The following is a 55,540-nucleotide window of genomic DNA, read 5'->3' as shown; positions in this document are numbered from 1 at the left end:
GGCACGGTCGGCCACGCGCCGGGCCGCCTCGCGGTCCAGGGCGTCGCTGTCGGCGTAGGGCCGGGCGCCGTCGGCCATGCGCCGCTGCTCGCGCTCGACATGGGTCTGCCACACGGTCAGCAGCCGGCCCGCCTCGTCCTCGCCGAGGTGGGGCAGTGCCTCCCGGATGGCCGCCCGCAGTCCGCCCGGTTCGTCGACCATCGTGCCGAGCACGTCCAGGACGACGACCTCGATGTCGTCTGCCGCGGCCATGTCCACCCCTTCTCCCGTTCGTGGACGGCGGGTTGCCGGACCCGGCCCACCCGTCACCTGTTCAACCGGTGACGATTCTTGTCGGGCCGTGCGTCACCGGTCAAGATGGTGACGTGACATTCGCATTCGTCAGCGGCAACCCGGCCCTGGACCTGGCGGCCACCGTGGGCTCGCGCCGGGAGAATCCCGAAGACCTCCTGGCCGCACCGGCCGACCTGGAGCGATGGGTCCGTGCCTGCGAGGGACTTCCCGACCGGGTGAGCGCGGACGCCGTGACCTTCGCGCAGGCGCTGCGGCTGCGCGAGGCGCTCTACCGGCTGGCCCTGGACCGCCTTGAGGGGCGCCGCTTCACCCCGGCCGCCCTGGACCTCGTCAACGCCACCGCCGCCGGGCCGCTGCCCACGGCCGAACTCGGCGACAGCGGCGTACGCCTGACGGGGGATCTGCCCTCCGCGCTGGCGCAGATCGCCCGGGGCGCCATCACCGTGCTCGCCGACCGCACGGTGTGCCTGAAGGAGTGCGGACGCCCGGACTGCACCCGCCTGTACATCGACCGCTCCCGCGGAGCCCGGCGCACCTGGTGCGGCATGGAAGCGTGCGGCAACCGCGTCAAGGCCGCCGCCTACCGCGCCCGCAGACGCCCAGCCCCCCGCACACGCGCCCCCGGCACGCCCTGAACCGGCCCCGCCCGCGCGGCGGCGGACCCCGGCCGGACTCCGGCCCGCATGCCCCGCACCCCCGGTGTCCGATCATGGGGGGATGGCCTTTTGCCACGTGTGTTTCGCCGTCCCGGACATCGCGCGGGCCATGCAGGACCGTGCAGGACTTCTCGCGGGCGGCCCGGGTCGTCTGGAGCGGGACGGCCCGGGGGACTGGGATTACCGGATCGTCTTCGGCACCGGCGGGCCGCCGTTCATCGAGCTGATCGAGGGGGCCGTGGGCAGCCCCTGGGACGCGAGGGCGGGCGCCGGCTTCGATCGCATCGGCTTCTGGTCCGGCGGCGTCGAGGAGGGCTCGCGCGTCGAACTCGTCGACGCCGCCCGGCAGTCCGCCTTCCCGAGCGGTGGCTGCCGGGCGGGGCGCCGATGCCGGTCATCGAGGAGCACTCCCCGCGGTGAGGCCGCGGGGGAGCTGTGCGCCGCCGGGGCCGCTGGGTGCGGCCCCCGGACGGCGCGGCCCTGGGTCCCGGGCCGGGTCAGGCGGTGGCGGGCCGCAGGCGCACCGGCAGGCTCTGGTGGCCGTTGCTGATCAGGGAGCCGAGCGGCTGCAACTCGGCTGCGGGGACGGCCAGTTCGAGGTGGGGGAAGCGTTCGAAGAGCAGGCGCAGGGCGGTGATGACCTCAAGGCGGGCCAGTGGGGCGCCCAGGCAGAAGTGGACGCCGTGGCCGAAGGCCAGGTGCTCCTTGACGGTGCGGGTGATGTCGAAGGCGTCCGCGCTGGTGCCGTGCCAGTCGGGGTGGCGGTTGGCGGCCGCGTAGGAGGCGAGGATGGCCTCGCCCTGGGCGATCTTCTGGCCGTCGGGCAGGTCGATGTCGCTGACCGCGAAGCGCAGGGGCAGGTGGCGGACGGCCGGTTCCAGGCGCAGGGTCTCCTCGACGGCGTCGCTCCAGTCGACCTGTCCCGAGCGCAGCAGGGCGAGCTGGTCGGGGTGGGCCAGCAACTGGGTGATGGCCTGGTCGATGACGTTGACGGTGGTCTCGTACCCGGCGCTGATCATCAGCAGCAGCGTGTCGCGCAGTTCGTCCTCGGACAGGCCGCCCTCCTCCTCGTCGCGCGAGGTGATCAGCAGGGAGGTCATGTCGTCGCCGGGCGCGGTGCGTTTGGCGTCGATGAGCCGTTGCAGGGCGCCGTAGAGCTCCTTGGTGTTGGCCTCGGACTCCTGGGCGGTCAGCGTGGTGTCGAAGACGCCGTCGACGACCTGGCGGAAGGCGTCCTGCTGGTCGGCGGGCACGCCCATGAGGCGGCTGATGACGGCGATGGGCAGCGGGTAGGCCAGGTGCTCGCGCAGGTCGACGCTCTCACCGGCCGGCAGGGCCTCCAGGCGGTCGAGGATGCCGGTCACGACGGTGTCTATGCTCTCGCGCAGCGCGGTGATGCGGCGGTGGCTGAAGGCGGGGGCGACCATGCGGCGCAGACGGCGGTGGTCGGATCCGTAGGCGGTGAACATGTTCTCCACCGCGACCCACAGCGCCAGCGGCCACCGCTGGATCGTGTCGTTGAACTCCGGCCAGTGGGTGCGGGCGTCCTTGGAGACGCTCGCACTGGTCAGCAGCTCCTTGAGGAGCGCGGGGTCGGCGACGGACCAGGCGGTCACGCCCAGGACGTCGACGCGGACCGCGCTGCCGTTCTCCCGCAGCCGGCGGTGCTCGTCGTGGGCGCGGGCCCCGGTGGGGTCAAGGACGATCGGCTGGGTGGACAGGGCCATGGTGGAGTCCCTTCAGACGGATGCGGCGGGGGGAAACTGGACGGGCAGGGCGGTCAGCGCCCGGTGGAAGGGCCCGGGGCGCCAGACCAGGTCCGCGGGGGCGGCGGCCAGGTCCATCTCGGGCAGCGCGTCGATCAGGTGGGTGATGGCCGTCTCGGCGATGAGATAGGCGTGCGGGCGCGCGGGGCAGGCGTGCGGGCCGGTGCTCCAGGACAGGTGGGCGCGGTTGCTGGCGATGCGCTGGTCGCCCAGGGCGGGGTCGTTGTTGCAGCCGGTCATCGAGATGAGGACGGGCTGGTGTGCGGGCAGCAGGAAACCGTCGACGTCGACCGGGTGCGGCGGGTAGCTGATGCAGTAGTTCGCCAGCGGCGGGTCGGTGTACAGGACGGTGTCCAGGGCCTCGCGCACCGAGGAGCCGCCGGCGTGCAGGTCCCCGGAGAACTGGTCGTCGGTCAGGATCCGCAGGACCGTGTTGGCGATGAGGTTGGTCAGCGGTTCGATGCCGGCGCCGTAGAGCGTGACGAGCTGGTGGGCCATCTCGACGTCGTCCAGGGCCGCGGCGTGTGCCAGGAGGCGGGAGGTGATGTCGTCGCCGGGCTGCCGCTTGCGCAGGCCCACCAGGTCGGCGACGGCCTCGGAGAGGATCTGGTTGCCGCTGGCGGCGTCCACCCCTTCGAAGATCTTGGCCATGCCGTCGGCGATGCGCCGGCCCATCTCGTCGGGGCAGCCCAGCAGGGCGCTCAGGACCCGGAAGGCGATGGGCCAGGCGTACTGGGTCAGCAGGTCCGCGCCGTCCCCGCCGCGGAACTCGGCGATGGTGGCATCGGCGACCTGCTCCACCAGTGTGCGCAGTTCGTGCTGGTCGACCGCGCCGATCGCCGCGCTGTTCGCCGACCGGTAGCGGGTGTGCGCGGGACCGGCCGAGCGCAGCGCGTTGGGCCGGTGCTCCATCATCGGGCGGACCGGGCAGGTCTCGGGGACCGACTGTTCCCACACCCGCGGATCGGCGGGAAAACGCAGGGGGTCGTTGAGGATGCGCCGGGCCTGGGCGTAGCCGATGACGAGGGTGGCAGGGACGCCGGGGATGAGGTCCACCGGCACGAACGGCCCGAACTCGGAGCGCATCCGCGCGTACGCGGCGTGCGGGTCGGCCGCGAACTCGGCTTCGTGCAGGGCGATCCGGCGCTCCGGCGCCGCGTCGGTCGTGGTCGGGCTGGTCACGGGCGGGGCTCCAAGACGGGTGCGTGCAGGTCGGACAGGTACTCGCAGAGGGTGATCAGGGCCATGACGCTGGAGGTGCCCTCACGCGCGTCGCACGTCGTCAACGGCGTGTGCGCGTCCAGGTCCAGGGCCTGGCGTATCTCGGCCAGGTCGTAGTGCGGGGCGCCGTCGAACAGGTTGACCGCCACGGCGTAGGGCGTGCCCTGCTCCTCGTGCAGCGCGAGGATCTCGAAGGAGGCCTCCAGGTTGCGGGTGTCGACCAGGACCAGTGCGCCCAGCGCCCCCTCGGTCAGGCCCGCCCACATGGGGCGGAAGCGGTCCTGGCCGGGGGTGCCGAACAGGTACAGCACCAGCGCGTCGCTCAGGTGCAGCCGCCCGAAGTCCAGGCCGACGGTCGTGGTCGTCTTGCGCGGGGTGCGCGCCAGGTCGTCCACCCCGGCGCTGGCCTGGGTGATCCGCTCCTCCATGCGCAGTGGAGGGATCTGGGAGGCGCTGCCCACGAACGTCGTCTTGCCGACGCCGAAACTCCCCGAGATCACGATCTTCGCGGACCGGGTGACGCCGGGGGGCACATAGATGAGGCCGTCAGACGAGGGCGCGGAGACCACGCAGTACCTCCTGGAGCAGATCGGTTTCGGGTTGGTCGTCACCGGCGGCGACCGGGCGGGTCAGCAGGCCTTCGTCGATGAGGGAGGAGACGAGGATGCGCACCGTGGAGGGCGGGAACTCCAGGGCGGCCGCGATGTCCGCGACCGCCAGGCCACCGCCGCCGGAGTGGGTGAACAGGCTCATCACCCGCCGGGCGTCCGCCCCCAGGCCCTCACGGGGGCCGCTCGCGGCGAGCACCACGGTCTCCAGGCGCACATCCGGATCGGCGCGCATCCGCCCGTCGGTACGGACGTAGGGCCTGACCAGGTCCGGGTCTCGCCGCGGCCCGCTCACGTCGTCGGCAGGCCATGTCCGGAAGGCGCCCGCGGGGCGACCTTCATCTCATGACCCACCCGCTGGGCCAGTTCCAGCATGTGATGGGTGATCAGGCCGATGTCCGCGTCGGGGCCGCTGGTCTGCACCGACAGCATGGTGTTGCCCCCGGCCTGCGTGATCAGACCCACGTGGTTGGTCAGCTCGATCAGGGCCTGGCGGGTGCCCCCGCCGCCGGTCTCCTCGTCGTAGGCGAGCGCGGCGGCCCGCACGGCCGCGGTGATCGCGGCGAACTTCTCCGCGTCGTCCTGCCCGATGCCCTCGGTCCGCGAGTGCAGCAGACCGTCGGAGCTCATCAGCACCGCGTGCCGGACACCTTCCAGGGAGCCCAGTGATCGGTCCAGCAGCCAGCCAAGTTCGTTGCCGGTGGTCACGGTCAGGCTCCTTCGTGCGAGGTGGTGGGGTCTTCGGTACGGGCCAGGCGCGTCCCCTTCGCCCAGGCCGCGGCGATGGAGGGGCGACCCGGCGCCGCCGGGGCCTCGGCGGGGGCCGGCTGCCCGCCCGCTCCCGCGGCCGGACGCCCGGCGGCCGGAGCGCCGCGGCGCGAGCGGACCGTCAGCCCGCTGGCCGTGGTCCGCCTGGCCGTCGCGGTGGCCGTCGCCGCGTCGGCCGTGTCGGTGGCGGCGGCCGTGGCAGCAGCAGCGGGAGCCGCGGGGGCGGGCGTGGCCGTCTCGGCGCGCGGCGCGGGGACGGGCACCGGAGCGGCGGACGTGGTCAGCAGGCTCTTGGGGATGAACATGTACACGCGGGTGCCGCCGAACGGGTTCGGGGCCTCCAGGTCGATCCGGAACCCGTAGTCACCGGCCAGGGCCGCGGCCGCCCGCAGACCGGTCTGCGGGTGCGCGCCCAGCTGGTTGATGTCATCGCGCCGCTCACCCGTCAGGATCTGCCGGGCCCACGTCAACTGCTCCTCGTTCATGCGCAGACCGGCGTCGTCCACGATCACCGAGACCCCGTGGTGGCCCTCCTGGAAGGCCACGTGCACCCGCGCGGAGGAGGGGGAGTAGCGCACCGCGTTGTCCAGGAGCACCGCCAGCGCGTGCACGATGGGCCCGACCGCCCGGCTGGTCACCGTGACCCCGAGCTCCTGGTGCTCGACCCGCTCGTACTCCTCGATGCTGCCCATGGCCGCCCGCACCACATCGGTCATCGGGGTGGCCGGCCAGCGGCGCGAGAGCTTGCCGCCGGAGAGCACCACGTAGTTCTGCGCGACGAGCAGCATCTGCTGCGTGGGATGGTCGATGCCCACCAGCGTCTCGTAGGCCTCGTCGCCCTCGTGGCGCCGCACACCCTGGCTGACCCGCTGGCTGAGCTTGGAGGCCATGCCCACCATCGCCGAGGAGACGGCACGCACCGCGGCCCGGCTGGAGTCCTCGGCGCTCTGCCGTGCGCGGGCCGCCTCGTCCTGCGCGCTCTGGCGGGCCGCGGTGATCTGGCTGCTCGTACTGGTCTGGGCGTCGTACTGGACCTTGCGCACCGTATGGGCCGCGGAGTTGGCCAGTTCCGTCAGTCGCTGGGCCAGCGCCGTGTTCACCAGCGCCTCGGGCAGCTCGATGTCGACCCCGTGGCCGGTGCCCAGGCGCTCGGCCTCGGCCCCCAGCCCCGGGATCACACCGTCGGCGAGCTGCGCCAGCACGGCCTCGGTGGCGTGCTGGCGCCTGGCGATCTCCTCGGCCTGTCCACGGAGGTGGTCGCTGGTGGCGCGTTCACCTCGGTACTGGTCCCAGAACCGCCAGGCCGCGCCGCCGGCGGCCAGGGCCAGAACTGAGGGCACCACGGTGGTGGCCTGTATCAGGTCTGTCATCACGTCCTCTACAGGTGTCAAAGGGGGGTGAGGCAGCCGACTGCCGCCGACGGGAGGTGGGGTGACTGTCCGGCAGGAACGGGGAGGGCCCCGGCCGGCAGTGCGTCCGCCGTACGGCGGCGCCCGCTGCCCGCGACCGGCCATGACGCGCATGGCCGGCCCGCCAGCCGCATGGACGCACGGACTTGCCCACCACGGCCACGGCGGGCGCGCTGCCCGGCGGTGGATGCGGTGGGGGGCCGGTCACGGGTGTCCTTGGGCTGTCGGGGGTCCGGCACGGGCCGGGGGAAACGGCCGGGCCGGGAACATCGCCGGGTGGGGGAGGGCGCCAACTACGGAAGGAGCCGCGCGGGCTGACGGCCTGCCCGGGGGGCGGGCCGGACGGAACGCGTCGCGGGGGAGCCGAGCCAGTGGGCGCATCGAGGCCGCCGTGAGGGCCCGGGCTGTCTCACTGTACTCATCAGCACGTCCTGGCTTCCCTCGGTTGCGGCAGGCTTCCCATGGCACACGTTTCGGCCAACTGGTGGCTGGAAAGAGCCAGTTGGCCGTCGTGCGTAAACGATATCTTGTCGTGTCCACCGGCCGCGGACCAGATGACCTGCGGACCTTCTCCAAGGCCCGCCGAAATCACCGCAACCCACCCGCACGACGGACACACCGACGTGCCGGGGCCGGAACCCGCCGTGGCCGAATCCCGTCCGGGCCGAACCCCGTCCGGGCCGGATCCCGGGTGTCCCTGGACCGCGGATGCGCCGGACCGCAGGTGTGCCGGATCCTGTCCGGGCGTTCGCAGAGCGGCACGCCCCGCCCGCGGCCGGCGCGGGGCGGTGCGGGCAGCACAAGACCCCGGCTGGACGGGGGAGACCAGCCGGGGCCGTTTGTGGTGTGGCACGCGGAGGGCGGTCGCCTCTCGGCGAAAGGCTCCATGGGGCTTCAGCCGAACGATCGTCCCCATGGGCAATAGGTGGGCCCGGGGACACTGTCCCCTCCGCAGCCACATACAGAGGAACGACGCACCACACCTGTTTGTTCCCGCCCCCCCCCGGCTCCTCGCCCGGCAGCCCGCGGGGAAGCCCGGGCGAAGCACTACGGCAGGGGGCTGCCGGAGCGGTGGAAGCGCGGCAGGACCGCCCCCGCGCGGGGGTGCGCGCTCCACACCCGCCCGGCCCGCCCCGCACCGGCCCCTGTGCCCCGGGCCACCGTGCGCCCTGGCAGCCCGCACCCCCGTCCGCGACCGTGGCACGCATGACCCTCACCCCTCTCGTCGCGGCCCGTCCGGTCCGCACCGCCCTGGCCGCCGCGGCCGCCCTCGCCCTCTTCACGGCCCTGCCCGCCGGTACGGCCCAGGCCGCCACCGGCACGTTCTTCTACCACTCCACACAGTCGGGCGACCTGGAGATGACCGACCCGGCCGACGGCGAGTGCCGGCTCCTGCTCCAGGGCGCCGACCACGCCTCCAACCAGACCGACACCCGCGCCACGCTCTCCTACGACCGGGGCTGCGAGGAGCCCGCGACGACCCTGGGGCCCGGCGCCTCCCGCGGCTTCACCGGCCCCGTACCCCGCAGCGTGATGTTCGGCTAGCCGCCGCCCACCACCCCCCGTCCGCCACCGCCCGGCGCCGGCGCCGCCCTGCCTCCCACCGCGTGCCGATCACCTTGAGGGTGGACGTGGCCTGCACAGATAGCCGATCCTGGCCCGATGTCGCTCAGTACGCACGGTAGGCACGAAGCCGATCTGTTCGAGGATTCCAGGGGCCGCCTCGAGGCGATCGCCTACCGGCTCCTCGGCTCGGCCGGCGACGCCGAGGACGCCGTGCAGGACACCTATCTGCGCTGGCACGCGGCCGACCGCAGCCAGATCCAGACACCTCAGGCCTGGCTGACGAAGGTCCTCACCAACCTCTGCCTCAACCAGCTCACTTCGGCGCGGGCCCGGCGGGAAACCTACGTGGGCCAGTGGCTGCCCGAGCCGGTCCTGGCCGGCGACCGGATGCTCGGCCCGGCCGACACCGCCGAGCAGCGCGAGTCGGTCTCGCTGGCGGTGCTCACCCTCATGGAACGCCTCACGCCCAACGAACGCGTCGTCTACGTGCTGCGCGAGGCGTTCGGCCACCCGCACCGCGAGATCGCGGAGATCCTCGACCTCACCGAGTCGAACTGCCAGCAGATCCACCGGCGTGCCGGACAGCACCTGGCCGCCGGCCGGCCCCGCGCCCGGGCGGACGCGGCCGCCACGAAGAGAATCGTCGAGGAGTTCCTCGCCGCGGCCCTCAGCGGCGACACCGAGCCGCTGGTCCGGCTGCTCGCCGACGACGCGGTCAGCGTGGCCGACGGCGGCGAGCGGATCGCGGCCCGCAGGACCCCCCTGGTCGGCGCCCTGGGCATCGCGCGCTACCTGCGCCGCCTGTTCCGGCCGAGCACCGCCCAGCGCGCCGGGTTCGGCGACAGCGCCCACCTGCACGCCGCCGTCGTCAACGGCGGCCCCGCCGTCCTGGTCCAGGCCGGCGACCGCATCATCGGCGTCATCGCACTGGACACGGGCGGCGAGGGCATCACGGCGCTCCACCTCGTGGTCAACCCCGACAAACTCGAGCGCATCACACGCCAGTGGGCCGCCGAAGGTCCCCGGCAGCCCCTCGCCCGGGTGTGGTGACCCGCCCCCGGGCGTGACCCACGTCACGTCGGATTCCTGTCAGGGATGAAGCGGCTGTCCGGTTCAGGAGGTGAAACCAGCCAGACAGGAGCTCGCCATGAAGCACCGCATCGTCGTCCTCGGAGCCGGATACGCCGGAGCCGTCACCGCCGGCCGCCTCGCCAGGCGACTGCACCGCGACGACGTCGAGATCACCCTGGTCAACGCCGACGCCGAGTTCGTCGAGCGGGTACGCCTGCACCAGGTCGCCGCCGGGCAGGACCTGCCCCGCCGCCCCCTGCACGCCCTCTACGCCGGCACCGGCGTGCAGGTCCGCCAGGCGCGGGTCACCGCCCTCGACGCCGAGCGCAAGACCGTCGACATCACCGGCGAGCAGGGCGCGCGGACCCTCGCCTACGACACCCTCGTCTACGCGCTGGGCAGCACCACCACCGACCACGGCGTCCCCGGTGCCGCCGAGCACGCCCACCACGTCGCCGGGAAGCAGGCCGCGCTGCGCCTGCGGGCACGGCTGGGGGAGTTGGCGCCGGGGGCGACCGTGCTGGTCGCGGGCGGCGGCCTGACCGGTATCGAAGCGGCCACCGAGATCGCCGAGTCGCACCCGCACCTCAAGGTCGCCCTCGCCGCCCGCGCCGGCGCCGGCGACTGGCTCAGCGACAAGGCCCGCCACCACCTGCACGGCGCCCTGGACCGCCTGGGCATCACCCTCCACGAACACGCGGACATCACCCGCGTCCACGCCGGCCACGTGGACACCGCCGGGGCCGGCGAGCTCCCGGCCCACGTGACCGTGTGGACCACGGGCTTCGCCGTGCACCCGATCGCGGCCGCCACCACCCTGGAGGTCTGCGAGGCCGGGCGGATCGTCGTCGACGCCACCATGCGCTCGGTCTCGCACCCCGACGTGTACGCCGTCGGCGACGCGGCACTGGCCGAAGGGGCGGGCGGCCGGCCGCTGCGGATGGCCTGCGCCACGGCGACCCCGATGGCCTGGCAGGCCGCCGACGCCCTGGCCGCCCGCCTGACCGGCCACAAGGTCCCCCGGGCCCCGATCGGTTACGCCGCCCAGTGCGTCAGCCTGGGCCGCCGCGATGCCATCGTGCAGCGGGTCACCCACGAGGACGAGCCCACCCCGACGGTCATCACCGGCCGCGCCGGCGCCCGCATCAAGGAACTCATCTGCGCGGCCGCGGCCTGGAGCATCGCGCACCCCACGATGCTCCTCCCGACCCGCCGCCACCGCCTGGCCCCCGCCGCCGCGGCAGAAGAACCCCGCCCGGCCGCCGTGTGAGACGACCGCCGTCCTCGGCCCCGGCGCCCCAGGCGAGCCCGGGGGCCGGCCGGACTAGCCGTGGTGGTCCGCCAGCCATGCCTTCAGCCAGGTGAACACGGAGGCTCCCAGGGCCCCGGCCCCTCCCAGGACCGCCCGCCGGCCCAGACGCCGCCACAAAGGCGGCGTGGTCCGCTCCGATTCCGGGTCACTGTGGTTGGTCATGCTGCCGTTCCTCCTGCGCGCATCAGCCGTCTTCTTCTGCCGGCCCGGGCGCCCATGGTGTCCGGGCCGCCGTGCGGTCAGGTCGGTTTCGCCATTGACGTTGTGAGGTGGCAGCGACGGAGGTGTTGCCGACTGCGGGTGGCAACGTTTTCCGGCTGCCGCCGCGCCGAACAGCCCTGATACTGAAGGGTGTTGACGGAAGGCGGGCGGTGGCATGAGTACCGGAAGCACCACGGGCACGGCACGGCTGTCACCACTGAGCCGGGACCTCACCGCGGAGAAGCGGGCCTTCGTCGAGGACCTCCGGATGCTCTTCTGCAGCCTCGGCGTGGGCGTGCGCCGCTACGCCGCACGCCATCACCTGGACGCCAGCACGCTGACCCGCTACCTGAAGGGCGACTGGCTCGCCCAGTGGGACTTCGTCGCCACACTGATCGCCGACCTGCGTGAGGGCGGCTCACCGATCACCCTCGAGGCGGAGCACCGGATCCGCGAACTGCACCGCGAGGCACTGCGGTCCAACCGGCCGGCGAGCAAGAAACAGAAGCTGGAGGACCAGCTGGCCGCAGCCGACGAGGAAGTCCGGCGCAAGCAGGCGCATGCCCAGGCGCTGGAGGAAGCACTGCTCGACCGGATGCAGCGGCTGTCGCACACCGAGGCCCGCTGCCACGGCCTGGTCGTCGAGCTCGAACAGCAGTCCCTGGCCCACCAGGCCGAAGTCGACGTGTGGCAGGGCGAGTACGAGCAGCTCGGACGGGAGTGCGACGACCTCCAGCAGGAGATCACCTACCTCAAGGAAGCACTGGCCGTCACCCAGGCCGAGCTGATCGCCGCCGAGGACCAGTGCCACATGCTGGAATCCCAGCTCGAAACCGTGCAGGGCCTGTGGCAGGAAGCGGTGGGCGTGCCCTCACTGATGGCGGCACTGGAGGCCACCGACCGCAGCGCTTCCGTTCCGGAACTCGTCACCGTGGTCAGCGATCTGGAGTCCCGCACCCAGCGGGCCATGGCCAGCGAACTGGTCACCTCCGTCAGCAAGTCCCGCACGGTCCATGAGGTGGCGGCCCTTCTGGCCGGGCTGGCGGGAGCAGGACTGGGCGCGCACGCTCTGGCGGCGCTGCCGGTGGTCGCGCTGACCCGTCCGGCCGGTGACCTCGGCGTGCTGGCGGCCGAACTGGACCGCTCCGGCCTTGTCGACTGCGGCGCCCAGTTGCTGCAGGCGGCCGTGCAATTCCATACCGTCAAGGACATCGCCGCCTTCGCGGTGGCCCTCGAACGGGAGCGGCTCTCCGATCACGTCCCGGTCCTGCTCGGCGCGTTCTGCGCCACCCGTCCCGTACCGCACGTGCTGGAAGCGGTCGCCCTGCTGGCACCGAGCACCCTGGCCGACGCCCTTCCGCAGGCCCTGCGTGCCGCGGCGACGGAACGATCCGCCTCGGACATCGTGGAGATCAGCCGCGGCCTCGGCTCCGGAGGCTGGTACGGCCTCACCAACGAACTCCAGGCCGCCGCGGTCGCCGCCCGCCCCGCGACAGACGTCACCGAACTCATCGAGAGCCTCTCGCGCCACGGTCTCCTGCAGGACGCCGACTTCGTCTTCGACAGCGCCCAATCCCGCAGCACCGGCCACCTGGTGGCTCTCGTCTCCGCCCTGCGCATGGTGCGCAACCACGTCGCGGCCGCCGCCGTCCTGGAGCGCGCGGCCCTCACCCGCGCCCCCGACGACATCGCCGCTCTGGTCAACGACCTGCACGCGACGGGCAACCAGAAGCTCGCGTGCGATGTCCTGGTCGAGTCCGCGGCGCGGCGCTCTTCCCGCGACTTCCTGGCCCTGCTGAGCGCTCTGGACGAAGGACACCGGGAGGTGCAGTGGCTGCTCACACAGGCGGCCAAAATCAGCAGCGCCAACGACGCGGCCCTCCTCTTCCAGGCCGTCGACGAGGTCGCACTGCCCTCTCATGCCGAGATGGTGTTCGCCTGCACGCTCAAAGAGCGGCCCACCGGTCACGCCGGGCACTTCCTGAGCATCCTCCACCACCGCGGGGCAGCCGCCCTCGACGAACAGGCCCTCCTGGAACGCGCCCGCAGGATGTTCCCCACCGAAGTGGCCTCCCTGGCGCTGGCCCTCGCCTCCGTCGGCCTCGACGCCCAGCTCGACGCCGTCCTGCGCGGGGGAGGAGCCGAACGGGAGGCCGGCGAGATCACCATCCTGCTCAGGCAAGTGGACCGCGCCGACAGCCTCACCGCCCCCGTGGGCGGAAGAATCTTCGACCGCCTCGCGCAGGCGTGCCTGGCCCTGTGGTCCGTCGAGGCTCTCGCCAGTCTCGTCCTGGCTCTGGAGGCCGCCAGCCTTCCCATGGACGCCGCCACCCTCACCCAGCAGGCGCGTGAGCGCCACAAAGGCTCCTTCACGTCGAGCCTTCGCAAGGAGCGCACCAAGAACGAGCAGAAGGTGCTCTCCACCAGATTCTGGCGGCGAGAGGACAGCGGCGAAGCCCGCCCCGCCCCAGGCACAACCCCGGGCAGCCGACGCGGCCGCCACCGGCGCACCCAGGGCTAGCGGGAGTCGCGCGGCGCGGTGCCGCGAGGCTCTCAGAACGCGCTCTTGACCTCGTCCGGCCACTGCGAGAGGTCCAGGGGCATGTCAGCTTCAGCGTCCCTGAGGAGCGTGGCCTGTCTCTGCGCGACGGCGCGGATGTCACGGGTGGTGGCGAGCGGGGAGCGGATCAGCTTGGCGCGGTGCGAGCCGCTGCAGGAATCGGAGGCGATCAGGACACGCCCGTACTGCTCGGGCTCGGCCACCACAGCGACCGTCCACAGCACGGTGCGCAGCCGCCGTGCCTGGACCGAGGTGATCTGCTCGCCGCGGTAGTGCGGCACGTTCTCGCGGTACGAGATTCCGGCGAACCAGTTCAGGGCGTACTGGGGGAAGCAGTAGTGCGCGTGCCCGTGCTTCTCCCAGAGCTTTCCGCCCAGCTTCGCCGCGTTCGTCGCGAGACTCAAGACGACGTTCCTCTCGCTGCTGACCTGCGGCCCCCGCCTCTTTGATCGCCGCAGAACATGCCTGCCGCCGCCGGCGCGTGCCCTGGCGATCCGGGAACAGGGTCCCCCATGGACGCTGCCAGGGCCACGGCCGGGCCGCGCACGGTTCAGCCGGCGGAGGCCTCCGGCTGCGGGGTGGCGGGCTGGTCGGTGGGGGCGGCCGCGGTGTAGAAGACCGAGGAGCCCTGCTTGGTGCGCTGGGCCCGGCCCTTGGCGACCAGGCCCTCCACCGTGGTGCGCACGACGGTGGTCTTGACGGTGCGGTCGGGGTGGGCCTGGGTGAGTGCGGTGGCGATCTCGGCGGCGGAGCGCGGTTCGCTCTGCCGGCCGAGGTGCTGGTCGATCAGGTCGACCAGGGTGGGTCCCGCGGCCGGCGCGGCCGGCTGCTTCGCGGAGGCCTTGGGCGCAGCCGTGGCCGCCTTGTCTTTGTTCTTGTCCTTGGGCCTGGGCTTGGGCTTGGTGGCTGTGGGCTTCTTGGACCGGGCCGCACCGGACTTGTCCGCACCCGTCCGCGGGGCAGGCACCGCCTTCTTGCGGGGGGCTGCCTTCCCGGCGGCGGCCGCCGGGGCACCGGAGGAGGAGCCCAGTGCCTGCTGCATGCTCAGCAACACCGCATGGTCGCTCTCCAGTACCTGCAACTGCTCCTGCAGCGCCGCCACTTCGGTCCCGACGCGTTCTTGTTCCTTGCGGTTGGTCTCCAGGTCCGCCGCTACTTGGGCGGCGTACTGGGCCTGCACTCCGGTGGATTCCTGCTGAGCGTCTGTCATGTCGGTGGCCTCTTCGTGCGTGCACGCGGTCGTGCGGGTGGCGGTCGTGCTCACGGCTGAGCACTCTTGACGGGGGCGCATCTGAGTGCACCCGTTGAATGCTGGCTGCCCAACTGCAACGGCAGTAACGCATGGGTGGTCGGCGAAGACTACGGGCTGGTGGCGCCGTCCACGAGGGCAAACAGTGAATCGGTGGGTGTTCGGCCCGCTGTGTCTGGGGAGTGGTTCACGCGATGTGACAGTGCCCGGCTCCGTCCCGGCGGCGCCGGCGCGTCGCGGATCCGTACGGTCGCGCACGGACTCAAGTCGCGGATCCGTACGGTCGCGCACGGACTCAAGGGGACGGCGTGGCCGGGGATCGCATGCCGAGCCACTGCTCGGCGCCCCAGGCCTCGAACCGCTCCACCTCACTGAACCCCAGCTTCGCCGCGAGACGCATCGAACCGGCGTTGGCGCTCTGGGTGGTGAGCACCACCGGCTCGCCGGGGAGTGTGCCGGCGAGCCAGTCGAGTGCCGCCGCGCACGCTTCGGCGGCATACCCGAAGCCCCAGGCCCGCGGCAGGAACAGGTAGCCGAGATCGGCCTTGCCCGCGGCAGCCGGGCGACGGTCGGCCGGTGTTCTCCTGAGCAGGATCTGGCCGGTCATCTCCCCGTCGAGGTCCACGACGAAGCTCCCGGGCCACCGCTCGGGCACCGTGGGCATCTCGCGCTCGAGTTCCGCACGCGGGCGGGGGCCGCCGAGGTAGGTGTGCACCTGCGGCGAGGCGAGCAGTTCGATGAACGCCGCACGGTCCCGGGCCTCGGACTCACGCAGCACGAGCCTCGCGGTCCTGATCGGGGCAGGCGGCCAGACGACGGATGCGAGCTCAGTCATACCGGCCAGCCAATCAGCGGGCCCCGGCAGCGATCACTACGCGTACGCCGACGGGCCCGCCGATGCCGGGGTCAGCCCCCGGTCGCGTCGAGGTAGTGCTCGTCGATCCGCGCCCGGTGGCCGGGGTCGGTGACGCGCAGGTCCCGGTCGAAGCGCGGGGCGGCCCTGACATGGTCCTTGGTGCGGGGCACGTGCACGGTGCGGGTCGCTTCGTCGACGTGGGAGATGACCCACAGGGGCAGCAGCACCTTCTTGCTCAGCAGCGGCCCGCCGGTGTCGACGACGAGGTGGTCGGGCGCCACTTCCTCGGATACGGGGTCCACCTTCCCGATCGCACCGTCGCTGCCCTCCACCGCGCAGCCCAGGAGGGCGGCGTGCGAGGGGTGACTGCCGGGGGTTCTGGGGGCCTGGACGCTGTCGGTCATCGCTGTGAATCCTCTCCGCCGCAAGCGGCATCCGTGGTCCGCGTCATGCGCTGTGCGTGTGCCGTGCCGACCGTGTGTGGGACTCACATGTCCGGGCCGTCGGCCGCGAAACCTTCCCCGGACAGATGTCAACAGCAGACGTCAACACGGCGCCGCACGGCCCAACAGGGAGCGGAACGGGGTGCGTCGGGGTGGCGGGGCGGCACATGTGACGGGCGGCGTTGCGGGACCTTCACATCCTGCGACCTGTGAAGACGCCCGAGCGGGGCAGCCGAGAGGAGATGCCGCGGGGAGGTCGCCGCAGATGCTAGTTGTCGCTCTCTTGTTGTTGCCGCTCATGAGCCTTCTGCTCATCGGCATGGACCGGGTCGAGGACCGGTTGAAGACACCTGTTTCACCACCGGCCGGCCGCCACCGACGCCACCTGCGCCTCGTCTCCGGCCACAAGCACGCGCACCGCCGGGAAACCGTGGCCCGGCAACGCCACGACGCGGCCTGAACCGCGACGCCGCACCCGTGGGCCGCGCTGGGGCTTTCACCGCACCCGGGCGCCACCGCCGACGCCCGCACCACCCGGGCGCTGTCCCCGCGTCGAGGGCGGAACGGCCTTTCACCGCTCGCGGGTCTGCACTGCCCGCGGCTCTTCACCGCTCGCGGGCGCGGGGCCTGAGCAGGTCCTCGACGAGGAGGTCGATCAGGGCGGCGGGGGCGCTCGACCGCGTCAGGGCGCCGTAGACGACCGGGCCGATCAGGGCGTCCATCGTGGCGTCGGGGCCGAGCCGGGGCGCGATCTCGCCGGCGGCGCTCGCCCGCGCGAGCATGTCGCGTTCCTGGTCGCGGCGCGGGCCGAGATAGCGCGTGTGGAAGCTGTCGGCCGTGCCGGGATGGTGCTGCGCCTCGGCGACGAGCGCGAGCAGGACCTTGCCCGCGGGGTCCTCGGCGAGGAAGCGCGCGAAGTCGTGGAGGTAGCCGCGGATGCTCTGCGCCGTGGGCTCTTCCGTCGGGACCGGCAGGCGTTTGCCGCTGTCCTCGATGAGCGTGTCGAGGAGGATCTCGACCTTCGAGGGCCACCAGCGGTAGATCGTCTGTTTGGCGACGCCGGCGCGGCGCGCGATGGCCTCGATGCTCAACGCGCCGAAGCCGTGCTCGACGAGCAGATCGTCCGCGGCGTGCAGCACGGCGAGGCGTGCGGCCTCGTCGCGCCGGCTGCCGGAGCGCGGCCTGCGGGGCTGAGGGCTGGCTGCGGGCATGCGAGACACCCTATCGGCCGGATGATCCCCGCGGATTGACGCTGATTCCCGCGGAACATTGATTAGACGCAACGGTGCGTCTAATCTAAGTCTCGTCCGCTACGAAGGAGTGAGCATGCCCGCCAACCCCCAGCGCACGGCCCTTGTCGTCGGAGCCTCACGAGGGCTGGGACTCGTCCTGGCCGGTGAACTCCTGCGGCGCGGCTGGCGGGTCATCGCCACGACCCGCCAGGGCGGCGGCGAACTGCAGGCCGACGCCGACGCCTCGAACGGGCTGCTGACCGTCGAACCACTGGAGATGAACAGCCCCGAACAGCTGGCCGCGCTGCGCGAGCGCCTGGAGGACGCCGGCCGACGACTGGACCTCCTCTTCGTCAACGCCGCCATCGACCGCGGAAATCTGCCGATCCACCAGGTCCCGACCGACATGTTCACCGAGGTGATGACCACCAACGCGCTGAGCCCGTTGCGCACCCTGGAAACCCTCAAGGGCCTTGTCGCGCCCGGCGGGACCGTCGCGGTCATGTCCTCCGACCAGGGCAGCGTCTCGCGCAACACCGAGGACGGTTACGAGCTCTACAAGGCCAGCAAGGCCGCGCTCAACCAGCTGATGCGCAGTTACACCACCCGCCACGCGGACGACGGACAGACCAAGCTGCTCATCGATCCCGGCCACAACCGGACCCGGCTCGGCGGACCCGGCGCGCCCCTCCTTCCGAAGGAGAGCATCCCGGCCGTCGTCGACGTCCTCGAAGCCCAGGCAGGCGCCCCCGGCCTGCAGTTCCTGGACCGCCACGGCGAGAGCGTCCCGTGGTAGAGCTCCCGCCGTCGCCCTGACCGCCGACCGGCCGTGCGTACAAGCGGACCGCCGAGCATGCATACGAGCCGAGCATGCATACAAGTCGGGAAGGCGGGCATCCGCTCTGCAGGGCCCCGCCGTGTCTCCCCCGTCGCGGCGGGGCCCGATGCCCTGCCCGCCCCGGCCCGCCCGGACCGCCCGCGCCGCCAACCCCACCGGCAGCACGCCGATATGGTCACCACGGCGCCACGGCGCCGGGACACGACGGCGGCGGCGCGCCACGGCACACGACCGTGACCGCGAGAACGGGTGGGCAGGCAGGCGATGGCGGCGGACCCGCGGCTGATGCTGATCACGGGAGCACCGGGGGCGGGCAAGTCGACGCTCCTGGCACACCTGCGCCACAGCCCTTTCCCCGTGGCCGACTTCGACGAACTGCCCGAACCCGACGGCCGCCTGCTGGGCTTCGAGATCACCTCGCCCGACGCGAGCGCCCTCTGGCCGGCCTACAACCGCCTGTGGGTGCGCATCGCGGCCATGCTGGTGCGCGGCGGCCGCCCGGCCCTGGTCACCTGCCCGCTCACGCCGGACGAGTGGGAGAGCGCCGCGGCCGACGTGCCCGATGCTCCTGCCACGGTGTGGGCCCGCCTGGACTGCACCGACCAGGACCGCCGCACCCGTCTTGCGGCCCGCGGCTGGGACGAGGCGGAGACCGAGGAGGCCCTCCAGGACGCACAGGAGCTGCGCGACCTCATCGGCACCGGGTTCTCCACCTCCCACCGCGCCCCCGCCGACACCGCCGCGGCCGTCACCGCCTGGGTCACCGACAACACCACCGGCCCCTGGCCGCGTTGACGCGGACATGGACGGCACCGTCAGCCCCGCTCCGCCGACACTCCGCTAACGGGCGAATACACCCGGCAGACCGGACAACAGCGGGTGTACTGGCCCCTTCTGGCAGTGACGTTCTGTACTGGAGTGACATGAGCACCCGTAACATCCCCCTCGCCCTGGGTCTTGCCGCCGTCGCGCTGGCCGGCAGCGCCGGCAGCGCGTCCGCGATCGGCGACGACGCGGGCACCCAGAGCGCCAGCGGCAACGGCGCCGAGCAGGCCTTCGGCAACAGCGCCACCGCGGGGAACCTGAGCCCGCAGGCGCGCCTGGTCGACGGCTCGCTCAACAAGCTGTGCGCCGGTGTGCCGGTCAAGGCGAACGTGGGCGCCCTCGTCGGCGTCCTCGTGCCGGTCGCCGTGCAGGACATCCCGGTCCTCTCCGCCCCGCAGAACCAGCAGTGCGCCGAGAACTCCACGCAGGCCAAGGGCGACGAGCCGCTGTCGCACCTCGTCAACGACATCCCGGCCCTGTCGGGCAACGGCGTCGGCAACCACTGACCCCTCCCGCACGCTTCCGCGGGCCGGCACTCGCCCGGCCCGCGGAAGCGGTGCGCGCGAGCTGGAGCCGCTTTCCCGGTCGTAGTGGTCGTAGCGTGGCCACAGAGAACGATCATCCGGGAGATCTGGTGACACCACGCCTGAACACGTACGACCAGCCCGTCGGCGAGCCCCTGCCCGACTGGACACCCCGCCCGGCCCCCGCACGGGTCGGCCTGGACGGCACGCACTGCCGCCTCGAACCCCTGGATGCCGAGCGCCACGCGGACGACCTCCACGCGGCCTACGCGACCGCGGCCGACGGACGCGACTGGACCTACCTGCCCGACGAGCCCTTCGACAGCGCGGAGGACTACCGCCGCTGGGCCCGGTCCGCGGCCCGCAGCAGCGACCCGCTGCACTACGCGGTCATCGACCGCGCGACGGGCCGAGCGGTCGGCACCCTGTCCCTGATGCGCCACGACCCGGCCAACGGGGTCGTCGAGGTCGGCCACGTCGTCTTCTCCCCGCTGATGCAGCGCACCCCCCTCTCGACCGAGGCGCAGTACCTGCTGATGTCCTACGCCTTCGACCGGCTCGGCTACCGGCGCTACGAGTGGAAGTGCGACGCCCTCAACGCCCCCTCGCGCAAGGCGGCCGAACGCCTCGGCTTCACCTTCGAAGGCGTGTTCCGCCAGGCGCTGGTGTACAAGGGCCGCAACCGCGACACGGCCTGGTACTCGATCCTCGACGGCGAATGGCCGCCGCTGCGCGAGGCGTTCCGAACCTGGCTGGCACCGGACAACTTCCAAGAGGACGGCCGGCAACGGCACCCGCTGCACGCCGCCTCGGGACCGCCCCGCCCGACGGCCTGATCCGCCTCAAGGAGCACCCGCCCACTCCGCACGGCCCACTGGCCGTGCCGCACGGCCGTGGCGGCCTTTTCCATGACTGCATGCGCTGTCGATGAGCTTTCCCCGCCGCCGTCACGGCCGCCGCGCTCACGGTGTCGGTTCCCCCGGCGTCCGCCGACGAACAGCCCTCGTTCCCGGCGTCTCCGAATCCGGCCAAGCCGGGTGAGTCGGTGATCCTGTCGGTCCCGGGCGGCTGCGAGGCCGGCTCGGCGACGGCCATGTCGGATGCCTTCACTGAGAAGGTGACGCTTTCGACGGGCTCGGCGGGCATCTGCACCGGCAACGCCACGATCGGCTCCAGCGCCGGGGCGGGGGAGTGCAACGTGGACGTGGACTGTGAGGGCGGTGTCTCCTCGTACAGCTGAGGGTGTCCGCGGGCGGCGGTCCGCACCCGCACCCGACGCGGGGCTCGCACGCGGGGGCGGGCGGCACCAGCGACGGACGCGACCCGGGCTGCGTCGGCGCCGGCGCGGCGCTGACCCTGGCGGTGGGGGCGGCTACGCCTGGCTCAAGACCCGCCGCCGCACCCGCCGCACCCGCCGCCCCGGCCGGCGATAGCCCCGACAGCCCTTCTCGGCCCACGAGATGGGGACAGTTCTCACAGCGCGGGCCGCCGCTTGTCGCACACCCGGCCTGGATACGAGGCACCGAGGCAGGCCAGGTGAGCGTCCCGGCGACCGGCGGACAGCGCCTGCACGGGCCGCAGCGTGATACGGCCGTCCGAGTCGACGGTGTCCCTCCAGGAGAGGCCCGCCGGCGGCAGCACCCGCCGTTCGGTCAGCGCGGCCGTACCTGCCGCCGGCCCCGCACGGACGGTGGCGCAGCATGTTGATGAAGCGTCAGCCGGTGGACGTGCCGGTCAGCGCATCGGGGGAGGAGTTCACACCGGAGGGTGAGCGGACTGGGCACGACAGAAACGGTTCAGCAAGGGTGTGGGCCCCAGCTGCCTCACCCGAAGGAATCCTGACGTGTCGAGACCTACCCTGCCGCTGTCTCTCCTGGTCGCCTCGCTCATGGTCCTGGGCGGCGCTGCCGCCGGACCCGCGGCAGCGTCGCAGGCCGCCGTCGGCCGCCCGCCCGCGGGATGCCCGAGAGCCACGGTGGATGCCGACGCCAACAGCGGCTGGGTCCAGACCGACCGCGTGCGCCTGCGGATCCGCGAGTACCCCACGACCCGCAGCCGCGTCCTGGGCCACCTCCCTCCGTGCGCGGTGACCGCCGTCACCCGACGCGAAGCCGGCCAGCGCATCGGCACCACCCGCACCTGGTACCGCCTCGAGGGCCGGCGCGGCTGGATCAGCGGCGCCTACGCACACCCGCTGCGCCCGGTACTCACCGACTGACGGCCCGGACACCGCGTACGCCACTCGGCGCTCTCACGAAGGAGCCGTGTGCGGTACGTCGGTGCGGAGTGCCCCGCGGCAGCGGCCAGCGCACCAAGGCCCGGTGGCCGGCCTCGCGGACGACCTGATCGGCGCTCTGGTCGGGGGTGAGGGCCGCGGTGTCGAACCACCAGCCGGCATCGCCGAGTTCACGCTCCATGCCGGCGTCGAGATCTTCATGCCGGCGTCGAGATGGTCGTCGCCGTCGAAGTCGAACCGCTCGCGCGGGTCCCTGACCGTGTTGCGGTACCGGCACACCTCGGTGCCCGGCGCGAGGACGACGAACAGGACCTGGCGGGCCGGGAGGAGGCTGACGAAGAAGTCCAACTGCCCAGACACTTCGACTGCTCGGCACCGATCACCTTCGGAAGCCTGCCAAGACCCGGCCCGGAGCGGCAACTGTGACGGGTGGGCTCGCATGTTGAGGTGTCGCGTATTCCTCGTTGAGGCCGTGCCTGGCGTCACTGTGTGTGGTCGCCGGAGGCGTACCGGTTCCAGGATCCTCCGGCTTCAGTGACCAGGCGGGTGGCTGTCCTGCCGTGGTAGCCGAGAGCGGCGCCTGAAAGGACGAGTTGGCAGATCGCGGAGGTCCTGCCGCGCTGCGGCGGGACGGCTCCTTGCGCACTCCTGCCACACCTCCGTCCCCTCCCTGACGGAACGCCCGTCCCGGCGCCGACGCGGTCGCCCGGCACTCGACGCGTCGCGAGTCGCACTGACACAGATCGTCAACTGATTGATTCTCACGGGTCTGGTCACTGTCCCGGTCCTGCGCGAGGGTTCCAAGAAGGCGGCAGTGCGGCATGTGCGCACTCGATCTGCCGCCGCGCCGAGTGTTCAGGCGCACTCACGAGACGAGGAAGCACACCCCTTATGCGCGCCCTTGTGGTCGATCACAGTGAGGCCGGCCCCGTCCGGTTCGACGATGTCGATGAGCCCGTACCGTCCACCGGCGAAGCGTTGGTGGAGATACGGCACATCGCTCTCAACTTCGGAGAGCTGAATTACGTGCACCAGTGGCCGGCCGGCGCTGTGCACGGTCACGACGCGGCCGGCATCGTGGTGCGCGCCGCGTCCGACGGCTCGGGGCCGCCCGTAGGTACACGCGTCGCCGTGGGAATGGCTCCCCACGCGTGGGCGGAGCGGGTGGCGGTCAGCCCCGCCTCACTCGGCGCCGTCCCCGAGGGCGTGGACCTGGCCGACGCCGCCGCGCTGGGAATCGCCGGAGTCACCCCATTGCGGGTGCTGCGCACACGTTCCCTGCTGGCGCGCAACGTTCTGGTCACCGGCGCCAGCGGGGGCGTGGGGCACTTCGCCGTCCAGCTGGCGGCGCTGGCGGGCGCCCGGGTGACGGCACTCGTCGGTTCGCCGGAGCGGGCCGCCGGACTCCGTGAACTCGGCGCCGACAACGTACTGACCGACCTGGCCGGGACCGGGGACAGGTTCGACCTCGTCCTGGACACGGTCGGCGGAACACTAGTGGCCCAGGCGTGGAGTTCGCTCGCCGAGGGCGGCACCATCCACCTGGTCGGTTACTCCTCGGGGCAGGAAACCACCTTCCCGGCAGGGGCCTTGTTCGGCTTCGGCGAACCCCGCAGCATCGCCACCTACGGGGACATGGCGCCGACCGGCGGGGAGCTGACGGACCTGCTGGGCCTCATGGCCGCCGGGAGGCTCTCGGCGCCGGTCGGACTGCGAGGCGACTGGCAGGGCGTGGACGACGCCGTCCAGGCGCTGTTCGCGCGGAAGGTGCACGGAAAGGCGGTTCTTGACGTGGCCTGACGCAGTGGACGAGGACACATGCGCCTCGCCCGCCGGTGGGCGGTTCGCGGCGGTGGAGGAGGATGGACCCATGGATGTGCTGGCGGAGGTCTTGCGCGTTTCGGGTGCGCGTGGAGGGCTCGGGGTCGTGCTGAAGGCCGGGGGAACCTGGGGCCTGTGGCTGGACTCCTCTCCAGGAGCGGCACTGCACGTGGTGTCCCGCGGCACCATGTGGCTGCACGCCACGGGCGAGAAACCTCTTCAGGTACAGGCCGGAGACGCCGTCCTGGTGCCGCCGGGCACCGCACACGGGATAGCCGGCGGCGCCGGCATGACGATGGGTTCCTGCGACCGCGAGGCAGCGGCCCGGTCTTTTGCCGATGGCCGGGCCCTGCGGCTGGGCTCGGCGCCGGTGCAGACGGAAGTGATGGTCCTGCGCTACGAGCAGGACCCGGAGGTGCGCACACCGGTGCTTACCTCCCTCGCCCGGCCGATGCATGTCACAGCCCGGGAGAACGCGCAGCTCAGAAGGACCGTCGAACTTCTCGCTGCCGAGCTCGCACAGCCGCAGATCGGCACCACCGCCGCCATCAACAGCATCGTCGACCTTCTGCTCGTCCAGTTCGTACGCGCCTGGCTGGCCCGCCACCCGCAGGAGGAGTCCGGCTCATGGCTGGGAGCGATGCGTGATCCGGTCGTGCGCGACGCTCTGGCATGCGTCCACGCCCAACCGGAACATCCCTGGACCACGGAGACCCTGGCCGCCGCTGCGAGCGTCTCCCGAGCGACGCTGTCCAGGCGTTTTAGGTCCGCCCTCGGACAGACGCCGGGCGCGTACGTGATGCAGTGGCGCATCGACCTGGCGTCGGTCCGGCTCCGCGATACCGATGAGCCGGTCGAGTCGATCTCCGACGCGGTCGGATACGGCTCTCCGCACGCTTTCAGCCGTGCCTTCAGACGTGCCCGAGGCACGGCCCCGGGCGAATATCGTTCTCGACTTCGCAGGTGATCCGGCCTCGACTGGTCGTCGTTACGGTACGGGCGTTGGCGCGAGTCGCCCAGCGCCTCGGGGCGGCGGGACCGCGCGGCCGTCGGCCGGCCCGTCGCCTCAGCGGCCGGCGCTTCCCGCCGTACCGAAGACTGCGTGGAGGTACTCGATTTCGGCAGCGGAGAAGCCGGCGCCAGGAAGACCGAGCTGCGACGCAACAGCCGGGATGCCGCCGCTGACTTCATGGACCTCGAGGAAGGCGTCATGGCAGGGCGCGCATGCCTTGAGGTGCTTGCGCAGGCCGCGTTCCGCGCGTTTCCTCAGTCCTCCGCGGGCGTACGCGCCGAGCCGCTCGGCGTAGCGCGCGCATTCGGCGCTCGGCACCGTGGCGATGTGCTGTTGCAGGTACGCCTGCTTGAGGCCTTCTCTGGCGCGGCTGGCAAGGGCGGATACCGCATTGGGCGTGAGCCCCAGCAGAGGCGCCACGTCCCGGGGCTCCCGCTGCTGGACGTCCATGTGCCACAGCACCGACTGCCAGCGCTCGGGCAGGCTGCGAAACGCCCGCATCGCCAGCGACTGCTCCTCGCTCCGCAGGGCCTGCACGTCGGCGCCCGGGCCGATCAGGTCCTGCGAGGCGGCCGCGCTCACCGCGCGTACGGGCAGGGCGGCGAAGTCCTCAACCAGCTGCGTACGCCCGGCTGACACCGCCCACGTCGCCGCGATGTTGCGCACGGACGTCAGCAGATACCCCAGCACGGCCGTGCTGGGCCCGGCGCCGCGGTGGATGGCCCGCAAGGTGCGGGCGAACGCCTCGGCGGTCAGGTCGTCCGCGGCGTGCGCATCCCGGCCCAGGCTGCCGGCGTAGCGGCGGACGGCCCCGGCGTGACGCCGGAACAACTCCTCGAACGCGCTCTGTTCACCTGCCCGCACCCGCAAGAGCAGTTCGGTGTCGCTGGGCTCGGCGGGCTGGAGCGTACCGTCGTGACGATCGTTCATACCGAGAAGACCTCCACGGCCCTGATGCGTGACGCGACTTCACCGAACTCGCGTCACGATCCTCCAGCACCCCGGTCTTCCGTCCATGAACGCCCTTTCCACCAGCACCTCTCTGGCGACCGGCTGCGCCGTCGCGCTCATCGCCCTGGCCATCATCGGGCCGCGCCCGCTGAGGGAACGCGCCCTGAGAGTCCTGGAACTGGTGACGCGGCAGGGACTTGCACCCTCGTACGAACAGGAGCCCGCGGCAGACACACCATCGGCCCGTACCTGCCCCACCTGCGGTCAGCAAGCGGACGGTGAAGCCGGCACGCCCGCAAGCCGTGCCACACCCACGGCGCGGTGAGGGGTGCGCGGCCCGGGCCGCGCACCCGCGCGAAGAACACCGAGTGCGGAACCGTCGCTCCGCCGTACGCGCCGCCGGTGTGGGGCGCCGGCGTGTCCTGCGGGTTGCCGCACTCGTCGTTCGCCGGATTCTCCGTGACCTGCCGGACGTACGTGTCGGCCCGGTTGCGAGGCGAACTCGCCGTGCGCGGCCTGGGTGCCGGTCGCCAGTCCTGTCACCAACACGGCCGCGGAAGCGGCCACCACGGTCATCCGGGCCAGGCGTTTTCACCTGTGCGTGGGAAACCGCTGTTCTGGTCCGGACGGTGTGCGGACCAGAACAGCGGGAACGGCCGCGGGCCCGCCGCTCCAGGTCGGGTGAGCACCCCAGCGAAGCGGCGGCGCGGCGGATGCGCGCGGCCCGCGAGCCGCCCGCCTGCAAGCGGCTCTCAGCCCTGCCCGATGCGGAAGCCCACCCCGTGCACCGTGACGATCCAGGCACGCGAGCCCAGCTTGGCGCGCAGGCTGCTCACATGGGTGTCCACGGTGCGCCGTGACCAGGAGTCCGCCCACACCTCCCGCATGAGCTGCTCGCGCGTGACGACCGACTCCGGGCGCGTGGCCAGCAGGTGCAGCAGGTCGAACTCCTTGCGGGTCACGGCGATGCTGCGCCCGCCCAGCCGGACCTCGCGCAGCGCCGCGTCGATGCGCAGTGCCCCGATCGACAGGACCGGGCACAGGGGCCGGGGCCGCACGCGGCGCATCACGGCCTCCATCCGGGCCAGCAGCTCCCGCAGCCCGCAGGGCTTGACCAGGTAGTCGTCGGCGCCGGCCTGCAGCCCGAGCACCACGTCCAGCTCGCCGCCGCGGGCGGTCAGCGCGAGGACCGCCGTCTGCTCGCACTCCCGCAGCTGACGGCACACCTGCAGGCCGTCGACGTCGGGCAGGTCGAGGTCGAGGAGCACCACGTCGACGTCGCCGCCCTCGCAGCTCTCCAGCGCGGCGCGGCCGTCGCGGGCCTGCTCGACGTGGTGGCCGTGCCGGCGCAGGGCCTCGGCCAGCGGACGGGCGTCCTCGGCGCGGGCGTCCACGACCAGGACGCGCCAGGTGGTGGGGGCGGGCTGCGCGGGAGCGGCCTCGAGCTCCTCGTCGTGCGGCGTCGTGCGGGCGGTGAGCAAGTCGGCCGAGGCCTGGCTCATGGCTCGTCTCCCAAGCGGAGGGACTGCGGGGCTGGCAGGGGACGCAGGCCACCGTAGGCAACGCCCTGCCAGCTTCCGGTCAGCGCACCCGCAGAGGAACCCCAAGCACGGGCAGCGGAAGGGCAACTGCGGGCACGGATTCGGCCAGCGGCCCGGCGCGGCGGACCCGCCGCCGGCCGCGCAGAGTTGACGCAGCGGTGCAGTGCGCCTGACACGGCCCTGCGGCTGCGTTGGCGTGACACCGCCGATGCTGGCAGCAGTACCCGCCCCGGGCGCCGCCACCCCGGTTGTCCGGGCCGGAGCCTTCAGACGCGACCGCGGTGAGCCGTCCGGTGCCACGGCACGCGCCGCGCGCCCGGCGCCGGGCGGGCCGGCCCGACGGCGTCAGGTACGGATATCTCGTGAGGGGCGTGAGGGGCGTGAGGGGCGTGAGCGTGATGAACGCAGGGGTCGTCGAGGACGACGACGCGGGGGGCGGGACCGGCCCGCACCGGCCGCACCTGCCCTGCCCGGCCCCGACCGGTGGCGGCAGGCGCGGGTACGGGCACGCCTTCCGCCGGGAACCGGCGTACCCGGAGCCTTCGGCGGGGCCGCCCACTCCCGGTGTCCTGGCTGCCCAAGACGACCGTGCCGCCCAAGACGACCGTGCCGCCAGAGGCCGCCGTGCTGCCGGTAGTGGCCGATGAGTACCGCCTCGTACGACCTCGCGGCGGCTGCCGCCCACCAGTTGCGCGGCCCGCTGGCCTCGATCCGGCTGCGCCTGCAGATGGTGCAGGAGCAGCGGCCCGACATCGCCGAACTCCCCGCCGTACTGCGGGAGGTGGAGCGCCTGGCCGCCCTCCTGAGCCAGATCCTGGCCTGGGGCGCCGCCCGGCACACCGCCCCCGCCCCCGAACCCGTCGAGGTCCTCGACGTGGCCGCCGCCCGCCTGGACGCCTGGAGCGCGGTCGCCGACGACCAGGGTGTCTGCCTGGACCTGGGCGGGACCGCCGCCACCGCCCTGCAGGTGTACGGCGCGCTGGAACACACCCTGGACGTTCTGCTCGACAACGCGCTGCGGGCCTGTTCGCCCGGCACCACCGTCACCTGCACCGTGCACGTCACGGGACACCGCGTCCACGTCGCGGTCACCGACGAGGGCCCCGGTATGAGCGGAGAGGAACGCGCCCGAGCGGGGCGCCCCTTCTGGCGGGGCGGCGCGCAGCCGGCCTGCCGCACCGGTATCAGTGCCGGTACCGCCCCCGGTGTCGATGCCGGTGCTGGACTGGGGCTTTCGATCGCCGCGTCGCTGCTCACGGCCTCCGGCGGCCGGCTCAGCCTGGACCGGGCCGCATCGGGCGGCCTCAGCGCCACCGCCGTGCTGCCCATGGCGCCCGACTGACCGCCCCCCTGGCATGCCGCCCCGCCCTTCCGCCCCGCCCCGGGAACAACCTGCCGCGCAGCTTGTGACCGGCACCGGCGGGCCCGTCAGCCCCCGCGCCGCCCGGAAACTGGCAGCACAGTCCGGGGGAGGCGGGATGCTGTTTCTCGATCGCGAGGCGCAATGGGACCGGCTGCGGGGGGCGTTCGACCGCTGCGCGGCGGGGGAGACGGCGATCGTCCTCGTCGAGGGTGCGGCGGGCTGCGGCACGACCAGCCTGCTGCGGCGCCTGGCCCACCACGCCGCCGACAGCGGGGCGTTCGTCCTGCACGCCCGGACGGCGCCCGGCACCCACCACCCGGCCCACGAAGTCCTGGGCCGGCTCCTGCACGCCCTGCCCGCCGCCTCCGTACCCCGGAGCGAACCGGACGGCCCGGCCGAGGAACTCGGCACCGCCCTGCGCACGCTCGCCCGCCGGGCCCCCGTCGTGGTGTGCGTGGACGACCTGCAGGACTGCGACGGCCCCTCCCTGGACCAACTGGCGCACCTGGCCCGCACCCTGCACCGCACACCGGTGCTGATCGCGCTGGGCCAGGTGCTCGGCATACGGGCACCGCACGCACCCGCGGTCCACACCGCGTTCCTGCGCCACGACGGCTTCCGCCGCATCCGCGTGGGCCGCCTGAGCCCCCGCGCCACCGCCGCCCTGGCCCGCCCGTACGACACCGACGGCACGGCACCGCCCCCCGCCCGCCTGCACGGCCTCACCGGCGGCAATCCGCTGCTGCTCAAGGCCCTGCTCCTGGAACACCCGGGGCCCGGGGGCTCCGGCGCGGACCGGCCCGCGCCGGACGGCCCGTTCCTGCAGGCGGTCACCGACTGCCTGCGGCGCAGCGGCAGGCCGGTGTGCCGCGTCACCGAGGCCCTGGCGGTGCTGGGACCGGACGCGAGCGCCGAGCGGGTCGCCCAGGTGGCCGGCACCGTGCCGCGCACCGCCGTGCACGCCCGCGACGTACTGGACGCGGTGGGCCTGACCGACGGGTGGCGGCTGCGGCACCCGGCCGTCGCGGACTCGGTCCTCGCGGCGGTGGCCCCCGACGAGCTGCGCGCCCTGTCGGTGCGGGCGGCCCGGGTGCTGCACACGGGCGGGGCCGGGGCGGGTGCCACCGCCCGCCGGCTGGTGGAGGCGTGCGGCCCCGCGGACCCCGTCTCGCCGGGCGCAGCGGAAGCGACGCGGTGGGCGCGGCCCGTCCTGGTCGAGGCCGCACGCCAGGCCCTGGCCGAGGACGACAGTGCCGCGGCCGTGGACTGCCTGGGGCTGGCCCGACGCCTCAGCCCCGCCGGCGCCGAGCGGTGGCCGCTGGACCTGCAGCTCGCCGCGCTCGTGCGCCGCACCGACCCCGCACGGGCCGAGCGGCAGCTCACCGAACCCCTCCAGGCCCTGGAGCGGGGTGAGTTGACCCACGAACAGGCCGACCGGCTCGCCTGCCTGCTGCTCGCCCAGGGCCGCATCGAACAGGCCGGAGAGGCACGCGCGCACGCCGCACACCGGCAGGTGGCGGGCGGCCGGGCCGCGGGCGGGCAAGCGGCGGGCGGGCACGCAGGGGGTGGGCACGGCGACGGTCCGACGCCCGGTCCGCCCGTACCCCTGTCGGGGCCCTCGCCCGTAGCCCCGCCGGCGTCTTCGCCCGCAGACGCGTCCGCAGACCTGTCCGCAGGCCTCCCGGGCGGGCGGCGTGACGCCGCCGCGCGGTGGACCGCCGCGTCCGCCGCACCGGACGGGGCCGCCGCCGAACGGATCCTCAAGGACACCCCGCTCACCCACGCCACCTTCGACCTCGTCCTGGACGAGATCCGCGCCCTCGTCCACGCCGACCACAATGAACGGGCCCTGGTGTGGTGCCAGAAGCTGCAGGCCGAGGCCGACCGAGGCCGCTCGCCCGGCTGGTTCGCCGCGCTGGGCCTGCCGCAGGCGCAGGCCCTGCTGCGCCTGGGCGACCTCAGGGGCGCCCAGCGGGCGGCCGCCGCGGCCGGCGCCGCCGTGGAGGAGCGCGGCGGGCTGCTGCCGGCCGCGCTCGCGGCCGTGGAGATCACCGCGTTCACGGCCATGGGCCAGTACGAGGAGGCCGCCCGGCGCCTGGAACTCCCGGCGCCCCAGGGCCTTTCGGGCAGCGTGTACGCACTGGAGGACCTGCGCGCCCGAGGCCACTACCACCTGGCCACCCACCGGCCGGCCGCCGCCCTCGCGCAGTTCCGCGACGCCGGCCGGCTGGCCCGGCGCTGGGGCCTGGACGACCCGCGCCACCTGCCCTGGCGCACCGACGCCGCCGCGGCCCTGGTCCAGCTCGGCGACCACGGGCAGGCCCGGTCGCTGATCGCCGAACAGGCGGCGCTGCCCGCCGGGCGCACCCCCCGGGCCCACGGCACCGGCCTGCGGCTGCGCGCCGCCCTCGCCCCGATCGCCGAACGGCCCCGGCTGCTGGCCCGCGCCCTGGAGGAACTGCGCCGCTGCGGCGACCGCCTGGAGCACGCCCGGGCCCTGGCCGACCTGACCGGCGCCCTGCAGCTGGCCGGTGAGGGCAACCGGGCCGGAGTCGTCGCGCGCCGGGCCTGGCACCTGGCCGCCGAGTGCGGGGCGCAGGCGCTGTGCGAGCACATCCTGCCGGGCCGCGCCGCCCTGCACGCGACCCGGCACCGGGTCCCCGAACCGTCGGCCGTGGCGGCCGGACGGCTCACCGGACCCGAGCAACGGGTGGCGGCGCTCGCCGCGTTCGGCTACACCAACCGGGAGATCTCCGCGAAGCTGTACGTCACCACCAGCACCATCGAGCAGCATCTGACCAAGGTCTACCGCAAGCTGGGCATCACCCGGCGCGGCGAACTGCCCCTGGACCTGGAGTACGACGCGTCGTGGGCGGCGATGCCCGCGCGGGACGCGACGGGCGCACCGGGATGAGGTGAGCGGGTGCCGGGCGGTGCCGTCACCGTCAGGCTGTCGCCGCTCCCTCCGCCGTCACCGTCAGGCCGTCGCCGCCCCCTCCGCCGTCGCCGGGCGGCCGCACCAGACGCCGGGCCGCATCTCGGACCAGCCGGAGTGGGGCGCGTGGTCGGTGCGCAGCCGGTCCAGCCAGCGCCGGGCGTAGGCCTCCAGGCGGCGGTCGCCGAGCGCGCCCGCGAGCGTGAGGCACTGCTGGAAGTGCGCGCGGGCCGCCGTGCCGCCCCGGCTCTGCAGCGCGTGCAACGCCAGGACGCGGCGGGCCTCGTAGCAGCCGCGGGTGTCCTGGGGCGTCCGGGTGAGGGTGGGGCGCACCAGCTGGGCGGCCTCGGCGAAGGCCCCGGCCTCGAGGCGGAGGTCGGCCAGACCCGCCAGGACCCGCCCGCGCTCGCCGGCCGCGATGTCGGCAGGGCGGCCGGCGGGTCCGGCGGTGTCGAGGGTGTCGGCGCTGTCGGCGCTGTCGAGGGTGTCCAGGGCGCGCCGGTAGAAGTCGTGGGCGGCGGCCGTGCGGTGGCGCTGCCAGGCCAGGTCGCCGAGCGAGCGCAGCAGCCCCACCGCCGCCGCCCTGTCACCGAGCCGCCCGGCCGCGTCCAGGGCCAGGGTGTGGGTGTGCTCCCAGGTGTCCCAGGCGGCCGACACCTCCAGGAAGACGGTCATGGCGTCGGCCAGGTGGAGGACGGGCGCCCACAGGCCCGCCTCGTGGGCCTGGCCGGCCAGGTCGGCCAGGGCGCCGCGCCGGCGGGCGAACCAGTCAAGCGGGGGCAGGCCGTCGGCGCGGGCGCCGCGCTGCGCGGTCAGGGCGTCCGCGGCGGCCGCGCACAGCCGGGTCAGGGCGGCGCGCACGTGCGCGCAGGGGCCTTCGGCGGTACGCCGTTCGGCGGCCAGGAGCCGGGTCAGGGCGGGGAACCGGTGCCCGCTGCCGTCCGCGTCCGGGCTCAACAGGCCTGCCTCGGCGAGGGAGTCCAAGATGCGTTCGGCGTCCTGGGGCCGGGTGCCGAGCACGGTGGCGGCGGCCTCGGCGGACAGGGGGCCGCCGGGCAGCAGGCTCAGCAGGCGGGCCGCACGCCGGCCGGCCGCGGGCGCCGCGTCGTAGGCCCCGCACAGCTGCCGGTAACACTCCTCGTCGATCGCGCGCAGCTCGGCCAGACGGGTGTGCGGCGGGCGCAGCCGGGCGGCGAGGCGGCCGGGGGAGAGGTGCGGCTGGGCGGCCAGATGGGCGGCGAGGGCGCGCAGCGGGCCGGGGAAGCGGCCGCACAGCTCGGCCAGTTCGCCCCGGTCCGCGTCCCGCCCGTCCGCTCCGTCCCGCAGGTCGTCGGCGGCGGAGGCGATGGAGGCGTCGGTGGGGGAGGGGGCGGCGAGGAGGTCCTGCGGGGGGCGGGCGGAGGCGGTGGCCAGCAGGTGCCGGGCGTCCTGCGGGGTGAGGGCGTCCAGCGGGAGCACGGGGCCGTCCAGCCCGGGCAGGGAGGGGCGGCAGGTGACCAGGACGGCGCACCGGCCACCGGCCGGTGGCAGCAGCGGCCGCAGCTGGGCGGCGTCGGCGGCGTCGTCGAGGATCAGCAGGAGCCTGCGCCCCTCGGTCAACTGCCGCAATGCTTCCCGCAGTTCATCGGCGGTGCGGGGCGCGGGGCCCGGGGCGCCGCAGGCGCGCAGGAGCTGGACCAGTGCCTGGGTGGAGTCCAGGGGGCGGCCGTCGCTGTCGCGCAGCCGCACCAGGACGCGCCCGTCGGGGAAGGCCGCGCCGGTCCGGTGGGCGGCGGCCACGGCCAGCGCGGTCTTGCCCGCCCCGGCCGGGCCGCTCAGGTGGAAGCAGCCGCCGCCCGGCCGCCGCAGCCATGCGCAGAGCTGCGCCAGCTCCCGCTCCCGCCCGGTGAACAGCGCGTCGGCGGGGGGTAGTTCGTCCACGGGTGCGGCGGGCCGCCGGGTGGCCGCGGGGGCCTGCGGGGGATGCCCGGCGTCCGCCTGGCGTCCGGGAGCCGGGTGCAGCAGGGCGCCGTCGCTGGCCAGGATGCGGTGCTGCAGCCGCCGCAGCCGCGGGCCGGGCTCGATGGCCAGCTCCTCGACCAGGGTGTCGCGCAGCCGGCTGAAGACGCGCAGCGCGTCCGCCTGCCGGCCCGCGCGGTACAGGGCCACCATCAGATGGGCGTGGAACTCCTCGTTCAGCGGCAACTCGGCCGTCAGCGACTGCAGTTCCCCCACCAGCTCCTGGTGCCGGCCAAGCCGCAGCTCCGCCCGCACCCGCTGTTCCAGCGCGGCGACGCGCACCTCGCCCAGCCGTACCGCCGTGCCGCCGAGGAGGCTGCCGTGCGTGGTGTCCGACAGCAGCGGGCCCCGCCACAGGGCCAGGGCCCGGCGCTGCAGGTCGGCGGCGGCCGCGTACTCGCCCCGCTCCAGCGCCTCCTGGCCGCGCCGGTGCAGCTCCTCGAAGACGACCAGGTCCAGCTGGCCCTCGCCCACCCGCAGCAGATAGCCGGGAGCACGGGTCACCAGCGCGTCGCGGCCGAACTCCGGCGCCACCTCCCGCAGGAGCTTGCGCAGCTGCGAGACGTAGACCTGCAGCGTGGTCATCGCGGTGCGCGGCGGCTGACGGCCCCACAGTTCGTCGACGAGACCGTCCACCGACACCACCTCGCCGGCCCGCACGAGCAGCGTCGCCAGCACGCTGCGGACCTTGGCGGCACGCGGCGTCACCCGCAGGCCGTCCGCCGCGGCGCGCACCTCCAACGGCCCCAGCACCCTGAATCGCATCCGGCCCCGCCCCCCCGTCGGTCGGTGCGCCGCGCCCGGTCCCGCGTGTGCCGGGCCCCGGGCGTACGGCGCGGCTCCACGGTAGGCGGGCGACTCCCCCCGGCATCGGACGCCGCCACCCCTGCGCCCGGACCAGGACCCCCGGGCCGGGCCCACCCGGCGCCCCCGGCCGCCGGGGAAGGCGCCACAAGCCTCCCTTTAGCCGTGCTCTGCAAGGTGCGGACCGTGGGCACCGGGGTGCCTCATGCCCGCCGTCGTCCCGTGCGCGCCACGAGGGAGCCGATGTTGACCGCTGCAGCCGCGTCCACGGCACGCCGCCCGGGTGCGGGGCGCCCGGCAGGACACCACCGGCAGGGCCGCCGCGGGAGGGGCCGCCGCCGGGAAGGGCGCCGGGCGGCGACGGCCCGGCGCGGGCGGGCCCCCGGTGACGCCGAGCGGGCCGGCCCACCGCACGACTTGCGCGTACCGCACCCTGTGACAGCACCGCGCCGCCCGCGCGCACCGGTGCCGCGCCGCCCGGGCGCCCCGCGCCACCCGCGCGCACCGCGCCGTCAGGCGGCATCACACCGCCCGGACGCACCGCACCGACCGCGGCCGGCGGCCGATGTGCCGTGTGGCCGGGGCGAGTTCACCCGAGGAGGCGCCGGCCCATGACCCCGCCGCCGCGCCGGTGCTCGCCCGGGCAACGGCTGCGCGAGCTGCGCAGGGAAGGCCGGCTGGCCGTCGACTGGCCCGCGGTGGCGCCGCTGCTCGCCGAGGTCGCCGACCCCGCCCGCCGGACCGCCCGCGCCGAGGACCTGGCCGAACTCCTCGCCTGCGGCCGGATCCTGGCCGGTGTGGACCCGGCCGAGGTCCTCGGCCACCATCCGGCCGTGCCCCTGGCCACGGTCGTGCTCACCGGGCACGCCCCCACCGCGCCGCTGGCAGGACCGCTGGCCGCCGAACTGGCCCGGCACGGCACGCTGCTGCGCCTGGTCACCGGCGAGCGGGACGCCCACCTGCGCGAGCTGACCGACCCGGGCGGCGAACTCGCCCTGGCCCGCCCAGACCTGACGCTGTGCCTGCTGGAGGCCGGAGCCGTCTTCGGCGAACTGTCCGCGCCCTGGGACGTCACCGACGCCGAGCTGGCCTGCGCCCGGCTGGCCGGCGGGCTGCGGGCGATGGCCGCGGCGCACACCGCGTGCGGGCGGGGCACCCTCGTCCTGAACACGCTGCCGCTGTCGCGCGAGCACACCCGCCGGCTGCCCGACGAGCGTCTGCGCACCCGGCTGTCCGCGTCCTGGCGCGACTTCAACGCCGGCCTGCTGCGACTGGCTGCCGCGTATCCGTCAGTGGCCGCCGTGGACCTGGACCTGCTCATCGCCGAGACGGGTCCGGCCCGCGAGGGCGACCCGGCCGCCGGTGCCGGGTCGCTCTTCACCGATGCGCTGTGCGCCGCCTACGCCGGTGAGGTCGGCGACATCCTGCGCGCCCGCACCGGCCCGGCCGCGCCGTGCCGGGAGGCCGTCAGAAGTCCTCGACCACCGTGGAGACCGCCTCCAGGACGGCCCGTCCCGCCTGGGTGAGCGTCAGGGTGACCGGTACCTGGCGGCGCCCGCGGGCATCGCGGGCGCCCGGTCCGACCACCGCGGCGCACCGCAGTGCGGGGCCGGGCTCCACGTAGCCGCGGAAGTGGACCGTCAGCGACGCGAGGGCGCACCGCTCGGGATCCAGGCGGTGGGCGCGGCCCGCACCGAGCAGCGCCGTCTGGCGCAGCGCCTCCAACTGCACGGCGGCGGGCACGTGGCCGTGCGCCGTGACCGCGGGCAGCGGCCAGCCGGCGGGGACGGACACCCCCACCGACAGCCGGCCGTGGGCGAGCGCGGAGGGCCCGTGCACCAGGACGTTGCCCCGGGCGGTGCGCCCCACCTCGGCGGGCTCCACCCGGGCCCCGGGCGCCGCGGACGGGGCCAGGGCGGCCCGCGTGCGGCTGTGTGCGCGGTGGTTGCGGTGGACCACGGGCGGCAGGAAGACCACATTGGCCGTGCCCGACCCGCAGGGCACGTCGTCGATCCGCAGGCCGGTGGTGAACTCCAGGGCGCGGGGCACCCCGTCGATGACCTTGTCCGGGCGCACCCGCAGCAGCGTGGTCAGCAGCGCGGGACGCTCCCCGGCGGCGCGCCAGGCGCCGATGTCGGGGGCCGTGACGGCGAACCGGTAGAAGATGCCGGTGCGGTTGGCCGGCACCCCGAACAGGCTCTGCCCGAGGAACTCGCCGATCTCCCTGACCATCTCGGCGCCCGCCTGCAGGTCGTGGAAGCGGCGCGGGCCGTCGCCGAACACCGGGTGGGCGTGCGGGAGTTCACCGGTCAGGACGAACTCCGCCTCGCCGCCGCCCGCTTCGGACGGGCCCAGCGCCTGCCACGAGGCGGGCCGGTGGACCAGACGCAGCGCGCCGCCCCGGGCCGGCGCACCGGCCCGCACACCGCTGTCGCCGCCCATGCGCTCACCCCCCTCCCGCGCCCCGCCGCCCCGGGGCACCCCCCTGGGTGCGGTCCCGGTGTCGTGGCGACAGCGTCGCGTCGGCGCACCGGGCGGAGCCAGGAAGATCAGCTGGCAGCAAGCTGTACGTCATCAAGTCCCCCGTGTTCGTGGCCCTGTGGGTCGTGCGGTGCGCCCGCCGGTCACGCCTCGCCCGGGCGCGGGTGGCCGACGGCCTCGTCCAGCGCGCCGGACAATGCGACGTTCACCCCGGCCTGGAAGCGGCTGGTGGAGTCCAGGTCGTCCATGATCTGGGCGATGTAGCGGCGGCAGGTGCGCACCGACATCCCCAGCCGGCGGGCCACCATCTCGTCCTTGTAGCCCTGTGCCATCAGCTTGATGATGGACCGCTTCACGTCGTCGGTGATGGCGGTGTTGTCCTCGGCGTCCGGCTCGAAGACCGTGCCCCTGGCCCACTGCTGGTCGTAGAGCTTGCACAGGAACGCCACCAGGGTGGGTTCGCGCACGACGATGGCGCCCGGGCGCCGGTCCAGCTCGCCCTGCTCGGGCAGGAACACGATCTCCCGGTCGTAGATGATCATCCGGTCGATCAGCTGGTCGGTGGTGCGCACCTCGGCGCCGGCCGCGCTCACCTCGCGGATGTAGGCGGTGGAGGCCGGGTCGTTGCGGACGGTGTGCTGGTAGAGGTGCTCGACCCGGATGCCGCGCGCCAGGCGCTCCAGGGTGCGCCGGCGGGCCCCTTCGAGCAGGTGCGGGGGGCGGGGGCCGCCGGGCTGGACGGTCAGGGCCTGCGTATGACAGCGCGCCCCGAAGTCCTCGATCATCACCTCCAGGACGCTGATGTTGGTGATGACGTCGAAGGCCTCCATGCGATTACGGCTTCTACGGCTCTCGAAGTACACGGGCAGCAGCGACAGCAGACTGTTGCGCGCGGTGGAGACCGACTGCTGCAGTTCCCTGATCTGCTGTTCGGCGGGGCCGACCAGGTCGGCGGCCGCGGCGTCGGGGCTTGCGGGGGCCAGCGTCTCCCGGTCGCCGGGCACCGCGTGCAGCAGCCGCAGGCCCAGCAGGGTCTGCGCGATCCGCGCCGCCTCCTCCCGGGTCAGCCCGAGGGCGTCCGCGATGTCCTGCGGTGCGTACTTACCCGCCTGGACCGCGGCGCGGTAGGCCGCGAGGGCCTGCTCATCCAGTTCATGCAAAAAGCGATCAGATGGGTAACTTTCAGACATCTCTTCAACCGCCCCCGCTGGAAAGAGAATTAGTTGCCATGCAACTTTACGCCACTGGCCGACTCTTAGCGGAGTGTGCAGACTGGCGCCCGAACAACTCAACACCGACACACGGGGGATAGCCATGAGAATTTCTGGCATGCGGAGAGAGGTTGTTGGGGCGATCTTTGCCATCGGCGTATTGGGGGTGCCTGCGGTGGGGGCCGTGCAGGCCGATACCGCGCCCGGCGTCACCGTCGCCGTCGCGGCGGCACCGCAGACGACGCAGGACGCCGGGCCTGAGGACGACGGCTGGGGCTGACCCGGCACGAGGTGACGCGCCGGTCGACCGAGCAGGCCATCGCATCGCGCGGTGGCCTGCTTTTCTGTGTCCGCGCCGGCCGGGGGCCGCCGGCCCTTTTCCCGTTCCCGGCCCGCGCCAGAAGGAATCTAGCCATAATCTACTGATACTCGAGCGGATGATTTCGTACCCGTTCCGAATATGTGAGAAGGGCGGGGCCTGAAGGGGCAGGCATGTATTCCGCTCACCGGAATGGGGCCGTCACCGTGCCGCGGACGGTTAGTCGGAAACGGCGCTATTTCGCGGACCTGTGGCCGGCGGGGCATTCCGGATGGCTCCTTTCCGGCCGCTCCCGCCGAATGCCCGCCACCGGCCGCGCCGGGCATGGCCAGGGCCTTCCCCGGGATCACGGGCACCGCCCGCGGGCAGCGGCCGCCGCACCGGGCCGTTCCGGCCGCACGCGCGGGGACGCGGCCGGGTGCCCGCCGCGCCGGGTGGCCGAAAGACGCGGTCGCCCGGCCCGGAGCGAAGACGCGACGGCGCCTGTGACCTCGTGCCCGACGCCCGCGACCTCGCGCTAGGCCCCCGGTGTTCAGGACAGCCGGGCGGGCGGCTCGGGCCCGGCGCCCAGCGGCACCTGCCGGCCCCGCCCGGACACCAGGACCACCGGGTCCGGGCCCGGCGCCACCACCTCGCCGACCACCGCGGCCCCGCCTCCGCACGGATCGCCGCGCACCGCGGTCAGCAGGTCCTCCAGCGCCCCGGGGGCCACCACCAGGAGCACACAGCTCGCGGTCGCCGCGTGCACGGGATCGACACCGAGCTCCTCCAAAGCGACCCGCACCTCGTACTGCACCGGCAGCGCCGCCTCGCGCACCCGCAGCCCGCAGCCCGTCTCCCGCGCGTACGCCCGCAGCGTGGCGCACAGACCGCCGCGGCCCACCGTGCGCACCGCCCGCAGCGCCCCCGGCACCACCGCGCCGCGCGCCCGCTCGAGCAATCCGGTCAGCGGCAGACACCCGCCCGCGATCACGCTCTCGTGGCCCGACTGGGCCCGCACCGACAGGACATGGGCCCCGAACCCGCCCAGCGGGGCACTGACCACCAGACGGTCGCCCGCCGCGGCCCGCGGCGCCCGCACCGCACCTGGGCCGCGGCCCAGGCCCGTCGTGTGCAGGTAGATCTGGTCGGCCTCGCCCGCCCGCACCACCCGCGCGTCGACGTCCAGGACCAGGACGCCGGCCGCGCGCGCCGCCTCCCGCACGGAGCGGGCCACCCGCCGCACCTGACGCAGCGGCAGGCCCGCCTCCACGACCGCCGACAGCGTCAGGCCCAGCGGCACCGCACCGGCCGCCGCCAGCTCGTTGACCGTGCCGCACACCGCGGCGTGCCCGATGTCGCCGTCCCCGTAGAAGGGCGGGTCCACGACATAGGTCCCCGACCGCACGAGCGGCAGCGCCCCCTCCAGCGGCGGGCACGGGCCGAGGACGTCGCCGAGCGCGTCACGCAGGAGCGCCCGCAGGCCGCCCGCACCGTCGTGGTCGTCACCCAGCGCCACCTGGGCCGGCGGCGGGGCCGCGGGATCGAAGGAGGCGGGATCCGAGGTCATGAGGGTCACCCCGCCACTCCTAGCGCGCCGCGCCGCGCCGCGCACCCCTCGCGCGGCACGGCCGGGGTCGCGGCGCCGCGAACAGGGGCACCCCCGGGCACCTTTGGGGTCCCGGGGCCCGCCCGGCGGGCGCACCGGGCCCAGGGCCTGCCTGCACACTCCTGCCTGCCGCACGGCGTCCGGCCCGCACTCCCGCCGTACCGTGCGGACGCCCGCGGATGCCCAGTACGAGGGCATCCGCCCGGCACACGAGAACACGCACCAGACGCCGCGGGCCCGCCCGCCGGGCGACGGCAGGAGCGTGCCGACAGGCCCCGGACCATGCGCCGCCGCGGCAACCACAAGTGCCGCTTTAGTCCGCCCGCCGAATCTGACCGCACCCCCGCCCGCCGGCCCGTCCGAGGAGCCCTGGCCATGACCACTCGACCCGCCGGGCCCGCGGCGCACGCCACCGAGCTGCGCGGCTGGCTCACCGCCCGTCTGGCGATCTACCTGGCCCGACCCGAGAGTTCCATCGACCACGACACCCCGCTGGCCGCGTACGGCATGGACTCGGTCTGGGCGCTGAGCCTGTGCGGCGACCTGGAGGAGGAGAAGGACCTGATCGTCGCCCCCACCCTGGTCTGGGACCACCCCACGGTCACCGGCATCGTCGCCCACCTCGCCCCGCCCCCGGCACCCGCCGAGCCCGTCGGGAAACCCGCACGGCCCGCCCGCCAACACCGTTCCCCCCGCCCGGCACGGCCCACGCCCGCACGGGCGGGCGAAGCGGCCCCCGACACCGCACCCGGCGCACCGGGCGGCCGCTGACCCGCCCTCGGCACGGCGCGGGCTTCCCCCTTCCGCGGCGGGGCGGCGCCGCGCGGGCGGCGACTTCAGGGCCGCTTAAGTCACGGTCCGTAGCTTCCGGGCGCACGCCGCCGGGGGGCCCGAGCACAGGGCAGGACCCGGTGCCGGCCAGTCATGAGGGGGGACATGTCGACGGATCTGCGGGTGCTTCAGCCGGCGGCCGAACTGGTGGGCCGCGAACTCGACCTGATCGGTGTCCAGGGCAGACTCCAGGACCCCGCCGTACGTCTGATCACCCTGACCGGCACCGGCGGCGTCGGCAAGAGCCGGCTGGCCGCCGAGGCCGCCCGCTCGGTCGCCGGCCTGTTCCCCGGCGGCATCCACCCCCTGGACCTGCCCGCCTGCACCGACCCGTCCGACGCGTTCGCACGCGTCGAGGAGATCGCACGGCTCGCGCGGGAAGCCGCCGGGCGCACCCTGCTCCTGGCCGACGGCATCGAACACATCGCCCCCGCCCTCGCCCCGGTACTCGCCGCCCACCTCGCCCGCACCCCCGCCCTCACCGTCCTGGCCACCGGACAGGAGGTCCTGCGCCTGTACGGCGAACGGGTCGTGCCCGTGCCGCCGCTGCCCGCGCCCGGAGCCCTGCTCGACCCCGACGTCGCCGACGTGCAGGACAACCCGGCCGTACGGCTCTTCACCGGCTGCGCCCACGAGGCGAACCCCGCCTTCGCGCTCACCGCGGAGAACGTCGAGGCCGTCGTCGACATCTGCAACCTTCTCGAAGGCGTCCCGCTCGTCCTGGAACTCGCCGCCCGCCGCCTGCGCCTCTACCCGCCCCAGGAACTGCGCTCCTGGCTGCGGCGCGGCGGCGACAGCCATCTGCCGGGCCCCGTCGACGTACCCGAACGCCAGCGCTCCACCCTGGCCATCGCCCACTGGAGCTGCCGCAGCCTGACCCCGGGCCAGCGCGCGCTGCTCGCCCGGCTCGCCCTGTTCCACAAAGGCCTGACCCTGGCCACCGCGGAGAAGGTCTCCCCCCTGGGCGCGGGGGAGACCGCCGTCGCCCTGGAGGCCCTGCTGGACCGCAACCTGCTCACCCTGGAGGAGAACCCGCGCACCGAGAGCCGGCTGACCATGTCGCGCACCCTGCGCGCCTACGGCCTCGCCCTGCTGGAGGAGGCCGGCCACCAGCAGGCCGCGGCGGCCCGCCAGGCGCACGCCCGCTACTACCAGAAGCTGCTGCACACCCTCGAAGGCCGCTTCCAGGGCTCCGAGCAGCAGCGCTGGCTGCGCGCCGCGGCCGCCGAGCACGACAACGTGCTGGCCGCGCTGCGCCACCTCGCCGGCGAACCCGGCCCGCACGACACCCCTGCCTCCTGCGAGAGCCGCGAGAGCCGCGAAGGACGCGAGCGGCACCAGGGCCGCGAGGACCCCGGCACGCGCGCCAGGGGCGGCGAACGCACCGGGCGCAGCGAGCCGCCCGAACGGGAGCGCACCGCGGCCCTGCTGGAGCGGGCCGCCCTGGTCACCGCCTGCCTGTACCCCTGGCTGATCCGCGGCGAACTCACCGAGGGCCTGCGCTGGTTCGACTCCACCGCACGCGCCCTGCAGGGCGAGGACGGCCAGGACGACGAGGAGAGGCTGCGCGCCCGCGCCCGCCTGTACACCGGCGCGGGCGTCCTGGCCGCGGCCCTGGGCGACCACGACGGCGCCGCCCACCGCCACCGCCGCGCCGTCGAGGTGTACAAACGCCTGCGCGACCCGGGCGCCGGCGCCCGCGCCTCCGCCCGCCGGGGACAGGCCCTCTTCCGCTGCGGCGACCGGGCCGCGGGCCAGTCCCTGCTCGCCACCGCCCGCACCACCCTCAACGTCCAGGGCGACACCGCAGGATCGGCCGAGGCCGCCACCGCGCTGGCCGAGGTCCTGCTCGCGGCCGGCGACCGGGAAGCGGCCCGCGCCCTGCTGGAGCGCGCCGAGCGCATCCAGCGGCAGAACGGCGCCGTCCGCGACCTGGCCCGCACCCGCTGCGTCGGCGCCCACCTCGCCCTGCACGAGGACGACGAGCAAGCCGCCCGCGCCGCCCTGCGCGAGAGCATCGGCCTGTACGAGTCGATCGACGAGCGCACCGAACTGCCCGCCGTCCTGGACACCTTCGCCCTGCTCCTGGTGCGCACCGCGGGCCAGCCCCAGCGCGCCGCCCGCCTGCTGGCCGCCGCCCACGCGCTGCGCTCACGCACCGGGACCCGGCCCGACGGCGCGCACCAGGACCAGCTGCGGGCCGCCGCCGACGAACTCCGCCGCCAGTTGGGCGGCACCGTCTTCGACACCGCCTGGACGGAGGGCCTGCGGCTGCGCCCGGAGGCGATGGCCGCCGAGGCGCTGGCGGTGGCCGAGCCCGGCCGCGCCGACGAACACAGCGAGGCCGGCGCCCTGACCCCGCGCCAGCTGCAGGTGGCGCTGCTGGTGGCCGACGGCATGACGAACCGGCAGATCGCCCACCAGCTGGACATCGCCGAGTGGACGGTGGTCAACCACGTCCGCCACGTGATGCGCAAGCTGGCCTGCAACTCACGGGTCCAGGTCGCCTGGGCCGTCGGCAGGAGACAGTGATGGTGACACCCCACCCCGGCCCACCCGGCCCACCGGACCGCCCGCGGCGGCCCCCGCACGACGCGGAGGTCCCCCTCGCCGGCCCGCTCGGCGCCCTGCGCCCGCCCGCCGCGACCGCCCGCACCTTCCTGGCCCAGGGCCGGTGGCGCACCGAGAGCGTGCTGCACGACCTGTACCGCGGTGCGGCCCGGCACCCGCACCGCACCGCGATCGTCTCCCACCGCGCGCACCGCCCGGCGGCCAGCCGCGTGACCCGCATCTCCTACGGCCAACTCGCCGCCTGCACCGACCGGTTCGCGCTCGCCCTGGACGCCCTGGGCGTACGGCCCTGCGACCCGGTCGCCTTCCAGCTGCCCAACCGCTGGGAGACCTGCGCGCTGCTGCTGGCATGCCTGCGCACCGGCGCCGTGGCCGTCCCGGTCATGCCCGGCTACGGCGCCCACGACCTGGAGGCCGTCCTGGGCGCGGCCCAGCCCCGGCTGTGCGTCGTGCCCGACCAGTGGGAGGGCGCCGCACCCGCCCGCATCCTGGCGGGCCTGGCCCCCCGGCTGCCCTGGCTGCGCCACCGGGCCGTGCTCGGCGACGCGGACGACACCGGTGCGATCGACTTCGACCGGCACTTCCTGCGCACCCCGCACGAGCGCCACCGCCCGCCCGCCGCACTGCCGCTGCCCACGGCGTCCGCCGACCGGATCTGCCTGGCGGTCACCTCGCTGGGCCTGCACGGGGCGCACCGCATGGCCCTGCACACCCCCAACACCCTGCACGCGGGCCTGGCACCGCAGGAGCGGCCGGGCGGCGCCTGTTTCTCCGCACTGCCGCTGGCCGCGCTGCCCTCGCTGCTGCACACGGTGATCGGCCCGCTCAGCCGAGGCGGCACGGTCGTCCTGCAGGACCGGTGGGACCCCGAGGCAGCCCTGGACCTGATGGCCCTGACCTGTGCCCGGCAGGCCTGTGCCAGCCCCGCCCAGTGGGCCGAACTCGTCGCCGCGCAGCGCCGGCTGGCGCGCCCGCTGGACGCGCTGGACCGCGCCTTCACGACCGGCCCGGCGGGCGCGCGGGCCGCGCCGGCCCAGCAGGTCCACCAGGTGCTGGGGCTGGTCCTGGAGGAGGCGCAGGGGCCGCAGGCGCCCGCGGCCGCGCCGCTGGCGGTGTGGCGGCGCGGCGGCGGCGCCCCGAGTCCGACCTGGCGCCCGGACGGCACCCTTGCCCACGACCCGGCGGACGGGGCGCAGGGCCCGGCGCGGACCGGGCGGCCCCGGCCGGGCACCGAGGAGGTCGGCGGCGTCTTCCTCGTCCCGGTCACCGAGATCGAGGAGCGGCTGCTGGACCACCCCCGGGTCGCCGAGGCCGCCGTCGTGGCCTGCACCGATCCCCAGCACGGCGAACTGGCCTGCGCCGCCGTGGTCCCCGACGGCGACCCGCCCACCCTTCTGGAACTGCGCGACCACCTGCTAGGTCAGGGCGTCTCGCCCGCGCACCTGCCCGCCCGGCTGGAACTCATGGGTGGCCTGCCGCGCGGCGCGACCGGAGAACTGCACCGCCGGCGCCTGCAGGGAGCCCTCGCCCGCCGCCTCGCCCGCTCCGCCTGAACCCCCTGCCCGCCCCGGGGCATGAGAAAAGCCCCCGCGCCCAGGGGGCGCGGGGGAGGGGAAGGTGCCGGCAGCCCCTCTGGGGTCAGCGGCTGCCGGCGGACACGGGCGGGGCGGTGCGCGCGCCGACGGCCGTCGCCGCCGAGCGGGTCAGGGCGGACACGAGCAGCAGGGCGAAGGCGGCGACGGCCGCGACGGCCCGGACCACGTGCGCGGTCTGCCACTCGTCGCGCACCTCGGCCCAGTCGGACGGCGGGGAGGCGACGGTCCAGTCCTTCTGGTCGCCGTTGATGGGCAGGTTGACGGTCAGTGTCACCACCAGCACCACGAGCATCAGGGCGAGCGCCGCCACCGGCAGCCACAGGTCGCGGCCCCGTGAGCGGCGCAAGGCCACGATCAGCGCGACGGTGGCGAGGATCGCCGGGATCAGGGTCGCGGAGGCGAGGGTGTCCAGGCCGTCCAGCTCGACCTGGCGCACCTGCGCGTACACCGGGCCGTCGTAGTCGCGCAGCGAGGTCTCCAGGACGACGACCGCGACGAGGAACCCGGCGAAGATCCCCACGAAGATCAGGCCCGCGAAACGCGCGACGGTGTCCAGGGGGCTGTGTTTCATTCCAACTCCTTGCAAGGGAAGGGGTGTTCGGCCAGAGATGGGTGCTGTGCGCGGCCGGTCAGGCAGGCCGCCACGGCGCGACCCGCGGCGGCGGTGAACTCCTCGGCGGGCCACGCCCGGCCGCCCGGCGCCATCCGGGGGAGCGTGGCGCGCTGGAAGCAGACGCCGAGCAGCAGCGCGGCCGCCGCGCGCACATCCGCGTCGGCACCCACCCGGCCGCACTCGCGCAGCGTCCGCAGGCGGCGCACCACCGCATCGAGCAGCTCGTCGGGGGCCGCGGCGGTGCCGCGGGGCAGCGGGTGCAGACCGGGCAGCAGCGCCCGGTCGGCGAACAGCGCGCCGATCAACGGCATGGACTGCTCGTAGAACCAGACCAGTTGGCGCACCAGGCGCACACAGCACGCCTCGGCGTCCTCGTCGCACCCGGCGCCCGCAAGGAGCGGGCCCGCCACCGGCAGCCGCTCGCGCAGCAGCGTGCCCAGCAGGTCGCCCTTGCCGGTGAAGTGCCGGTAGAGGGCCCCCTCGGAGCACCCCGCGTCGGCGGCGATGGCCTTGGTGGTGGCCGCGGACAGGCCCCGGTCGCGCAGCAGGTGCTCCGCGGCGTCCAGGAGGCGGGCGCGGGTGGGGTACCCGCGGGCCGAAGTGGACATTCACTCACCCTTCCGCGAACGGGCACCGGCCGGTCGGCCGGTGCCGGGCGGTGCGACGCCGTCGTCGCACCGCCGCTCCTGCGAGCCGCTCAGGCGCCCATCTTGGCCGCCGGAGCCTGGCCGTTCTGCCACACCAGGTCGAACACGAACCGGCGGATGCGCCAGCCGCGTTCGGTGCGTACCGTCTGCGCCTCCAGGTGTCCGCCGATGTCGAAGTGCCCGGCCGGCTCGTCGGTGTCCTTGACGTGCACGGCCATCAGGTGGGACCGCACCCGGGCGGTGTCGCCCGTCACGTCCACGACGTGGTTGGCGCACAGGTGATGGGTGCGCGCGAACGTGGTCCGCGCCATCTCCTGGAACCCTGCGAGCCCCGCCAGGCCCCTGAACTCCCCGAAGGGGAAGGTCAGATGCACGTCGTCGGTGAACACCGAGTCCAGCCAGTCGTTGTGGGAGCGGTCCTTGTCCAGGTGCATGACGTAGCGGTCACACAGCTGTGCCACCTCCAGACGGTCGTTGAGCAGCCGCAGCTGATCGCGCAGCGCCGCCAGGGTGGTGTCGTCGTCCAGCGCCGCCACGGCGGCGGCGTCCTCCAGCAGGGACATGGTGGATCCTTTCTCCGGCGGGCGGGAGACCCGCGCCCGCACGACAGGGGGGTGCCGCACCGGGACAGGGGGTGCGGGCACGGATTCAGGCGGCGCGCCGGTAGGCGCTGCTGCGCCAGGCCCGCGGCTCGAAGGGGGTGGGCTGGCCGCGGTACCAGCGCGCCGGGGCGCGCGGCGCCCGCCCGCGGTCCTGCCCGTCCGGGGCCAGGCGCAGCCGCAGCACCGCGAGCAGCGCGGCGAGCTCCTCGGGCGTGGGATCGCCCCGTTCGATGCGCACCAGGGGTGCGGGCGGGGCCGGTTGCTTGCTCATCGTGGTCCTCACTGCGGGGGGTTGCCGTGCTTGCGGCGCGGCAGGCCCGCGTCCTTGGCCTCGAGCATGGACAGGGCGCTGATCAGGACCGCGCGGGTGTCGGCCGGATCGATGACGTCGTCGACCAGGCCGCGCTCGGCGGCGTAGTAGGGGTGGACCAGCTCGCGCCGGTACTCGGCGATCTTCTGCGCGCGCATCGCCTCCGGGTCGTCGGCGGCGGCGATCTCCCGGCGGAAGACGACGTTGGCGGCGCCCTCCGCGCCCATGACGGCGATCTCGTTGGTGGGCCAGGCCAGCGCGATGTCGGCGCCGATGGAGCGGGAGTCCATGACGATGTACGCGCCGCCGTACGCCTTGCGCAGCACCACCGAGATCCGCGGCACGCTCGCGTTGCAGTACGCGTACAGGAGTTTGGCGCCGCGCCGGATGATGCCCTCGTGCTCCTGGTCGACCCCGGGCAGGAAGCCGGGCACGTCCACGAGGGTGAGCAGGGGGATGTTGAAGGCGTCGCAGAACTGCACGAACCGCGCGCCCTTCTCGCTGGCCCTGATGTCCAGGACCCCGGCCATCGCGGCGGGCTGGTTGGCCAGGACGCCCACCGTGGCGCCGTCCAGCCGGGCGAGCGCGCACACCAGGTTGGGCGCCCAGGCGGCGTGCACCTCCAGGTACTCGCCGTCGTCGACGAGCTCCTCGATCACCTCGCGGATGTTGTACGAGCGGTTGCCGTCGGCCGGCACCACCTCGCACAGGGCCGGGCACCGCCGGTCGGCGGAGTCCTCGCCGCGCGAACGCGGCGGCAGTTCACGGTTGTTGGCGGGCAGCATCGACAGGAGGTAGCGGACCTCGCCGATGCAGGTCTCCTCGTCGTCGTAGGCGAAGTGCGCCACTCCCGACGTCCCGGCGTGCGCGTCGGCGCCCCCGAGGCCGTTCTGGGTGATCTCCTCGCCGGTGACGGCCTTGACGACGTCCGGGCCGGTGATGAACATCTGCGAGGTCTCTCGGACCATGAACACGAAGTCGGTCAGGGCCGGCGAGTAGGCCGCGCCGCCCGCGCACGGGCCGAGCATCACGCTGATCTGCGGGATGACGCCGGAGGCCTTCGTGTTGCGCTGGAAGATGCCGCCGTAGCCGGCCAGCGCCGAGACACCCTCCTGGATGCGGGCGCCCGCGCCGTCGTTCAACGAGACCAGCGGGGCGCCGGCCGCGATGGCCATGTCCATGATCTTGTGGATCTTCGTGGCGTGCGCCTCGCCGAGCGCGCCGCCGAAGATCCGGAAGTCGTGCGCGTAGACGAAGACCGTGCGGCCCTCCACCGTGCCCCACCCGGTGATGACACCGTCGGTGTAGGGCTTCTTGGCCTCCAGGCCGAAGCCGGTGGCCCGGTGCCTGCGCAGTGCCTCGACCTCCTGGAAACTGCCCTTGTCCAGGAGCAGTTCGATGCGCTCGCGCGCGGTCAGCTTGCCCTTGGCGTGCTGACGTTCGGTCGCCGCCGGGTCCGGCCCCTCCCGTACCCGCTCCTTGATCTGCCTCAACTGCTCGACGGCGTTGCGTGGGTCGTTCATCGCTTCCCTCCTTGCGGGCGGGTGTCGCGGATGTCGCGGATGTCGTGGATGTCATCGGGGTGCGGTGCCCGAGCCGGCCGGCTCCGGCCGCGCCGCCAGCTCGGCGAGCAGCGCGGCCAGTTCGGTGACGCTCGCCTCGCGCAGCAGGTCGTGCGCCGTGAGCCGGATGCGCAGGGCCGACTCCAGCTGCCGCTTGAGGTGCAGCGCGAGCAGCGAGTCCACGCCCAGGGCGCGCAGCGGCAGGTCCGGCCGCAGGCGGTGGGCCGGCGGCACGCCCAGGGCGTGGCCCAGCTCCCGGCACAGCCAGGTGCGCACGGTCCGGGTCCGCGCCGCGCCGTCCATGGCGCGCAGCACGGACACGTCGGTGGGCCAGACGAACAGCGGCAGGGGGTCGGTGGGGGTCATGGGCGGATCGCTTCCGTCGAAGGGTGCGCGGGACTGCGCGGGGCGGGGCGCCCGGCAGGTCCGGGCGGGGGCGGACGGTGTCAGGCCGCCGCGGGACGGCGCGCGGGCGCCGCCTCGCGCCGCGCCAGGCACTCCGCCAGGAAGGCCAGGGCGCGCAGGTGGTAGGTGCGGGCCGACCAGCCCAGGCTGATGTTGTGGCCCGCGTCGGCCTGCCGGTCCACCACCAGCGGCTCGGCGTGGGTGAAACGGGCCCGCAGATCGGCCAGGGCCTCCTCGTCGTGGCGCCACCACGCCTCGTGCTCGGCGAACGTCAGCCGGGTGGGCACCCGCACCCGCGCGGCCAGCCGCGCGAAGGAGTCGGGCCAGCGCGCCGCCTCGGCCCGCTCGCGCACCGGCATCGTGGTGACCGTGTCCGCGCAGGCGCGGAACGTGTCCGGCGGATACAGCCGCAGCGCACCCCAGTTGTGCCGCCAGTGCCCGTGCCCGGCCGCCGAGGGCAGCCGGTGCGCGGGTACGGCGAAGCGGTGGCCGCAGCCGGAGATGTCGAGCCCCAGCAGCCCGGTGGGCAGGGGCGGCCCGGCCGCGCACGTCAGGGCCAGCTTCCCGCCGTAGGAGTGGGCCAGGACGAACACGCCCGCGCCCACCGGGTGCCCGGCGGCGAACCGGGCGAGCGCGGCGCGCACGGTGCGGGCCTGCCCGGCCAGCGACTGGCCGTGCGGCAGCCGCGCGGCCGAGGCGCCGTAGCCGGGCCGGTCCAGGGCCAGCACCTGGTAGCCCAGGCGCATGCCCAGGGTGAACAGCGACTGGTCGGGGTGCGCCTGCCCGTCGAAGTAGGCGGCGCTCATGCCGCCGCCGTGCAGGGCGAGCACGGTGGCCCGCGGCGCCGTGCCGCGGGGCGTGCCGAGCAGGGCGGACAGCTCGGTGCCCGCGGCGTTGAGGGTCAGGGACCGCACGCCGGGCGAGCGGGGCGGCGGCCCGCTCACCGCGCCCGCGCCGAAGCCGTGTCCGTGTGCTGCCCGGCCTCTCCCGTGCCGCGCGGCGGGCCGAACCAGCGGTGCAGCGCCGCCCGCAGAGCGGCCACCGCCTCCCGGTCGCCCGCCTCGCGGGCGGCCCAGGCCACATAGCCGTCCGGGCGCACCAGCAGCGCGGCCGCGTCCAGCGGCGCGGGTGAGCCGGGACCGGGCCGCACGGCGGCGACGTCGACCTGCCCGCGCCAGGGCTCCGCCGCCGCGCGCACCGCGGCGTCCCCTGCCAGGTCCAGGAGCACCCCGCGCGCCGGGTGCAGCAGCTCCATCGTGCTGGTCGGGCCCGCCTCGCCGTGCAGGACACGCGGCGGCAGGCGGCGGCCCAGCAGGGGATGCCCGCCGGCCATCGTGGCGTAGCGGATGTCGACGCCGCTGACCAGCCCGGCCAGGTGCCGTTTGACGTCGTCGTACTGGATGAGCTCACCGAACAGGGCGCGCAGCGGGTCCATCTCGGGCCCGCCGACGAACAGCATGCCCTGCGCCTGCGTGTTCATCAGCAGCCGCTCACCGGCCGCGTGCCGCTCGGCGTGGTAGGAGTCGAGCAGCCCCTCGGGCGCCGTCCCGAGCGCCTGGGCGGCCAGCTTCCACCCCAGGTTGGCGGCGTCCTGCACCCCGGTGCTCAGGCCCTGCCCGCCGGCCGGCAGATGGATGTGCGCGGCGTCCCCGGCGAGCAGCACCCGCCCGCGCCGGTACTCGGTGACCTGCCGCGTCGCGTCGGTGAACGAGCTGACCCAGTGGGCCGTGCCGTGGCCGATGTCCTCCCCGGTGATCCTCCGCCAGGCGTCGGCGACCTCGCTGAAGGACACCGCCCGCTCCTGCTCGTGGACCGGCGTCTGGTCCGGCACCACGATGATGCGGTCCACGCCCTCACCCAGCGGCGCGGCCATCACCATGCCGCCCTCCAGCCGCTCGCCCAGGAACCGGGGCCGCAGCTCGCACCCGGCCACGTCGGCCAGGTACATGGTGCGGGTGGCACCGGTGCCGGGGAAGGAGAACCCGGCCGCCCGGCGCACCGCGCTGCTGCCGCCGCCGCAGCCCACCAGGTAGGGGGCGCTCAGCCGCTGCACGCCCCGGGGCGTGGCCACCGCGATCTCCACGCGGTCCTCGCTCTCCTCGAGTTCGAGGAACTCCCAGCCGCGCCGCAGGTCGGCGCCCAGGGAGATCACCCACCGCTCCAGGACGCCCTCGGTGCGCGACTGCGGGATGCCGCGCGCACCGAAGTGGGCGTCCGCCAGGACGGTGTAGTCGAACTGCACGCCGCCGAAGTGGCCCAGCGGCGCCACCTCGAGCCCTTCGAAGTGCGCCAGCAGCCCGCGCTGGTCGAACACCTCCATGGCGCGGGCGGTGAACCCCAGCCCGCGGGACTGCCCGGTGGGCCGCGGGAGGCGTTCCACCACGATGACGTGCGCCCCGCCCAGGCGCAGTTCTCCGGCGAGCATCAGCCCGGTCGGGCCCGCCCCGACCACGATCACGTCCGCGTCCATGCTGGACCTTCCTTCGATGTCCGGTGGCCGACTGTCTGGCACGCGTCAGCCGAAGAGCTCTGCGATGTGCTGCGGGGCCTTGGTCCTGCCCCACTGAACGGCCTGCCCCAGCAGTTCGGGGGTGGCCTCGAAACAGCGCGTGGCGGGGTCGCCGAGCGCGAACGGGGCCGGCAGGAACTCCGAGTCCGCCACGCGGGCGAAGATCCGCCGCGCCGCCTCGGCCGGCTCGAGCCGGCCGGCCTCCACCTCCTGGCAGGTGGTGCGGGTGAAGGCGAGCAGCGCGCTGATGTCCTCGCCGACGGGGGAGGGCAGGCCGGGCGTGGAGGTCTCCTCCAGGTCCCGCAGGATCTGCTCGTCCCGCTCGGCCATGAAGCGGCGGTAGGCCCGCTCGACGGTCATCGTCGGCATGATGCTGGTGGACTCCCACACGCGCAGCACCGCGTTGAACAGGTCGTAGTGGCCAAAGCCCACGAACGAGCTGTAGACGAGATCGTCGTGCACGTCGTACAGCCCCTGCTGGAGCCGGTCGATGTAGGCGAACCGGCCGGTGGACCAGTCGCCGTCGCGGGAGGCCTCGATCAGCCGCCAGGCAAGGGAGTTGACGACCTCGAGGGTGTTGGTCAGACCGCGCGAGTACAGCGCGTCGGTGAACCCGGCGGCGTGCGCGGTCAGGCAGTAGCGCTCGCCGACGGTGTTCGTGGAGGAGTACTGCAGGCGCCCGGTGCTCACCCAGGGGCGTACCGCGCGCGCGTCGGTGAACTGCTCGGCGATCTGCGGGAAGCGCGCCAGGAACGCGTCGAACTCCTGCTGCGGCGAGGCCGCGCCCTTGGGGTGCACGCGCTCGTCCAGGGTCAGGCCCACACTGCACAGCGGGCTGAGCGCCCCGTCGTGGTTGTCGAAGGGGATCACCCACAGCCAGCCGCCGTCGAAGACGTGGTGCAGGGTGCCGTGGTGCCAGGGGCTGGGCTGTTTGTGCCCGGCGGCCGAGGGCGCCCGGTCGTAGGGGGTGACGCCCACCATGTGCGTGAACAGCGAACGCGAGTGGTGCCGGGCCCGGGTGGGCTCCTCGCGCAGCGCGAACTTCTCGGCGACCGGCGAGCGGAAACCCCCGCTGTCCACCAGGTACCGGGCCCGGTGGGCGGTGCCCCTGTCACAGCGCAGCACCACCCCGTCGGGGCCGGTCTCGATGTCGGCGATGCGGGTGTTGAGCAGCGGCGTGGCCCCGTAGCGCACCGCCAGATGGAAGAGGTAGGCGTCGGTGTCCTGCCGGAAGAGGTGGTTCTCGGTGCGCTGCCACTCGGGCACCACCAGCTGGTTGATCTCCTCGGGGTTCTGGTCCTGTCCCTCGCGGTGGTAGACGAAGCCGAAGTTCTGCTTGCGGCCCGACATGGGGGAGACGTGGTCCTGGACGCCGCGGAAGGAGGCCAGCGCCTCGATCTCGGGCACCCGGTAGCGCTCGGCGACGATGCGGGTCATGGCCGAGGTGTAGGGGATCGTCGACTCGCCCACCGCGAACCGCGGGTGGAGCCCGGCGTCGATCAGGAGCACCTTGACGCCGTTGCGGGCCAGCACCGCGCCCAGCATGCCGCCCGCCAGGCCCGCGCCGAGGATCGCCACGTCGTAGCGCTCGTCCGTCCACTCGCTCGTGTTCATGGCTCACTCTCCAGGGGCAGCAGGGTGCGGATGGGGCAAACGGTCGTGCGGCGCGTCAGGGCCGGGCCGTGCGGGCCCGAACCAGCGGGTGAGCGCCTCGTGCAGCGGCCCGGCCTGCGGGTCGGGCCGCAGCCAGGCGATGTGCCCGTCGGGGCGCACCAGGAGCGCGGTGACGCCCCGCAGCGGCCCTGCCGGTTCTGTGACGTGCGCCGCCACACAGGTCACCCGGTCGGCGAAGGGCACCACCGCCCGCTGCAGCCCGGCGTCCCGCCCGCCCAGCGTCAGCAGCACGCCACGCCCGGCACGCAGCAACTCCGCGCTGGAACACGCCTGCTGATCGACCGTCAGGGAAAGATGCGGCAGGCGGGCGCCCAGCAGCGGATGCCGTCCCGGCCCCACCTCGTGGCGCACGTCCAGGCCGGAGATCATCCCGGCGAGGTGGCGGCGGACGTCCTGCGTCGCCAGCAGCTCGCCCAGCAGGGCGCGCAGGCAGCCGGCCTCGTCGCCGCCGAGCAGCAGCTGCGCCTGGGTCCGGATGTTGTCGAGCACCCGGCGGCCCACCGCGTGCCGCTCGCCGTGATAGCTGTCCAGCAAGGTGGCGGGCGCCCGGTCGCGGGCCACGGCGGCCAGCTTCCAGCCCAGGTTGACCGCGTCGGCGAGCCCGAGGTTGAGGGCCTGGCCGCCGATGGGCATCTGCTGGTGCGCGGCGTCGCCCGCGAACAGCACGCGGCCGTGCCGGTACTGGGCAAGGAGGCGGGAGGCATCGCCGAAGGCGTTCACCCAGCGCGGCTCGCCGCAGCTGATGTCCTCCCCGGTCACCCGCTTCCAGGTGTCGCACACCTCGCCGAAGTCCGGCTCCGCGGTACGCGCCTTCGCCCGTACGCCGAACGCGTGCACCATCACCCGCGTCACGCCGTCGGCGCGCCGGGCCGCGATGGCCAGCCCCGCGGGCAGCCGTTCGAAGCGCCGGTCGGGGATGTCCAGGCCGGCGACGTCGGCGCGCAGCAGTTCGCGCCCGGCGTCCTGGCCGGGAAAGGCGGCGCCCAGCAGGCGCCGCACCGTGGAGTCCTGGCCGTCGCAGGCCACCAGATGGCGGGCGCGCACCCGCACCGGGCCGGCGGGCCCGGCGGCCACCACCTCCACCCGGCGGTGCGTGGCGCGCACCGCGCGCACCTCGTGCCGGCGCCGCACCCGGGCGCCGAGCCGCACGGCCCAGTCGCCCAGGAGCTGTTCGGTGCGGGTCTGGGGCACCTTCCACTGCCCCGGGTGCGTGCTGGGCAGGGTCAGATCCAGCGCCATCCCGCCGAAGTGCCCGCGCACCTCGCTCGGCGGTGTGCCCAGTTCATGGAGCAGGCCGCGGGCGTCGAGGAGCTCCATGGTGCGGGCATGCAGCGTCGAGGCCCTCGACTGGGTGGTGGGGCCCTCGCGCCGGTCCAGTACGACGACGTCGGCGCCGCCCAGGCGCAGTTCACCGGCGAGCATCAGCCCGACCGGCCCCGCGCCCACGACGACGACGTCGCTCTCGAGACGGTCCACGGACATGATCAGTGCTTCTCCGCGTAGTCCTTGGCGTGACCCAGGGTGGCCCGGCTGTTGGCGGACAGCGCGCCGCGCACGTAGTCGCGGGCGTCGGCGACGGTGGCGTCCGCGCCCAGGACCCGGGTGATGTTCGCGGTGTTGAGCACCACCGTGTGCTGCGAGCAAGCGGTGGTGGTGCCCTCCTCGTCCTCGGCGAACGTCCAGTGCCCGGTGTGCAGGGTCATCAGCGCGGGCAGCGTGACCTGCTTGTAGGCGATCTTGTGGTGCGGGAAGCAGACCCGGTACGACTTGGTGGTGTGCACCGAGCCGTCCTTGGCGCGGGTGTCCATCTCCAGGCTCTGCAGGCCCGGGGTGTCCTCCTGGAGGCGGACGGTGGCCACGTGCGGCAGCCGCTCGGCCCACGCCCCGGCCTCGTTGATGAAGTCGTACAGGTCCTTGGCGCTGCCCCGCACCCGCACGCTGTCCTCGAAGGAGAACGTCAACGCCTCGTCGGCGACGGCCAGTTCCACGTTCTGCTGGAGGGCGGACAGCTCCGCGCGGGAGTTGCGGTCGACGGCCTCGTCGATCCACCGCAGGCCCGCCGGGTCGTCGTCGACGGCCCGGTAGTCGTGCAGCAGCCGGATACGGGAGGTGTCCGGGGACAGCGGCTCGATCAGCCAGGTGCCGCCCATCGCCGCGACGGGCGGCGTGGAGACCTCCTGGCGGAAGCCGATCCGCAGGTTCTCCGGGTCCAGGGTGCGGCGCGAGGTCCACTGCTTGGCCTCGCCGTTGGCGGTCGCCCAGATCCGGATGCGCTCCTCGTGCTCGCCCTGTTCGACATGGTCGACGTGGAGGGTGGGCGGGAAGATCCGCGGCCAGTTCTCCACCTCGGCGATCAGCCGGTAGACGGTCCCGGCCGGGGCCGCCACCGTGATCTCGTGCTCGACCTCACGCGTCGTCATGGTCAACTCTCCTTGGTCTGTTGGCTGGTGGGGCCCGGACGGCGCCTGCGGTCAGAAGTTGCCGAGTCCGCCGCAGACGTTCAGGGCCTGGGAGGTGAGGGAGGCGGCGGTGTCGGAGGCCAGGTAGCCGACCAGGCCGGCG

51 protein-coding genes and 1 pseudogene (1 of these 52 cut by a window edge) are annotated in these 55,540 nt (G+C 74.3%); 20 read left to right on the top strand and 32 right to left on the bottom strand.

From position 1 onward, the window contains the following. Positions 1–252: the start of a haloacid dehalogenase type II gene (locus ACZ592_RS36250; RefSeq protein WP_471585985.1), read on the bottom strand. 441 nt of this gene lie to the left of the window's left edge; only the first 252 of its 693 coding nucleotides appear in the window; its start codon is at positions 250–252; its stop codon lies off the left edge, out of view. A 113-nt stretch (positions 253–365) separates the two neighbouring features. Here ACZ592_RS36250 and ACZ592_RS36245 point away from each other — a divergent pair, with 113 nt between their 5' ends. After that, complete coding sequence (locus tag ACZ592_RS36245; RefSeq protein ID WP_471585984.1) at positions 366–929, top strand: CGNR zinc finger domain-containing protein; 564 nt, start codon at positions 366–368, stop codon at positions 927–929. 518 nt (positions 930–1,447) lie between these two features. Here ACZ592_RS36245 and ACZ592_RS36240 read toward each other — a convergent pair. Genes ACZ592_RS36240 through ACZ592_RS36215 form a run of 6 tightly spaced genes read right to left on the bottom strand, consistent with a single transcriptional unit; the run spans position 1,448 to position 6,683 of the window. Continuing rightward, on the bottom strand, positions 1,448–2,677 hold the full coding sequence (locus tag ACZ592_RS36240; RefSeq protein WP_471585983.1) for a cytochrome P450 family protein: 1,230 nt from the start codon (positions 2,675–2,677) through the stop codon (positions 1,448–1,450). A gap of 12 nt (positions 2,678–2,689) precedes the next feature. Then, positions 2,690–3,898, bottom strand: coding sequence for a cytochrome P450 family protein (locus tag ACZ592_RS36235; RefSeq protein ID WP_471585982.1), 1,209 nt, complete (start codon positions 3,896–3,898; stop codon positions 2,690–2,692). After that, positions 3,895–4,506 (bottom strand): GTP-binding protein, encoded by a 612-nt coding sequence (locus tag ACZ592_RS36230; RefSeq protein WP_471585981.1) that lies wholly within the window; start codon positions 4,504–4,506, stop codon positions 3,895–3,897. The genes ACZ592_RS36235 and ACZ592_RS36230 overlap by 4 nt, the downstream gene beginning before the upstream one ends. Next, positions 4,484–4,780: a DUF742 domain-containing protein gene (locus ACZ592_RS36225; RefSeq protein ID WP_471585980.1), complete on the bottom strand. Its 297-nt coding sequence runs from the start codon at positions 4,778–4,780 to the stop codon at positions 4,484–4,486. Before ACZ592_RS36225 ends, ACZ592_RS36230 begins: the two co-directional genes overlap by 23 nt. Before the next feature lie 56 nt (positions 4,781–4,836). Further along, complete coding sequence (locus ACZ592_RS36220; protein WP_471585979.1) at positions 4,837–5,253, bottom strand: roadblock/LC7 domain-containing protein; 417 nt, start codon at positions 5,251–5,253, stop codon at positions 4,837–4,839. Positions 5,254–5,255: 2 nt separating this feature from the next. Continuing rightward, a complete protein-coding gene (locus ACZ592_RS36215) occupies positions 5,256–6,683 on the bottom strand; it encodes an ATP-binding protein (RefSeq protein ID WP_471585978.1) in 1,428 nt (475 codons plus the stop codon). Positions 6,684–7,928: 1,245 nt separating this feature from the next. Here ACZ592_RS36215 and ACZ592_RS36210 point away from each other — a divergent pair. The 3 genes from ACZ592_RS36210 to ACZ592_RS36200 all read left to right on the top strand — a co-directional run bounded on the left by ACZ592_RS36210 (position 7,929) and on the right by ACZ592_RS36200 (position 10,629). Beyond that, the gene (locus tag ACZ592_RS36210) at positions 7,929–8,267 is read left to right on the top strand and encodes a hypothetical protein (protein WP_471585977.1); all 339 of its coding nucleotides are present in this window, start codon (positions 7,929–7,931) and stop codon (positions 8,265–8,267) included. Positions 8,268–8,384: 117 nt separating this feature from the next. Beyond that, a complete protein-coding gene (gene sigJ, locus ACZ592_RS36205) occupies positions 8,385–9,338 on the top strand; it encodes an RNA polymerase sigma factor SigJ (RefSeq protein WP_471585976.1) in 954 nt (317 codons plus the stop codon). 97 nt (positions 9,339–9,435) lie between these two features. Then, positions 9,436–10,629 carry an NAD(P)/FAD-dependent oxidoreductase gene (locus tag ACZ592_RS36200; protein ID WP_471585975.1) on the top strand — a complete coding sequence of 398 codons (1,194 nt, stop codon included), beginning with the start codon at positions 9,436–9,438 and terminating at the stop codon, positions 10,627–10,629. Positions 10,630–10,683: 54 nt separating this feature from the next. On the opposite strand, the gene ACZ592_RS36195 is transcribed toward ACZ592_RS36200, so the two are convergent. Further along, a complete protein-coding gene (locus ACZ592_RS36195; protein ID WP_471585974.1) occupies positions 10,684–10,833 on the bottom strand; it encodes a hypothetical protein in 150 nt (49 codons plus the stop codon). A 214-nt stretch (positions 10,834–11,047) separates the two neighbouring features. Here ACZ592_RS36195 and ACZ592_RS36190 point away from each other — a divergent pair, with 214 nt between their 5' ends. Continuing rightward, positions 11,048–13,393, top strand: coding sequence for a hypothetical protein (locus ACZ592_RS36190; RefSeq protein ID WP_471585973.1), 2,346 nt, complete (start codon positions 11,048–11,050; stop codon positions 13,391–13,393). Between the two features lie 32 nt (positions 13,394–13,425). On the opposite strand, the gene ACZ592_RS36185 is transcribed toward ACZ592_RS36190, so the two are convergent. The 4 genes from ACZ592_RS36185 to ACZ592_RS36170 form a co-directional block, all read right to left on the bottom strand. Beyond that, positions 13,426–13,836 (bottom strand): hypothetical protein, encoded by a 411-nt coding sequence (locus ACZ592_RS36185; protein WP_471585972.1) that lies wholly within the window; start codon positions 13,834–13,836, stop codon positions 13,426–13,428. Between the two features lie 146 nt (positions 13,837–13,982). Next, entirely contained in the window at positions 13,983–14,696 is a 714-nt protein-coding gene (locus tag ACZ592_RS36180; RefSeq protein ID WP_471585971.1) for a hypothetical protein, read from the bottom strand. A 280-nt stretch (positions 14,697–14,976) separates the two neighbouring features. After that, complete coding sequence (locus ACZ592_RS36175; protein WP_471585970.1) at positions 14,977–15,516, bottom strand: GNAT family N-acetyltransferase; 540 nt, start codon at positions 15,514–15,516, stop codon at positions 14,977–14,979. Positions 15,517–15,587: 71 nt separating this feature from the next. Further along, a complete protein-coding gene (locus tag ACZ592_RS36170; protein ID WP_471585969.1) occupies positions 15,588–15,941 on the bottom strand; it encodes a PRC-barrel domain-containing protein in 354 nt (117 codons plus the stop codon). 337 nt (positions 15,942–16,278) lie between these two features. Between ACZ592_RS36170 and ACZ592_RS36165 the strand changes: the two genes are divergently transcribed. Further along, positions 16,279–16,440: a hypothetical protein gene (locus ACZ592_RS36165; protein ID WP_471585968.1), complete on the top strand. Its 162-nt coding sequence runs from the start codon at positions 16,279–16,281 to the stop codon at positions 16,438–16,440. Positions 16,441–16,585: 145 nt separating this feature from the next. Here ACZ592_RS36165 and ACZ592_RS36160 read toward each other — a convergent pair whose 3' ends face one another. Then, a complete protein-coding gene (locus ACZ592_RS36160; RefSeq protein ID WP_471585967.1) occupies positions 16,586–17,191 on the bottom strand; it encodes a TetR/AcrR family transcriptional regulator in 606 nt (201 codons plus the stop codon). 115 nt (positions 17,192–17,306) lie between these two features. Here ACZ592_RS36160 and ACZ592_RS36155 point away from each other — a divergent pair, with 115 nt between their 5' ends. From ACZ592_RS36155 to ACZ592_RS36130, 6 genes are all read left to right on the top strand, one after another. Beyond that, complete coding sequence (locus ACZ592_RS36155; protein WP_471585966.1) at positions 17,307–18,008, top strand: SDR family NAD(P)-dependent oxidoreductase; 702 nt, start codon at positions 17,307–17,309, stop codon at positions 18,006–18,008. Positions 18,009–18,314: 306 nt separating this feature from the next. Continuing rightward, positions 18,315–18,845 carry a P-loop nucleotide/nucleoside kinase family protein gene (locus tag ACZ592_RS36150; protein WP_471585965.1) on the top strand — a complete coding sequence of 177 codons (531 nt, stop codon included), beginning with the start codon at positions 18,315–18,317 and terminating at the stop codon, positions 18,843–18,845. Between the two features lie 128 nt (positions 18,846–18,973). Beyond that, the gene (locus ACZ592_RS36145) at positions 18,974–19,381 is read left to right on the top strand and encodes a rodlin (RefSeq protein WP_471585964.1); all 408 of its coding nucleotides are present in this window, start codon (positions 18,974–18,976) and stop codon (positions 19,379–19,381) included. A gap of 128 nt (positions 19,382–19,509) precedes the next feature. After that, entirely contained in the window at positions 19,510–20,235 is a 726-nt protein-coding gene (locus ACZ592_RS36140; protein ID WP_471585963.1) for a GNAT family N-acetyltransferase, read from the top strand. A 209-nt stretch (positions 20,236–20,444) separates the two neighbouring features. Next, the gene (locus ACZ592_RS36135; RefSeq protein ID WP_471585962.1) at positions 20,445–20,639 is read left to right on the top strand and encodes a hypothetical protein; all 195 of its coding nucleotides are present in this window, start codon (positions 20,445–20,447) and stop codon (positions 20,637–20,639) included. Positions 20,640–21,242: 603 nt separating this feature from the next. Further along, on the top strand, positions 21,243–21,617 hold the full coding sequence (locus tag ACZ592_RS36130) for an SH3 domain-containing protein (RefSeq protein WP_471585961.1): 375 nt from the start codon (positions 21,243–21,245) through the stop codon (positions 21,615–21,617). A gap of 33 nt (positions 21,618–21,650) precedes the next feature. Here the strand turns inward: ACZ592_RS36130 and ACZ592_RS36125 are convergent, their stop codons facing one another. Then, positions 21,651–21,995, bottom strand: a complete 345-nt coding sequence (locus ACZ592_RS36125; protein ID WP_471585960.1) for a hypothetical protein — start codon at positions 21,993–21,995, stop codon at positions 21,651–21,653. A 531-nt stretch (positions 21,996–22,526) separates the two neighbouring features. Between ACZ592_RS36125 and ACZ592_RS36120 the strand changes: the two genes are divergently transcribed. Continuing rightward, positions 22,527–23,435 (top strand): zinc-binding dehydrogenase, encoded by a 909-nt coding sequence (locus tag ACZ592_RS36120; RefSeq protein ID WP_471585959.1) that lies wholly within the window; start codon positions 22,527–22,529, stop codon positions 23,433–23,435. Positions 23,436–23,505: 70 nt separating this feature from the next. Then, a complete protein-coding gene (locus tag ACZ592_RS36115) occupies positions 23,506–24,423 on the top strand; it encodes a cupin domain-containing protein (protein ID WP_471585958.1) in 918 nt (305 codons plus the stop codon). A gap of 99 nt (positions 24,424–24,522) precedes the next feature. On the opposite strand, the gene ACZ592_RS36110 is transcribed toward ACZ592_RS36115, so the two are convergent. After that, a complete protein-coding gene (locus ACZ592_RS36110) occupies positions 24,523–25,398 on the bottom strand; it encodes a sigma-70 family RNA polymerase sigma factor (RefSeq protein ID WP_471585957.1) in 876 nt (291 codons plus the stop codon). Positions 25,399–26,171: 773 nt separating this feature from the next. Beyond that, positions 26,172–26,921, bottom strand: coding sequence for a response regulator transcription factor (locus tag ACZ592_RS36105; protein ID WP_471585956.1), 750 nt, complete (start codon positions 26,919–26,921; stop codon positions 26,172–26,174). A 682-nt stretch (positions 26,922–27,603) separates the two neighbouring features. Here ACZ592_RS36105 and ACZ592_RS36100 point away from each other — a divergent pair. Both ACZ592_RS36100 and ACZ592_RS36095 read left to right on the top strand, forming a co-directional pair. Beyond that, positions 27,604–28,302 (top strand): sensor histidine kinase, encoded by a 699-nt coding sequence (locus ACZ592_RS36100; protein ID WP_471585955.1) that lies wholly within the window; start codon positions 27,604–27,606, stop codon positions 28,300–28,302. Positions 28,303–28,438: 136 nt separating this feature from the next. Continuing rightward, positions 28,439–31,237 carry a helix-turn-helix transcriptional regulator gene (locus tag ACZ592_RS36095; RefSeq protein WP_471585954.1) on the top strand — a complete coding sequence of 933 codons (2,799 nt, stop codon included), beginning with the start codon at positions 28,439–28,441 and terminating at the stop codon, positions 31,235–31,237. Between the two features lie 63 nt (positions 31,238–31,300). Here the strand turns inward: ACZ592_RS36095 and ACZ592_RS36090 are convergent, their stop codons facing one another. Further along, a complete protein-coding gene (locus tag ACZ592_RS36090; RefSeq protein ID WP_471585953.1) occupies positions 31,301–34,021 on the bottom strand; it encodes an AfsR/SARP family transcriptional regulator in 2,721 nt (906 codons plus the stop codon). A 650-nt stretch (positions 34,022–34,671) separates the two neighbouring features. On the opposite strand from ACZ592_RS36090, the gene ACZ592_RS36085 reads away from it, so the two are divergent. After that, positions 34,672–35,586 carry a hypothetical protein gene (locus ACZ592_RS36085; RefSeq protein WP_471585952.1) on the top strand — a complete coding sequence of 305 codons (915 nt, stop codon included), beginning with the start codon at positions 34,672–34,674 and terminating at the stop codon, positions 35,584–35,586. On the opposite strand, the gene ACZ592_RS36080 is transcribed toward ACZ592_RS36085, so the two are convergent. From ACZ592_RS36080 to ACZ592_RS36070, 3 genes are all read right to left on the bottom strand, one after another. Further along, positions 35,528–36,502 (bottom strand): AfsA-related hotdog domain-containing protein, encoded by a 975-nt coding sequence (locus tag ACZ592_RS36080; protein WP_471585951.1) that lies wholly within the window; start codon positions 36,500–36,502, stop codon positions 35,528–35,530. The genes ACZ592_RS36085 and ACZ592_RS36080 overlap by 59 nt on opposite strands. 182 nt (positions 36,503–36,684) lie before the next feature. Next, positions 36,685–37,701, bottom strand: coding sequence for a hypothetical protein (locus tag ACZ592_RS36075; protein ID WP_471585950.1), 1,017 nt, complete (start codon positions 37,699–37,701; stop codon positions 36,685–36,687). Between the two features lie 902 nt (positions 37,702–38,603). Continuing rightward, on the bottom strand, positions 38,604–39,620 hold the full coding sequence (locus tag ACZ592_RS36070; RefSeq protein ID WP_471585949.1) for an AIR synthase-related protein: 1,017 nt from the start codon (positions 39,618–39,620) through the stop codon (positions 38,604–38,606). Positions 39,621–40,034: 414 nt separating this feature from the next. On the opposite strand from ACZ592_RS36070, the gene ACZ592_RS36065 reads away from it, so the two are divergent. The 3 genes from ACZ592_RS36065 (at position 40,035) to ACZ592_RS36055 (ending at position 44,614) form a co-directional block, all read left to right on the top strand. Then, positions 40,035–40,430, top strand: coding sequence for an acyl carrier protein (locus ACZ592_RS36065; RefSeq protein WP_471585948.1), 396 nt, complete (start codon positions 40,035–40,037; stop codon positions 40,428–40,430). 165 nt (positions 40,431–40,595) lie between these two features. Further along, the gene (locus tag ACZ592_RS36060) at positions 40,596–43,022 is read left to right on the top strand and encodes an ATP-binding protein (RefSeq protein ID WP_471585947.1); all 2,427 of its coding nucleotides are present in this window, start codon (positions 40,596–40,598) and stop codon (positions 43,020–43,022) included. After that, positions 43,022–44,614, top strand: coding sequence for an AMP-binding protein (locus tag ACZ592_RS36055; RefSeq protein ID WP_471585946.1), 1,593 nt, complete (start codon positions 43,022–43,024; stop codon positions 44,612–44,614). The genes ACZ592_RS36060 and ACZ592_RS36055 overlap by 1 nt, the downstream gene beginning before the upstream one ends. 85 nt (positions 44,615–44,699) lie before the next feature. Here the strand turns inward: ACZ592_RS36055 and ACZ592_RS36050 are convergent, their stop codons facing one another. From ACZ592_RS36050 to ACZ592_RS35995, 12 genes and pseudogenes are all read right to left on the bottom strand, one after another. Continuing rightward, a complete protein-coding gene (locus ACZ592_RS36050; protein WP_471585945.1) occupies positions 44,700–45,227 on the bottom strand; it encodes an anthrone oxygenase family protein in 528 nt (175 codons plus the stop codon). Then, positions 45,224–45,877, bottom strand: coding sequence for a TetR/AcrR family transcriptional regulator (locus ACZ592_RS36045; protein WP_471585944.1), 654 nt, complete (start codon positions 45,875–45,877; stop codon positions 45,224–45,226). Before ACZ592_RS36045 ends, ACZ592_RS36050 begins: the two co-directional genes overlap by 4 nt. An 89-nt stretch (positions 45,878–45,966) precedes the next feature. Beyond that, positions 45,967–46,479: a nuclear transport factor 2 family protein gene (locus ACZ592_RS36040; RefSeq protein WP_471585943.1), complete on the bottom strand. Its 513-nt coding sequence runs from the start codon at positions 46,477–46,479 to the stop codon at positions 45,967–45,969. Positions 46,480–46,564: 85 nt separating this feature from the next. Continuing rightward, the gene (locus tag ACZ592_RS36035) at positions 46,565–46,789 is read right to left on the bottom strand and encodes an acyl-CoA carboxylase epsilon subunit (protein WP_471585942.1); all 225 of its coding nucleotides are present in this window, start codon (positions 46,787–46,789) and stop codon (positions 46,565–46,567) included. 8 nt (positions 46,790–46,797) lie between these two features. Further along, positions 46,798–48,351, bottom strand: coding sequence for an acyl-CoA carboxylase subunit beta (locus tag ACZ592_RS36030; RefSeq protein ID WP_471585941.1), 1,554 nt, complete (start codon positions 48,349–48,351; stop codon positions 46,798–46,800). Between the two features lie 51 nt (positions 48,352–48,402). Beyond that, positions 48,403–48,756 (bottom strand): acyl carrier protein, encoded by a 354-nt coding sequence (locus ACZ592_RS36025; RefSeq protein WP_471585940.1) that lies wholly within the window; start codon positions 48,754–48,756, stop codon positions 48,403–48,405. Positions 48,757–48,836: 80 nt separating this feature from the next. Beyond that, the gene (locus ACZ592_RS36020; protein WP_471585939.1) at positions 48,837–49,709 is read right to left on the bottom strand and encodes an alpha/beta fold hydrolase; all 873 of its coding nucleotides are present in this window, start codon (positions 49,707–49,709) and stop codon (positions 48,837–48,839) included. A 26-nt stretch (positions 49,710–49,735) separates the two neighbouring features. Continuing rightward, entirely contained in the window at positions 49,736–51,265 is a 1,530-nt protein-coding gene (locus ACZ592_RS36015; protein WP_471585938.1) for an FAD-dependent monooxygenase, read from the bottom strand. Between the two features lie 45 nt (positions 51,266–51,310). After that, positions 51,311–52,918, bottom strand: coding sequence for an NAD(P)/FAD-dependent oxidoreductase (locus tag ACZ592_RS36010; protein ID WP_471585937.1), 1,608 nt, complete (start codon positions 52,916–52,918; stop codon positions 51,311–51,313). Positions 52,919–52,921: 3 nt separating this feature from the next. Beyond that, complete coding sequence (locus ACZ592_RS36005; RefSeq protein ID WP_471585936.1) at positions 52,922–54,460, bottom strand: FAD-dependent monooxygenase; 1,539 nt, start codon at positions 54,458–54,460, stop codon at positions 52,922–52,924. A 2-nt stretch (positions 54,461–54,462) separates the two neighbouring features. Then, on the bottom strand, positions 54,463–55,398 hold the full coding sequence (locus tag ACZ592_RS36000; RefSeq protein WP_471585935.1) for an aromatase/cyclase: 936 nt from the start codon (positions 55,396–55,398) through the stop codon (positions 54,463–54,465). A gap of 51 nt (positions 55,399–55,449) precedes the next feature. Continuing rightward, positions 55,450–55,540, bottom strand: a pseudogene (locus tag ACZ592_RS35995) (ketoacyl reductase); the annotation flags it as partial.

It is taken from the genome of Streptomyces sp. NPDC040622 (assembly GCF_055593965.1).
The sequence above is the reverse complement of the archived record's forward strand: the minus strand, read 5'-3'. Positions and strand labels throughout refer to the sequence as shown.

Bases quoted from the DNA above. Each gene is read 5' to 3' on its own strand.
- ACZ592_RS36050 (WP_471585945.1), bottom strand. From the start codon at position 45,227: ATGAAACACAGCCCCCTGGACACCGTCGCGCGTTTCGCGGGCCTGATC.
- ACZ592_RS36200 (WP_471585975.1), top strand. From the start codon at position 9,436: ATGAAGCACCGCATCGTCGTCCTCGGAGCCGGATACGCCGGAGCCGTC.
- ACZ592_RS36045 (WP_471585944.1), bottom strand. From the start codon at position 45,877: ATGTCCACTTCGGCCCGCGGGTACCCCACCCGCGCCCGCCTCCTGGAC.
- ACZ592_RS36000 (WP_471585935.1), bottom strand. From the start codon at position 55,398: ATGACGACGCGTGAGGTCGAGCACGAGATCACGGTGGCGGCCCCGGCC.
- ACZ592_RS36115 (WP_471585958.1), top strand. From the start codon at position 23,506: ATGGATGTGCTGGCGGAGGTCTTGCGCGTTTCGGGTGCGCGTGGAGGG.
- ACZ592_RS36105 (WP_471585956.1), bottom strand. From the start codon at position 26,921: ATGAGCCAGGCCTCGGCCGACTTGCTCACCGCCCGCACGACGCCGCAC.
- ACZ592_RS36160 (WP_471585967.1), bottom strand. From the start codon at position 17,191: ATGCCCGCAGCCAGCCCTCAGCCCCGCAGGCCGCGCTCCGGCAGCCGG.
- ACZ592_RS36145 (WP_471585964.1), top strand. From the start codon at position 18,974: ATGAGCACCCGTAACATCCCCCTCGCCCTGGGTCTTGCCGCCGTCGCG.
- ACZ592_RS36150 (WP_471585965.1), top strand. From the start codon at position 18,315: ATGGCGGCGGACCCGCGGCTGATGCTGATCACGGGAGCACCGGGGGCG.
- ACZ592_RS36165 (WP_471585968.1), top strand. From the start codon at position 16,279: ATGAGCCTTCTGCTCATCGGCATGGACCGGGTCGAGGACCGGTTGAAG.
- sigJ (WP_471585976.1), top strand. From the start codon at position 8,385: ATGTCGCTCAGTACGCACGGTAGGCACGAAGCCGATCTGTTCGAGGAT.
- ACZ592_RS36065 (WP_471585948.1), top strand. From the start codon at position 40,035: ATGACCACTCGACCCGCCGGGCCCGCGGCGCACGCCACCGAGCTGCGC.
- ACZ592_RS36060 (WP_471585947.1), top strand. From the start codon at position 40,596: ATGTCGACGGATCTGCGGGTGCTTCAGCCGGCGGCCGAACTGGTGGGC.
- ACZ592_RS36215 (WP_471585978.1), bottom strand. From the start codon at position 6,683: ATGACAGACCTGATACAGGCCACCACCGTGGTGCCCTCAGTTCTGGCC.
- ACZ592_RS36170 (WP_471585969.1), bottom strand. From the start codon at position 15,941: ATGACCGACAGCGTCCAGGCCCCCAGAACCCCCGGCAGTCACCCCTCG.
- ACZ592_RS36005 (WP_471585936.1), bottom strand. From the start codon at position 54,460: ATGTCCGTGGACCGTCTCGAGAGCGACGTCGTCGTCGTGGGCGCGGGG.
- ACZ592_RS36155 (WP_471585966.1), top strand. From the start codon at position 17,307: ATGCCCGCCAACCCCCAGCGCACGGCCCTTGTCGTCGGAGCCTCACGA.
- ACZ592_RS36070 (WP_471585949.1), bottom strand. From the start codon at position 39,620: ATGACCTCGGATCCCGCCTCCTTCGATCCCGCGGCCCCGCCGCCGGCC.
- ACZ592_RS36190 (WP_471585973.1), top strand. From the start codon at position 11,048: ATGAGTACCGGAAGCACCACGGGCACGGCACGGCTGTCACCACTGAGC.
- ACZ592_RS36090 (WP_471585953.1), bottom strand. From the start codon at position 34,021: ATGCGATTCAGGGTGCTGGGGCCGTTGGAGGTGCGCGCCGCGGCGGAC.
- ACZ592_RS36040 (WP_471585943.1), bottom strand. From the start codon at position 46,479: ATGTCCCTGCTGGAGGACGCCGCCGCCGTGGCGGCGCTGGACGACGAC.
- ACZ592_RS36015 (WP_471585938.1), bottom strand. From the start codon at position 51,265: ATGGACGCGGACGTGATCGTGGTCGGGGCGGGCCCGACCGGGCTGATG.
- ACZ592_RS36195 (WP_471585974.1), bottom strand. From the start codon at position 10,833: ATGACCAACCACAGTGACCCGGAATCGGAGCGGACCACGCCGCCTTTG.
- ACZ592_RS36225 (WP_471585980.1), bottom strand. From the start codon at position 4,780: ATGCGCGCCGATCCGGATGTGCGCCTGGAGACCGTGGTGCTCGCCGCG.
- ACZ592_RS36175 (WP_471585970.1), bottom strand. From the start codon at position 15,516: ATGACTGAGCTCGCATCCGTCGTCTGGCCGCCTGCCCCGATCAGGACC.
- ACZ592_RS36010 (WP_471585937.1), bottom strand. From the start codon at position 52,918: ATGAACACGAGCGAGTGGACGGACGAGCGCTACGACGTGGCGATCCTC.
- ACZ592_RS36030 (WP_471585941.1), bottom strand. From the start codon at position 48,351: ATGAACGACCCACGCAACGCCGTCGAGCAGTTGAGGCAGATCAAGGAG.
- ACZ592_RS36080 (WP_471585951.1), bottom strand. From the start codon at position 36,502: ATGGGCGGCGACAGCGGTGTGCGGGCCGGTGCGCCGGCCCGGGGCGGC.
- ACZ592_RS36055 (WP_471585946.1), top strand. From the start codon at position 43,022: ATGGTGACACCCCACCCCGGCCCACCCGGCCCACCGGACCGCCCGCGG.
- ACZ592_RS36240 (WP_471585983.1), bottom strand. From the start codon at position 2,677: ATGGCCCTGTCCACCCAGCCGATCGTCCTTGACCCCACCGGGGCCCGC.
- ACZ592_RS36110 (WP_471585957.1), bottom strand. From the start codon at position 25,398: ATGAACGATCGTCACGACGGTACGCTCCAGCCCGCCGAGCCCAGCGAC.
- ACZ592_RS36120 (WP_471585959.1), top strand. From the start codon at position 22,527: ATGCGCGCCCTTGTGGTCGATCACAGTGAGGCCGGCCCCGTCCGGTTC.
- ACZ592_RS36025 (WP_471585940.1), bottom strand. From the start codon at position 48,756: ATGACCCCCACCGACCCCCTGCCGCTGTTCGTCTGGCCCACCGACGTG.
- ACZ592_RS36210 (WP_471585977.1), top strand. From the start codon at position 7,929: ATGACCCTCACCCCTCTCGTCGCGGCCCGTCCGGTCCGCACCGCCCTG.
- ACZ592_RS36085 (WP_471585952.1), top strand. From the start codon at position 34,672: ATGACCCCGCCGCCGCGCCGGTGCTCGCCCGGGCAACGGCTGCGCGAG.
- ACZ592_RS36035 (WP_471585942.1), bottom strand. From the start codon at position 46,789: ATGAGCAAGCAACCGGCCCCGCCCGCACCCCTGGTGCGCATCGAACGG.
- ACZ592_RS36095 (WP_471585954.1), top strand. From the start codon at position 28,439: ATGCTGTTTCTCGATCGCGAGGCGCAATGGGACCGGCTGCGGGGGGCG.
- ACZ592_RS36100 (WP_471585955.1), top strand. From the start codon at position 27,604: ATGAGTACCGCCTCGTACGACCTCGCGGCGGCTGCCGCCCACCAGTTG.